This window comes from Streptomyces sp. NPDC039424 (assembly GCF_055639495.1).
The window spans coordinates 1-56,338 of the sequence record NZ_JBVKAI010000003.1; the positions used below are offsets into that span (position 1 = coordinate 1).

The window sequence follows — 56,338 nt, forward strand, 5'->3', positions numbered from 1 at the left end:
GCCGTTCCGGCGGTACCGAGGGCGGTCTGACGACGGGCGAGCTGCTGCGGGTGCGGGCGGCGATGAAGCCGATCGCGACCGTGCCCCGGGCGCTGGCCACCGTCGACGTGGCCACCGGTGAGGCCGCCAAGGCCCATCACCAGCGCTCGGACGTGTGCGCCGTCCCGGCGGCCGGCATCGTCGCCGAGGCCATGGTGGCCCTGGTCCTCGCGGACGCCGTGGCGGAGAAGTTCGGCGGCGACAGCGTGCCCGAGACCCGCCGCAACGTGCGGTCGTACCTCGACAACCTGCACGTCCGGTGACGTGACCGCCGCCGGGCCCGGGAACGGCCGCCGCAGAGGAGGGGCGGCGGTCGTCGGGCCGTTCAGAGGTGGTCGGGTGCGGCGAGGGGCGCGGTGTCAGACCTTGCCGGCCGCTGAGGTCGCCTGCGGCAGCACGGCATTGATGATCTCCTGCACGCGTGTCACGAGATGGGACCGCTGGTTGAGCCGCCACGAGATGTGCTGGGCGCCGAAGAACGCCGCGACGAGCACCCGGCCCAGAGCGTCCGGGGCGCTGTGCGACGGCAGGTCGCCCGCGCTCCGGGCCCGGTCGAGCAGCGCCGTGACCGAGTCGGTGTATCCGATGAAGGGCTCGGGCAGGGTGGCGTTGATGGACACGGATTCGATCTGCAGCCGTGCCCCGGCCTGGATCATCGTGTCGTCGCGGAAGGCCACCGCCGTGCGGTTGAGCAGCTCGGCCACCGCCTCCAGGGGAGGCAGGGCGGCCTTGCCCACCTCCTCGGCGATCAGGGGAAGACGGCGGTAGAACTCCTCGCACACCGCGGTGGCCAGGGCTTCCTTGTTCGCGTAGTGGAAGTAGACGGCGCCCTTCGTCATGCCCGCGATCTCGGCGATGTCGAGCATGGTGACGGCCGGAAAGCCCCGTTCCGCGAAGGCGGCGGCGGCTGCGTCCAGCACCTGCTGACGGGTGCGGACAGCGCGCTCCTGCTTGAGCTCGCGCGGCCTGGCGGCCGTGGACGCAGGTCGGCGCGTGGGCTGGTCTCCGGCTCCCACAGTGCTCCTCTTCACGTTCACAAGTTGCTCCTCGTTGTTGGCGACCATCGTCGGGGAGAGCGGGCGGCCATTGCAATATTCCTTCTCGAAGGTATATTTTCTGGCCTGGGGGATGGGTTCTGCCCACGCTCCGTCATCGCAGCGATCCAATACATCGTTCCACCGTGACTGAGTGAAGGACACATCGTGTTTGAAGGCTTAACGATGGGGGCGGCCGCTCTGAGGGTCGAGTCCGTGCCTGACCGGTGCGGACCGGCGGACGTCGCCACATCGACGTGCGAGGCACCCGTCGTGCCCGGCGGCGCGAAAGCGGAGTTCGTTCAGCGCCTCGACCATCTCAGGCCGGTGCCGCGCACCCTGGTGCACCGCGCGGCCATGGCCGAGGTCTTTCTCACCGACACGGCACCGATCGGGGAGGACCACTTCCTGGTCGCCGCGCAGTGGCCCAGGGACCATGCGCTGTACCACCCGGATCCGATGGGCCGGATGGATCCACTGCTCATTGCGGAAACGCTTCGGCAGTCATTGGTCTATCTCTCCCACGAGTACTACGACGTTCCCCTCGGGTACCGGTTCGTCGCCTACGACATGGACTTCGAGGTCACGGATCCGGCACCCCTGCGCGTGCGCGCGGTGCCGCACTCCGTCGTGCTGGACATCCGCTGTGTGCGGGTGGGGCATCGGCCGCCGCGCCGTTACGGACTGCGCCTGGAGGCGGCGCTGACCGTGGACGGGGAGGTCTGCGGGCGGGCCGGGATCCGTTTCATCGCACTGGATGAACGGACCTACCAGGCGCTGCGGTCCCGCAGCACCCCCTACGCCAGCCCGGTCTCACTGACGAACGGCGCGGTGCGCCCGGGGCCCGGCCAGGAGGGGTGGGAGACGGTGCCGCCCTCCGGGACGGGCCGGCTGCGGGCCAAGGACTGTGTGCTGGAGCGGTCCGCCGCGGGGGAGTGGCGCATGCGGATCGACACGGACCACGCGATCCTGTTCGACCATCCCACCGACCATCTGCCGATGATGGCGTCCCTGGAGGGCTTCCGGCAGCTCGGGCATCTGCTCGTCAACGGCGGCTCCTCCGACGCCGCGTACTCCCTGGTCTCGTGTGCCACCGACTGCCGCCTCTTCGTCGAACTCGACGCCCCGGTCGCACTCGTCGTCCGGGACGATCGCCGCGACGGCGGCACCCGACGGCTGACCGTCGACGCGGTGCAGTGCGGCAAGGTGGTCACCACGGCGGACATGGTGTGGGCGGAGACGGGCTGACGCTCCGTCGGAGACCGGCTGACGCTCCGTCGGGCGGCGGTGCGGGTGGCGGGTGACCCCACCTTCCCGTCGCCCGCCCGCCGACCCGCCCCACCTCTTATGGAGGCCGGGGCGGTGACGTCCTAGGTTCCGGCAGGCAAGGTGGGGCGGGTCCCGGTGCGGCTGAGCGCCGGTCACAGGTGCCGCCCTTCGGGGTCCGGGGCCGGTTCAGTCCCGGTGTCCGCGCAGCGCCGGGTCCAGAAGGTCCCACATCTCGCGGATCTGGTCCGGCAGCTTCTTCCAGTTCATGACGGGCGCCGTGCAGTGCGCGCCGAACAGCACGGCCAGCAGCAGTTCGGCGACGCGCTCGGCGGGCAGGTCCGGGTCGACGTCCCGCTCCCGCTGGGCCTCCAGTATCAGCTCCACGGCATGCGCCCGCAGCCGCGACAGCATCGTCGGGGACTCCCCGGTCTGCTGGGCGCGGTCCACGACGAGGCGGAGGGCGGCGGCGGTGCGGATGTCGTTCTCCAGGCGGTCGGCGAGCGAGAAGGTGAGCGAGCGCAGCTTGTCGAGCGCGGTGCCGTTCGTGCCGTCGTCGCCCGCCGTCCTGCCCTGGTCCGGTGTGCGCAGGGCCGCGTCGAACTGCTCGACCAGGGCCGCGGCCAGTTTCTCCTTGGAGGGGAAGTGGCCGTACAGGGCGCCCTTGGTGAGACCGGTGCGTTCCGCGACCCGCTGCAGATTGGTGTTCGGGTACCCCTCACGGGCGAACTCCTCGGCCGCGGCGTCCAGGACGCGTTCGTACGTCAGCCGTGACCGTGCTTGCTTTCCGCTCATCCCTCTCCCTTCCGAGGGCCGTTGATAAATAAAGATACCTTCGCGAAGGAATGTTTGATAGCCTGAACGCCCTCGTCACAGTCCCGGCCCGTCTCAAACAATCGCATTGATCCGAGGAGTTCAAGGGATGACCGAGCTCACTGACCTGATCACAGCGGACGCCCGGAGCCGGAGGCTGCTCACTCCGGCCCCGGCCGCCGCGGTCGCCTCGCTCGGCGCGGCCGACGCCGAGCGGGAACGGCACATCTCCGCGCGGACCGCGCGGGCGCTGACCGAAGCGGGCTTCGCCCGCCACTTCGTGCCCCGGATCTGGGGCGGCGGCGAGGGCGGCTTCGCCGAGCTGTTCGACGCGGCCGTCGAGGTCGCCGAAAGCTGCGCCTCCGCCGGATGGTGCGGGGTGCTCTGGGCGGGCCATGGGCGGTTCGCCGCGTTCCTGCCCGAGGAGGGGCAGCGGGACGTCTGGGGCCGAACGGCCGACGTGCGGATATCGGCGGCGGTCATCCCGCCGACGGGCAGCGCCGAACCCGAGGGCGACGGCTGGCTGGTGCGTGGCAGATGGCGGTTCGCCAGCGGCGTGGGCCATGCCGACTGGGTGCTGGTGGCCGCGCCGGAGCGACGGCCGGGTGCCGACGCGGACGGGCGCGCGCGTGTGCTCGTCTTCGCCGTTCCCCGGGCCGAGGTCGAGGTCATCGACTCCTGGGACAGCGTGGGCCTGCGCGGGACGGGCAGTCACGAGATCGCGCTGGGTGGGGTGTTCGTACCAGGCCGGCGCTCCTTCGAGATGTCCGCGATGATGAGCGGCGACGCGACGCCCGGACGCCCCATCCCCTACGCCGCCCCCGCCCAACTGGTCGGCGGAGTCCTGCTGGCCGCGATCGCGCTGGGCGCCGCCCGGCGGGCCCTGCGCCTGTGGAGCGACCTGGTGCTGGCCAAGGCGGCGGCGGGCGCGGCCTCCGTCGCCGTTCCCGTCTGGGAGGCGCTCGCCCGCTCCTCCGCCGAACTCGACGCCGCCGGGCTCCTGTTGCGCGAGGTGGCGTGCCGGGCGGACGCGGACCCGCGTGCCGAGGGCGCGGTCGCGCAGGGCCAGCGGGACGCCGCGGTCGGAGCCGAACTCGTGGTGGCCGCCGTGGACCGTCTCTTCCGTACCGGCGGCTCGCACGGCAGTGACGCGGGGGGCGAGTTCCAGCGTGCTTGGCGCGATGTGCACACCGCCACCGGGCACGCCGCCCTGCGGCTCGGCCCCGCGGCGGAGGCGTACGCCCGCGTCGGCACGGCGACTCCGGCGGCCGAGGGCAGGTGACGAGGCATGACCACGGGGGATCGAGGTCTTGCGGTGACGACGGTCGCGGACGGTACGGGCGCGGCGGTCGACAGGACGGCCGGACGGGGACCGGGGGTGCGCTCCCTGGGTTGTACCGGGCACCCGCAGGCGTCCCCACGGGCTGCCGTGGGGCAGGCCGGCGGCGTGAACGGGACGAAGGAGCAGGCCATCGCGGCACCGCCCCGCAGCGCACCGGTGCCCCTGCCCTCGCGCGGGCGCGCCCGCTTCCCGGCGCCGTCCGGCCCGGTCCGGCCCCCCGGGCGGGAACGGCCGGACGATGCCGCCGCCGTGCGGGTGGTGGTGTTCAGCGACGTGGACGAGACGCTCGTCGCCTGCAAGAGCCTGGTCGACTTCCTGGGTTTCTACTGGGGCCGGCGGTACGGCGCGCAGGGCGTCCGGCACGCCCGGCGCCTCGCCGCCGAACTGGCCGCGATGGGGGGCGCCGGGGTTCCCCGCGACGAGCTGAACCGCCGGTACTACCGCGCCTGGGCCGGTGAGAGCGCCGCCGCCGTCGCGGAGGCGGGGCGTCGCTGGTACCGCGAGCGGTCGCGCCGGGACGGGTTCTTCATCCCCGCCACCCGCGCGGCCCTGGACGCGCACCGCGCCGAGGGCGCCGTCCTCGCGCTCGTCTCCGGGTCCTTCCCGGCGCTCCTCGCCCCCGTGGCTGACGCGGTCGGCGCCCGGCACCTGCTGTGCGCCCGCCCGGAGGAGCGCGACGGGGTGCTGACCGGGGAGCTGGAGGAGGGGCCGGTGATCGGGGAGGGCAAGCGGCGACTGGTCCGGCGGCTGCTGGACCGGTACCCCGGGGCGGATCCGCGGGACTGTTTCGCCTACGGCGACCACGTCTCCGACCTGGCGATGCTCACCGAGGTCGGCCACCCGGTGATCGTCGGGGACGACCCGGAGCTCGCCGCACGCCTGCCGGGCGCCGCCTGTCTCAAATAAATTCCTTCGCGAAGGTATTATAGTCGGCAGGGCTTGGCGAACGGCCTGAACCCCGAAACGGCCCCGCCGCCCCGAAAGGGGACACGCACCATGCGGAACGCCACACATCTGCCACCGGCCGGGACCGCACCCCGCGCGCGGCTCCGCAGGCCTCCTCGGATGCGACCCCGCACGACCGACCGAACCGGGGGGACACCCACGTGAGCAGCACCGACTCCACCGACACAGGTGCACCGATCCGGGACGGCGGGACCTCCGCCCCGGGAGGCGCCCTGACCCTCGGATCCCCGGGCGGCGGGTTACCGCTCACCCTCGCGGACTCCGCGGTCCTGTTCATGGACACGGCCGATCCCGAGACCGCGCACCACAACCGCCTCTCGCCCGTCGAACTCGTCCCCATCGACTCGCTGCTCCCGGCCGCGTCCCCGCGGCTGGGCGGGGAGGACGTGGGGCACGCACGGACGCTCGCCGGATCCGGGGCGACCCTGCCGCCCGTCATCGTGCACCGTGCGACGATGCGGGTCGTCGACGGCATGCACCGCCTGCGCGCCGCGCGTCTGCGCGGCGAGGAACGGCTGCCGGTGCGGTTCTTCGACGGGTCCGAGCACGACGCCTTCGTGCTCGCCGTCGAGTTGAACGTCAAACACGGCCTGCCGCTGTCCACGGCCGACCGGACCGCGGCCGCCCACCGCATCCTGCGTACCCACCCCCAGTGGTCGGACCGGGCCATCGCCTCGGTGGTCGGCCTGTCCGCCCGCACCGTGTGCGCGATCCGCCAGCGCATGGAGGGTCCCGAGCCGCAGGCCGCGGTCCGGGTGGGCCGCGACGGTCGGGTCCGCCCGCTGAGCACCGCCGAGGCCCGCCGCCAGGCCGGCGCGTTCATCGCGGCGCACCCCGAGGCGTCCCTGCGCGCGGTCGCGGCGGCGGTCGGTATCTCGCCGGGCACGGTCCGGGATGTACGCCGGCGGGTGCTGCGGGGCGAGGACCCCGTGCCCCCCGGGCAGCTGGAGCGGCGGACCGCCAAGGCGGCCGGGCGGGCCCGGTCGGCCGACGGGGCCGAGGGAGCCGACAAGGACGCGGACGGCGCGGGCCGCCCGGCGCGGTCCCAGGGTGGACGCGGGCCGGCCGGACGCCCGGCCGCCGCGGAGCGGGACGAACTGCTGCGGGTGCTCAGCCGGGACCCTTCGGTACGGCTCACCGACAACGGCCGCTACCTGCTGCGGCTGATGGCCACCCACGCCGTTCCCGCCGAGCGCCGCCGCCGGCTCGCCGACAGCGTCCCGCCGCACTGCGCAGCCATCGCCGCCGGTCTGGCACGGCAGTGCGCCGAGGCCTGGCTCGACCTGGCCCGCAGGCTGGACGGCCGTGCCGGATGACGCCAGGCCGAAACGCCCCCGACGGACACCGGGAGGTGCGGTCCGCCGACCGGCGGCCCCCGTCGGCGCGGCGCGCGTGCAACTGCCGTACCACCGCGGTCGCACACCCCCGGACCGCGGCCCTCGCGTTCCCGCATCCCTTCCGCGAGCCTTCCGATCCGACCCACCCCCCGACGAGGAACCGACGATGCTTGACGAACTCGGACTGGGCCCGGACGCCGCAGCCGTATACGGCGTCATGCTCAGGACCCCGCAACTGGGACGGCAGGAACTGGCCGGGAAGCTGGGCTGGGCGCCCGACCGGATCGAGGACGCGTGGGACGAGCTGATCCGCCTGGCGCTGCTGCGGCCCTCCGAGGAGCGGCCCGGACGCATGCGGCTCGTCGACCCCGAGCTGAGCCTGCAAGGCCTGCTGGCCCGCCAGGAACAGCGGCTGCTGGAGCGGCAGAAGGCCGTCGCGGGGGCCCGGCTCGAAATCAGCCGCATGCTGATCGAACTCATGGACGAGACCCCGGATGCCGGGCCCTACGGGGTCAGACAGTTCACCGGCGAGGACGCGATCCGCTCCCGGCTGGAGCGGTACGCGTACGGCTGCGAGCGCGAGTTCGCGGTGTTCGCGCCGCGCGGCCCGCGACTGGAGAGCTCTCCGGAGGCCTCCCGCCTGCTGGAGCAGGGAGTGGTCGGCCGCCGCCTGCGCGCCCGCTATCTGTGCGTGACCGGCCTCGCCGGAGACCGGGACGCCATCGCCCACGCCCGCTGGCTGCGGGGCAGCGGGGCCGAGGTGCGCGCCGTGCCCGAACTCCCGCTGCGCATGGCGTTGTTCGATGGCCGCACCGCCGTGCTGCTGCGCGATCAGCACCGGCTGGACGAGGGCATCCTGGTCCTGGACGGCGGCCCCGTCGTCACCGCCCTGAACGCCCTCTTCGAGCTGCAGTGGCAGCGCTCCGAGCCCCTCGACCCCGAGCCGGAGCCGGCCGACGACGAACGCCCCGCCGGCCAGGAACGCGCCGTCCTCGAACTGCTCGCGGCCGGGCACACCGACGAGGTCGTCGCCCGCAAGCTGGGGATATCGGTCCGCACCGGACGCCGTGTCACCGCGCACCTCCTCGAACGCCTGCAGGCCCGCAGCCGCTTCCAGGCGGGTGCCCTCGCCGCCGCCCGCGGCTGGCTCACCCCCTTCCCGCAGCCACCGTCGCGCGACGCCCACGCGGCCCCCGAACGGCGGGGGAGGAGCGACCGCGGCGGGAAGTAGGAGAACGCCGGACCGGCCGGAGGCCCACCCTCAGACCGGCCCGGGCGCCCCGGCCAGGGTGGGGGCCGCAGGCGACCGGCCGCTGGTGCGGTGGGGGTCTCGGGCTGGTTCGGGGGTTCGGGTCGTGGTGGGGGCCTGGGCTCGGCTGGCCGCCGGTGCGGCGGGGGGTGAGGATCTCGGGCCGGTCCGGGGGTTCGGGGTGTGGTGGGGGCCCGTACTCGACCGGCCGCTGGTGCCCCGAGGGGGCGGGCCTTTCGAACCGGTCCGGGGTCCGGGTTGTGGTGGGGTGTACGCGACCGGCCGCTGGTGCCCCCAGGGGGCGGGTCCCTCAGGCCGGTCCGGGGGCCCGGTCGAGGTGGTGGGCCTGGGCTCGACCGGCCGCCGGTGCTTCGAGGGGCGGGCCCTTCGAACCGGTCCGCGGGCCGGGGGCGCGGTGGGGGCCCGTACTCGACCGGCCGCCCGTGCCCCGAGGGGGCGGGTCCCTCAGGCCGGTCCGGGGGCGCCGGTCGTGGTGGGGGCCTGGGCTCGACCGGGCGCCGGTGCTTCGAGGGATCGGGCGAAGAGCTGTACCAGGCCGGGGCAGCGGTACAGGGGACGTCCGTGGTCGTCGATCGCCCACAGGTCCAGCAGGCGGGCGTCGGCGAGCTGTTCCAGGGCCTGCTCGAACGACGCGGACTCCGCGCTCCCGGGCTGCCCGGCGGCCTCCGCCGCGGTGAACGGGCGCCCGCCCAGAGCGGGGAGCGTCCGCAGCACCGCGAGGGCGGTGTCGTCGAGGCCGCGCAGCGAGTGGGCCAGGCTCGCGGCCACGGACAGCTCGCCGTACCGCAACTCCCGCAGTCTCCCGTCGGGTTCGGCCAGACGGTCGGCCAGCCAGTTCAGGGGGAGCCGCGGCCGGGCGGCCAGGCGGGCGCCCACCGTGCGCAGCGCCAGTGGCAGCCCCTCGCAGTACGCCGCCAGGTCCCGTGCCGCCTCCGGCTCGCGGGCCAGCCGCGACGCCCCGGCCATCGCCTCCAGCAGCGTCAACGACTCGCCGGGGCGCAGCGGTTCGAGGACCACCGTGCGTATGCCGGGGATCGCCGCCGGATGGGCCCGGGCGGTGACCACCACCGCGGACCCGGTCCCGCCCGGCAGCAGCGGCTCCAACTGCCGCTCCGCCACCAGATTGTCGAGGATCACCAGCAGCGCCCGGCCCGCCGTACGGGCGCGGTACCGCTGCACGTACGCGGACAGGGCGGCGCCCGTCAGGTCCTCGGCGTCGTCACCGAGTGCCCGCAGCAGCTCGGACAGCACCGTGCGCGGATCCCGCGGCGCGCCGTCCGGGGCGCGCAGGTCGGCGTACAGCTGTCCCTCGGGGAAGGAGGCCGCGATCGTGTGCGCCGCCTGTACGGCCAGCGTCGACTTGCCGACGCCCGCCATGCCGGTCAGCAGGAAGCGCCGCGGACGCTGCGGCGCCCCGTCACCCGCTTCCCCGGGCGGCAACAGCCTTGCCAGCTCGGCCAGTTCACGCTGCCGCCCGGTGAAGTCGTCCGCCGGGGGCGGCAGCATCGCCGGTGCGCCGGCCGCCGCGGCCGGCACCGGATCGGCGGCGCGCCCGGCCGGCGGCGCCGCGAGGACCGGGGCGTTGTTCAGCACCGTCTGGTAGGCGCCGCTGAGCGTCGGCCCCGGATCCACACCGAGCTCGTCGGCGAGCAGCTGCCGTCCGTGGTGGTACACCGCGAGCGCGTCGCTCTGCCGGTCGCAGCGGTACAGCGCGGTCATCAGCTGCGCGCGCAGCCGTTCGCGCAGCGGGAACGCGTGCACCAGGCCCGTCAGCTCCCCGATCAGCTCCCGGTGCCTGCCCAGCGACAGATCCGCCTCCAGACGGTCCTCCAGGGCCAGGGCCCGGGCCTCCTCCAGCCGGGGCCGCTCCGCGTTCGCCAGATGCTCTGTCACATCGGCCAGTGCCGTACCGCGCCACAGCCGCAGCGCCTGCTCCAGCCGCCGGCTCGCCCGCTCGAACTGCCGCTCGCGCAGCGCCCGCGCCCCCTCGGCCGCCAGCTGCTCGAATTCCAGTACGTCGACGGTGGCGTCCTGGGCGTGCAGCAGATAGCCGGACTGCTGCCGCTCCAGCCGCACCGACGGACCCAGCAGCCGCCGCAGCCGCGACATGTAGGTGTACAGCTGCGCGGTCCGGGTGTCCGGCGGGTGCCAGCCCCACAGCGCAGAGGTCAGCGCGGTGTCCGACACGGGCCAGCCGCGGGCGAGGACCAGCGCCGCGAGCGCGGTGCGCACCTTCGCGCCCGGCAGCGGGACCGCGCCACGCTCGTCCAGCACCGCGACATTCCCCAGCAGCCGGAATTCCATTGCCCTCTCCTTGCCCCGTGGCGGAGTCGTCTCCGTTCCGGCATTCTGCGCGAGTCGCCGGCCTGGATTCAGCAGGTCCGGGCGTCAGGAAGCTGCGCGGGCAGGACGTTGCCAAGCGCGTACAGACGAAATATGGGAGGGCGCTCCCCGGCTATAGACCCCCGACCCACGGTGGCGGGCGACAGCACCCATCCGTCCGCACGACGCCGGAGGACACCGTGTCCGACACCGCACAGCTGAAAGACACCGCCGACACCGCGGTCTTCGCCGACGAGGCCGAACTGCGGCGCGCCAACCGCGCCGCCGTCGAGACGTACATGCACACGCTGGGCCAGGACCGCCTGACGCGGCACCACCTGTTCACCGAGGACGGGGTGGGCGGTCTGTGGACGGCGGACACCCCGGGCCCCATCGCCATCCACGGCCGCGACCGCCTCGGCGAGCACGCCGTCTGGTCGCTGCAGTGCTTCCCCGACTGGGTCTGGTACAACATCGAGATCTACGAGACCCAGGACCCGAACCGCTTCTGGGTCGAGTGCGACGGCAAGGGAAAGATTCTGTTCCCCGGCTATCCCGAGGGCTATTACGAGAACCACTTCATTCACTCGTTCCTGCTGGAGAACGGAAAGATCAAGCAGGCCCGGGAATTCATGAACCCGTTCAACCAGCTCCGCGCGCTCGGCATCGACGTCCCGCACATCAAGCGGGAAGGGATTCCCACCTAGTCCGTCCCGGACGGCCCGTGCCGAAAGGCCCGTGCCGAACAGCCCACGTCGAAGATTCCGCGCGTGAGGAGTCGTGGTGTCCCCGAAGAAAGAGGCTGCACGCCGCCGGGCCCTGGGCCGCACGCGGCGCACCACCCGGTACGGCCTGCCGCGCAGCCTGGACGTCTGGGCGCGCTGCGCGCCGATCAGACTCGCCGGCTGCGAGGACGTGCCGCACGAGACGCACATCCTGCGCGGCATCGACTGACGGCGGCGGTCCCCGCCGCCTCACCCGAGAAAGGTTCACATGTCATGAGGGCCATGGTCGCCTGGTGGGATCTGAGCGAATCCGACCAGACCATCGAAACCCTGCGGGACTTCCTGCGCGACGAGGCCGTCGACGCTTGGAACCGCCAGCCCGGACTGATCTACAAATTCTGGATCGCCGACCAGGAGCACAACCGCTGGGGCGCCGTCTTCGTCTGGGAATCGGCCGAGGCGTCCGCGCCCCCGCACCCGCGCAGCGCCGCGGAGCTCATCGGCTACCCGCCCACGCAGCGCGCGGTGTTCGACGTCGAGGCCGTCGCGGAAGGCATCCACGAGCTGGCCGGTATCACCAGCCTCGCGGGCCTCGGCCGCGCGCTGCAGGCATGAGCACGACGGAGGCGCACGTGACCGCGATGCCCGTGGACCCGACCTTCCCGGACGATCCCATCGAGCTGCTCAGAACCTGGTTCGGCACGGCCACCGAAGAAGGGGTGCGGGAGCCGGGAGCCATGGCGCTGGCCACCGCGGACGCGAGCGGCCGCCCCTCCAGCCGTACCGTCCAGGTCAACACGATCACCGACCTCGGCCTGGTGTTCACCACCCACGCGGACAGTCGCAAGGGCCGCGAACTCGCCCTGCGACCACGGGCGTCGGCGGTGCTGTACTGGCGCGAGAGCGGCCGCCAGATCGTCCTCGAAGGGCCCGTCGAGCGGCTGCCGGACGCCGAGGCGGACCACCTGTGGGCGGTACGCCCGGTGGCCACGCACGCCATGTCCACGGTGTCCCGGCAGAGCGAACTCCTCGACGACGAGGAGCGGCTGCGCGCCGAGGCCACCCGGCTCTCCGGGCTCGGCCCCCTGCCCCGGCCGGAGTCCTTCGCCGCGTATCTGCTGACCCCCGACGCGGTGGAGTTCTGGCAGGCCCGCACCGACCGGCTGCACCACCGGCTGGTCTACCTGCGGACCGACCGGGGCTGGACGACGAGCCGCCTGCAGCCGTGACGCGCCCCGGCCCCGCACCTCGGGGTGCGGGGCCGGTCCCCCTCCCTACGACAGAAAGGTGACGGACATGGCTCCGGCGCCCGCGCGATTGGACGGATGATGCACGCCTACATGGTCGCTGACGCCTTTACGAGTACGCGTCTCGAGGGCAACCCGGTGGCCGTCTTTCTGGACGCGGCCGACATACCCGGCCCGCGGATGCAGCGCATCGCCCGGGAGATGAACCTGTCGGAGACCACCTTCGTGCTGCCGCCCCAGGAAGGCGGCGACGCGCGCATCCGTATCTTCACCCCGGTCAATGAGCTGCCCTTCGCCGGTCATCCGCTGCTGGGCACGGCCATCGTGCTCGGCGAGTCGATCCGGGCCAACCGGCTCCGCCTCGAAACGGAGATGGGGGTGATCCCCTTCGTCTTCGACCGCGGCGACGACGGGAAGATCGTCTCGGCGCGGATGCGGCAGCCCATTCCGACCTGGGAGGTGTACGAGCACGCCGACGAACTCCTCGCCGCTCTCGGCCTCGACTCCTCCACCCTGCCGGTGACCGCGTACCGCAACGGCCCCCGGCACGTCTACGTGGGCCTGGAGAGCATCGAGGCGCTCTCCGCCCTCGAACCCGACCACAAGGCACTCGCCAGGTTCCCGGACATGGCCGCCAACTGTTTCGCCGGATCCGGCGCGCAGTGGCGCAACCGCATGTTCTCGCCCGCCTACGGCGTCGTGGAGGACGCGGCGACCGGCTCCGCGGCCGGCCCGCTGGCCCTGCACCTGGCCCGGCACGGCCTGGTCGAGTTCGGCCGGCAGATCGAGATCCAGCAGGGCGTCGAGATGGGACGCCTGTCCACCATGCTCGCCACCGCGACCGGCCGGGCCGACCACGTGGAGTCGATCGAAGTGGGTGGCTCCGCGGTCATCGTCGCCCGCGCCGGACTCATGGCCTGACCCGTCCGTGAACGACGCCACGGGCGCCCGGCACCCGGTCGGCGCCCGGCATCCGAGCACCCAGCGGACAAGGAGTGACCGCACCATGTCGATCAAGCCGTACACCGGCGCGGCAGCATGGCCCCTCACGGCCAGGGAAACCGAACTGGCGGGCGTCGCCGCCGCGGTGGAGCACGGCGGTGCCCTCCTCGTCGGTGAGCCCGGCACCGGAAAGAGCCGGCTGCTCGCCGCCGCCATGCAGGCGGCACGGCAAGCCGGGCACACCACCGTGTGGCTGCACGACCCGCGCGCCACCGACCTGGACCGGCACTTCGGCGAGGCGGACGGCGGGGGTTCACCCGTCGTCGGGGCCGACGACGTGCACCTGCTGGTACCGGGCGCGGCGGAGCGGCTGTACACGCTGGTCCGCGCCGGCCGGGCCGCCCTGCTCGCGGCGGCCCCGTCCGGCATGCCCCTGCCGGACGGCGTCTCCCGGCTGTGGGTGGAGGGCCGGGTCGAGCGGATCCCTGTCGAGCCGTTCGGCCCGGCCGCGGCCGACGCCCTGCTGCGGGCGCGGCTCGGCGGCCGGATCGCCCGGCCGAGCCTGGACGGGCTGTGGTCGGTGACCCTGGGCAACGCCCAGTTCCTGTGCGAGATCGTCGAATCCGCGCTCGCCGAGGGCGGCCTGCGGCTCGACCGCGACACCTGGCAGTGGCACGGCCTCGCCGGCGAGCCGTCCGACCGGCTCGTCGAGATGGTGCGGCTGCGGCTCGGTCCGCTCGCCGACGACGAGGCGGAACTCGCCGCGATGATCGCCCTCGCCGGACCGCTGGAGGCCGGTCTGGTACCGGTCCAGGACCTCACCCATGCCGCCGAGTCCCTCAACCGGCGCGGCATAGTGGTCGCCGAACGCGACGGCAGACGCTTACGGCTGCGCCTCGCCCATCCGCTGTACGCGCCCGTGCTCACCGCCGGGCTGCCCGACCTGACCGCCCGGCGGCTGCGGCTGCGGCTGGCCGACGCCATCGAGGCGACCGGCGCCCGCCGCACCGACGACGGTCCGCGCACGGTCGCGCTGCGGCTCGCCGCGGGCGACGAGGTCCCGGCGCACCGGCTGCTCGCAGCGGCCGACGCGGCGCTGCGCCGCCGGGACTTCACCCTCGCGGAGCGCTTCTGCCGCCTGGGACTCTCCGCGCACGGCGACCGGGACCACGGCGGGGGTGGTCCCGGTGCCCTGCTGGCGCGGGCGCTCGCCGGGCAGGGGCGGCACCAGGAGGCGGAGGAGGAGTTCGCCCGGGGGACCGGCGACGAGGCGGCGCGGGCGCTCAACCTGGCCTGGGGTCTGCACCGGGTCCCCGAGGCCGCCGCGCTCGTGGAGACGGCCGCCCCGCGCCACCCCGACGACACCGCGTTGCTCGGTGCCCGCACCGTCCTGCAGCTGCTGCGGGACGACATCGAGGGGGCGGCCCGCACCGGACTCCCGGGCCCGGACGCCGCCGCCCTGGTCGTGCCCCCCGTGGCGCTGGCACGGATCGAGCGCGGTGACGCCGCCGGCGCTCTCGCGCTGCTGCGGCGGGAGCGCGACCGGATGGACGGATGGGACGCCGAACACCGGCTGGCGGCCAGGCTCCTGACGAGCCGTGCCGCCTTCCAGCTCGGCCGGACCGCCGAGCTGGCCGCCGCACTCGACGGGATCCGCCACGACATCGCGGGCAGTCGCGGCGAGATCCGCGGCGCGGTGGTGCGGGCCCGCACCTATCGCAGCGCGGGGCGCTACGACGAGGCGGTGGCGCTGCTGCGGCGCGCCTGCGCCCGCGACGACCGCGCCGACTGGTTCACCACTCCGGCGTGGACGCTCTCCCAGCTGGCCGGTGTGCTCGCCGAGGCCGGTGAGCACACCGAGGCCATACGGACCGTCGTCGAGGCCCGTGCGATCGAGCGGCGGTCCGTGGCCTATCCGCTCGCCGTGGACGGTGCCGCCCTGGAGCACGCCCTCGTCCTCGCGCACACCGGCGACCTCGCGGGCGCCGCGCGCCGCGCCCGCGAGGTCGCCTCCCGCGCGGCCGCGGCCGGGCGTCTGCACCAGGCGGTCACGGCCCTGCACCTGGCGGGCCGGGTCGGTGACGCGGCGGCGTCCGCGGCGGACCTCGCCCGGCTGGTCCGCGAGGACGACGGCGGATACCCGGCGCTGCTCGCCGCCCACGTCCGGGCCCTGGCCCGGCGCGACGGCGAAGCGCTGGACACGGTCGCCGACCGGTTCGCCTCGCTCGGCGCGCCGCCGCTCGCCGCCGAGGCGTCCGCGCAGGCCGCCCGGGCGCACCAGGCGGCCGGCCGCCACCGCCGGGGCCGCGCCGCACGCGTGCGCTGCGCGGAGCTCCTCGCCGCCTACGACGGTGAACTCCCGCCCTGGGCGCCCACGTCGGCGTCGTGGACGGAACCCGCCGCCGGCACGGCCCGGCTGACCGCCCGGGAGCGCGAGGTCGCCTCGCTGGCCGCCTCGCGGCTGTCCAACCAGGAGATAGCCGACCGGCTCGTCGTCTCCGTGCGTACGGTGGAGAACCACCTGCACCGGGTGTACGGGAAGCTCGGCGTCACCGCCCGCACGGAGCTCGCCCACCATCTGTGAGTTCCCCTCTCCAGTCCCCTCCGTGAAGGGCCCCGGCCGTCCGGCCGGGGCCCTTCGCACGACCGGCCGCCTCAGCGGGCCACCGGGGTCGCCAGCTCGCCGACCAGCCGGGCCAGTTCCAGCGTCTGGCTGCGGTTGAGCCGTGGATCGCAGGCGGTCTCGTAACGGAGCGGCAGGTCGGCCGGGGCGACGCCGGCGCCGACGCACTCCGTGACCTCCTCGCCGGTCATCTCCAGGTGCAGGCCGCCGGGGTGCGTGCCCAGCGACCGGTGCACCTCGAAGAAGCCGGTGACCTCGTCGAGGACCGTGTCGAAGTGCCGTGTCTTGTGTCCCGACGGCGCGTTGTAGGTGTTGCCGTGCATCGGGTCGCATATCCACGCCACCCGCCCGCCCGCCGCGGCGACGCTCTCCACCAGCGGCGGCAGCGCGTCCCGCACCCGGTCGGCGCCCATCCGCGCGACGAACGTGAGCCGGCCCGGCTCCCGGTCCGGGTCGAGCCGCTCGACCAGGGCCAGCATCTCGGCGGGCGTGGCCGTGGGCCCCACCTTCACCGCGACCGGGTTGCCGATCCGGGACAGGTGGTCGATGTGCGCCCCGTCCGCCTGCCGGGTCCGCTCGCCGACCCACAGCAGGTGCCCGGAGCCCGTGTAGGAGTCGCCGGTACGGGCATCCGGCCGGGTCAGCGGGCGCTCGTAGTCGAGCAGCAGCGCCTCGTGCGAGACGAACATCTCCCGCTGCCCGACGGCCGTGCGCCGTTCGGTGAGCAGCGAGCGCACGGCGTTCAGCGTCGCCCCGGCCGCCGCGTACATCTGCAGCATCCGGTGCGGGTCCGGGGTGCGGGCCTCGGCGGTGAACTCCGGGCCGTTCACGGCGTCACCCCGGTACGACGGCAGGGTCACCCCGTCCCGGGTCTCCACGGGCTGGGAGCGAGGTTTGGCGTACTGGCCGGCCAGCCGCGCCACGACGACGACCGGGAGGAACATCGCCTCGCTCAGCTCGTCCGCCGTACCGAACAGGGTGTCCATCTTGCGCGAGACCGTGTCGAGCGACAGATCGCGGAAGGTCTCCGCGCAGTCGCCGCCCTGCAGCAGGAACGCCTTGCCGGCCGCGACGTCGCCGAGCCGTCGGCGCAGGACGTCGCACTCGGTCGGCAGCACCAGCGGCAGTGCGGTCAGCAGCCGCTCCCGGACGGTCTGCAGGGCCTCGGGGTCGGGCCACACCGGCTGCTGCAGCGCCTCGGGCACGGCCAGGGACGACGGGGGGAGAAGGGCGCTCATGCGACTTCCTCGCGTTCCGAGTAGGGGAGGGGCGAACGGAGACGAGCTGGGAACAGGCCGCTGACCAGGCGTTCGAAGGTGTGCACACCGGCCCGCGACATCACCGACTCGGGATGGAACTGCACGGACGCGAAGCCCGCGCCGCGCAACCCGTGGACCTCGCCGGTGGCCGGGTCCCGGGCGACCTCCACGAGGCCGGGGCGGGCGGCGGGCCCGGGGAACACGTCCGCCGCGCTCACCGCGGTGAACGTGTTGTAGAAGTAGACGTCCTCGCGGTGCCCGAACAGGTCGATGGTGCGCTGCACGCCTTGGTTCGGCACATCCTTGCGGACCAGTTCCAGGCCGAGGACCGAGCTGAGGATCTGATGGCCCAGGCACACCGACAGGAACGGCGTGCCCCGGCGCAGCAGCTCCCCGGTGAGCGCCCGCATATGGGCGATCTTCGGATGGGCGGTGTCCCGGGGGTCGCCCGGTCCCGGGCCCACCACGACCAGATCGCTGCCGTCGAGGTCGTACGCCTCGTCGAAGCGGCGCACCGCGACCTCGAGCCCCAGGGCCCGCATCAGGTCGGCGCCCATCGCCGTGAACGTGTCCTCGGCGTCCACGAACAGGACCCGCAGCCCCGCCAGCGGCGAGCCGGCCGTCCGCCGCCGCCGCGGGTCGCTGCGCCAGAACGGAGCGAGCGGTTCGTTGCGGGCGGACAGGGCGAGGGCGACCGCGGGCAGCAGGCTCAGCCGGCGGGCGGCCGCGGCGGCCGGGGACGGCTCGCCCGGCTCCGCCGCGGCGGCGCCCGGGTCCCCGTGCACCACGGCCAGCAGGCCCGCCGCCTTCGCCCGTGTCTCGGCGGCCTCCGCGTACGGGTCGGAGTCGCGCACCAGGGTCGCCCCGACGCTCAGCCGCAGTGTGCCCGCGGCGTCCACGTCGGCGGTGCGGATCAGGATCGCCGTGTCCAGGGCGCGCTCACCCGCTTCGTCCCGGCCGATCAGCGCGGCCACGCCCGCGTAGTAACCCCGGCCCTCCGGCTCGTACTTGGAGATCACCCGGCAGGCGCTCTCCAGGGGACTGCCGGTGACGGTCGGCGCGAACAGCGTCTCGTGCAGGACAGCGCGTACGTCGAGCCGGGAGTGCCCCTCGACGAAGTACTCGGTGTGCGCGAGCCGGTCCATGGCGCGCAGCCGGGGACCCACCACGCGGCCGCCGCCCTCGCAGATCCGGCTCATCATCTTCAGTTCCTCGTCGACCACCATGTACAGCTCGTTGGCCTCCTTGCGGTCGGCCAGGAAGTCGAGGAGCCCGTCCGCGGACGGGCCGGACTCCGGGTAGCGGTAGGTGCCGCTGATCGGGTTCATCACGGCGGTGCCCGCGTCCAGGGTGATGTGCCGCTCGGGGCTCGCGCCGAGCAGGGTGCGTTCCCCGGTGTGGATCAGGAAGGTCCAGTAGGCGCCCGCCGAGTGGCGCAGCAGCCGCTTGAAGAGCGCGAGCGCGGCCTGCGGCGACCAGTGGTCGAACTGCGTCACGAAGGTGCGCTTGAGGACGAAGTTGGCGCCGGCGCCGGTGCCGATCTCCTCGTCGACGATGCGGCGCACGGCGTCGGCGTAGGCGTCGTCGTCCAGGTCGAAGCCCAGGTCGCGGGCGCTCAGCGGCACGTCGGGGAGCCGGTCGAGCACCTCGCCGACCGGTGCCGAGGCCTGCCGCTCGATGCTCATCACCGTCAGCGGCGCACCGTCGTCGGGTGCCTCGAAGCCGCGCTCGGTGATCTGCCGGTAGGGCAGCAGCACCAGCGCCTCGTGGCGTGCGTGCCCGCCCGGGGCGGGCAGCGGCACCTCGGCGAGGGTTGCCGCCTCGTGCAGTGTGCCGGTGAGCAGGTCGATCCGCTCGGCGGCCGTCTCCGGGCGGTGCAGCAGCGCGAACGCCGGGGGCGGGGTGGGACCGGTCAGCGTGTCCAGCAGGTCGGGGTAGTTCATCGCAGGCATCGCGGGGCTCCGGTGGTCTCGAGGGCCAGGGCGTCGCACACGTCGTCCGTGGTCATGACCATGGCGCAGCGCTTGGCCGCGTACTCCACGGCCATGCGGTGGTCCCGCTCGCCGAAGTCGGCGACGGCGTCCGCCACGAAGAACGGCTGGATGTCGTGCGCCATGGCCTCGCAGGCGGTCTGCAGCAGGCCCACGTGTGCGTACACGCCGCACAGGATCAGCTGGTCGCGTCCGCTGCCGCGGAGCAGGTCCAGCAGCCCGGTGCGGAAGAAGGCGCTGGGGCGCCACTTGGTGAAGACGGTGTCGCCGGGGGCCGGCGCCAGGGACACGGGGATGTCCCGGTCGGTGCCGGTCGCGCGCATGCCCTCGCCCCAGAAATCCTTGAGCAGACCGCGCTCGGCGGGCGTCATGCTGCCGGGTTGGGCGGTGTACGCCACCGGCACTCCGGCGTGTGCCGCCGCGCGCCGTACGGCGGTGGCATGGGCGAGGAGTTCGGGTCCCGGGGAGCGGTCGCCGAAGCACCTGAGGAAGTAGTGCTGCATGTCGTGCACGAGCAGCAGCGCCCTGCTCGGGTCCACCGTCCAGGAAACGGTGTTCTCGGGCAGCTCGGCGCGGGTGGGCAGGGAATAGGGCCGTACTGGCGGAATGGTGTTCGCCATGGTCCGGGCCTCCTAGGCAGGGATCGGAACACAGATGAGTGGGAGCCGGGGGCGGTCTCAGGGCCGGGCCGCGGTGATCTCCAGGACCGCGGCGCCCGCTTCCAGCCCCGGTGTGGCGGCGGTGAGCAGCAGCCGGTCGCCGGGTGCCGCGCGGCCCGTGGTGCACAGCTCCTCCAGGGCGGGCACCAGGTCGCCCGCGCCGGGCGCGCCGGTGAGGGTCGCGGCGAGATCGCCCCGGGCGGCCCCGGCCTCGGCGAGGACCTGGTCCTCGGTGCGGGCGCGCAGCGCGGCCCAGCCGGAGCCGGGTGGGGTGCGCAGGTCGTAGTGGCCGGGGTCGCAGTTCTCGGCGACCGACAGCACGCGGGCGAAGCCGCCGAGCCGTGAGACGACGAGTGCGTGGCCGGTGGGGGCGCCAGGGGCGGCCGGTTCGGATCCGGTGATCAGGACGGCGTCCTTGCCGCCCGGTGCGCGCAGCAGATGGGCGCACAGTCCCAGCGCGGACAGCAGGGAGAGCCGTCCCTGGCGCAGCTCGGCCGCGGTAACGGCCCGGCCGAGGGTGCGGTGCAGAACGTAGTGCGGCACCGACAGATGTGCGGGGCCGTCCGGAAGGGGGCTGCCGTGCAGGAGCGCTCCGAACCGCTGGTACGGCAGTCCCGCGCGTGTCAGGGCGGTGCGGGCTGCCCGCACGGCGGCCTCGGCCCCGGACCAGGCCGTCGTGTCGGCGGGTTCGGCTGCGGGCGCGGCGCCGGGGCGCCAGGTACCGATGCCCGCGAGATGGATGTCTCCCGCTCTCACCCCGTGCCCTCCTTTCGGTGCGGTGACCGGCGAAGAGCAGCACAACACGGGGGTAGGGTCGGGCTCTTGAGTGGACGTCACTCACAAACGCCGGGCCGGCCCGTGCGGCCCACCTGTGTGCTCCGGCATGCGACCGGGCCCGGGAGGAAACCTCCCGGGCCCGGCGCGCCGGATGGGGGACCGCCGGTCACCAGGTGACCGGGAACCGCTCCAGCCTCCTGCTGGCCGCGCCGGGCACGAACCGCAGCTCCTCGTCGGGCACGGCCAGGCGCATCTCCGGGAAGCGGGTGCGCAGGGCCGACAGCGCCTCCTGGATCTCGATGCGGGCGACGGGGGAGCCCAGGCAGTGGTGCACCCCGAAGCCGAAGGCCATCTGGTGGCTGCCGTTGTCCCGGGCCGCGTCGTGGTCCAGCGGGGCCGGAAAGGCGGCCGGGTCGAAGTTGGCCGCCTGGGTGGCGGCGACGATCACGTCACCCGCGCGGATACGGACGCCGCCCACCTCCATGTCCGCCGTGGCCTGCCGGGCCAGCGTCCCGCCGAAGTCGCCGATGGGCAGCCGGCGGACCAGCTCCTCGACCTCCGCGGCCAGCTCCGCGCGCTCCGTGGGTATGCTCCGCAGTCCCTCCGGGCGGGCCAGGATCTCCCGCAGGCAGAGGCCGAGTTGGGCGACCGTGGTCTCGAACCCGGCGACCAGCAGGGTGCCGCCGAGGGCGACGATCTCCTGATCGGTCAGGGCGTCGTCCTTGTCCGAGGGGCCCTGACCGGCGGCGGCGAGAATGCTCAGCAGGTCGTCGCCCGGTTCCTCGCGCTTGGCCGCCACGAGCTCGCCGATGTACGCGAGCAGGGCCTGGTGCGCACCGACGTCGAAGGGCTGGTCGGGTCCCGTGGGGGCGATCAGCGCGTCCCGCCACGCCTCGAAGCGGTGCCGGTCCGCGAGCGGCACGCCGAGCAGTTCGCAGATGACGCGGACCGGAAGCAGCATGCAGAACTGCTCGTTGAGGTCGGCGGGCCGCGGCCCGGCGGCGAGGTCGTCGAGCAGGTCGCCGGCCATCTCGGCGATACGGGGCCGCAGCGCCTCGCTGCGGCGCGCGGTGAAGCCCCGGCCGATGATCCGGCGCAGCCGGGTGTGGTCCGGCGGGTCGAGGGTGAGGATCGAGGTGCCGACCCGCTCCACGGCGAGGACCTGCGCGCCGTCCGAGCGGGCAGCGGCCTGCCGCGAGGCCCGCGGGTCGGTGAGGACGGCGCGGACCTCCTGGTAGCCGGTGACCAGCCAGGCGGGACGGCCGCTGGGCAGCCGCACCCTGGTCACCGGAGCGCCGCTCGCGAGACGCGCGTAGGCCAGGGCGCCGTCCGTGCGGGACTCCCCCTCACCGAAACGCAAGGGGAATTCGGGAAGCAATTCAGCCGTGTCTTCCAAGGTGACGGTTTCGGTCATCGCGGTGAAATTCCTTCGATGGAAGCCATTCGGATCCGCGGCACCCTACGCCCGTCCGGGTGACCGGACAATGTACGCAGTCGAACACCCGGCCGGATTTATTGAGTGTGCAAGTCCGCTGTGCAAGTGAGTACTTCACGCTGCCCCTGAAACGGAATGCACTGCCACAATTCACGGGCGGCAGGCCCGTGCGTGCCGGACCGCGTGCGCACCGCCGCCGCCTGCCGTTCGCACACCGATGTGGAGAGTGAGTACGCGGATGACTGAACGCGAAACCGCCAAGAGCCCGGAGGACCTGCTGCGGCTCTTCATCGAACGCGGCAACGCCGGGGACGTCGAGGGCCTGCTGGCGCTGTACGAGCCGGACGCCGTGGTGGCCGTCCCGCCGGGCCGCGAGACCACCGGTCACGCGGCGCTGCGCGCGGTCTTCACCCAACTGCTGGCGAACAAGCCCAAGTTCGACGCGGGCACGGTGCTGCCCGTGCTGCGCAGCGGCGACTACGCCCTGACGACGGCGCGCACCGACGACGGTGGGGCCCGTGCCGAGGTGGCTCACCGCCAGCCCGACGGCACCTGGCTGTGGATCATCGACCGGCCGTTCTTCGGCTGACTCGGTCCGTCAGGGGCGGCGGCGACGCGTCCCGCCGCTGCCGCCCGTACCGGACCGCTTTTCAAGGAGTCACATGAACACGAAGCTGCGCGGCAACCCCTGGGTCATGCTGACGGTGCTGTCCCTCGGCTACTTCATGACCATGCTCGACATGACGATCATCAATGTCGCCGTGCCGAGCATCTCCGGCGATCTGCACGCCTCCCTCGCCGACGTCGCCTGGATGATCAACGGTTATGTCATCGCCGTGGCGGCGTTCCTCATCACCGCGGGGCGCCTCGGCGACCTCTGGGGGCCGCGCAACCTCTTCCTCGGCGGGGTGGCGCTCTTCACCGTCTCGTCCATGGCCTGCGGCCTGGCCCAGAACTCCGAGCAGTTGATCGCCGGCCGGTTCGTGCAGGGCCTGGGCGCGGCGCTGCTGCTGCCGCAGACCATGACGTTCATCATCGCTGTCTTCCCGGCGGAGCGGCGCGGCTCGGCGCTCGGCGTGTGGGGGGCGATCGCGGGCGTGGCGACCGTGGCGGGCCCCACGCTCGGCGGGCTGCTGATCACCCTCGCCGACTGGCGCTGGGTGTTCTACATCAACCTGCCCATCGGCCTGGCCGTCCTGGTGCTCGGCCCGCTGCTGCTGACCGATGTGCGCCTCGGACGCCGGGCCCCGCTGGACCCGGTCGGCGTGCTGCTGCTCACCGTCGGACTGGTGCTGCTCACCTACGGCCTCGCCGAGGGCCAGCGCTACGACTGGGGCACGGTCGACGGCTGGATCACCATCCCTGGGGTGCTGGCCGCCGGTGTCGTGGTGCTGCTGCTGTTCCTGCTCGACCAGCGGCGCAAGCAGAGGCGCTTTCCACTGGTCCCGTTCGAGCTGTTCAAGGACCGCAACTACACGCTGATGAACGGCGTGAACGTCCTGGTGTCGCTGTGCACGGTCGGTGTCTTCCTGCCGCTGAACATCTACATGCAGTCGGTGCTGGGCTACAGCGCGCTCAAGACCGGTCTGACGATGGCGCCCATCGCCGTCGTCTCCGTGGCCGTGGCCCCGGTCGTCGGGCGTCTCGTGGACCGGATCGGCGGCAAGTACATCCTGATCGCGGGGCTCGCGCTGTTCATCGCCGGCATCGGCTCGGTGGCCTTCATCGCCGAGGTGGACACGCCCTGGTACGTCTTCCTGCCCGGGTTCGCCGTCGCGGGCGCGGGCGTCGGCTGCACCTTCGGGCCGATGCAGACTTTGGCCACGTACGACGTCCCGCACCGGCTCGCCGGGGCCGCGTCCGGAGTCCTCAACAGCAACCGGCAGTTCGGCTCCGTCCTCGGCGGTCTGGTCGCGGTCGCCGTGCTGCAGAACCGGCTGCTGGCGGACGTGCCCCACCGGGCCGCCGACGCCGCCCGCGCGCTGCCCGCTCCGCTGCGCGGGCGGTTCGTGGACGAGATGACCGGGGCAGCGGCCGGTGCCGCGGCCGGGGGCGGTCGATCCGTTCCCGCGTCCGCCCGCGACGCCTCGCCGGAACTGGCCCGGAAGATCACCGACCTGGCGTCCACCGTGCTGTCCCACTCCCTCGTGGCGGCCCTCGTGCCCGCCCTGCTCGTGGTCTGCGGGGCCATGTCGCTCGGCTTGCTGCTCGCGGCGGCGGCCCGGCAGCCCGCCCCCGCCGCGGCGACGGACGAGACGGAGTCCACGACACCGGCGACCGTACCGGCCGCGCCACCGGCGGACTGAACCAAGACCTCCGCCCGGCCCGCCCGACCGAGGGCAGCGGCGGCGCTTTGAGGAGCAGTCTCCGGCGTTGTGTGCGGAGCACTCTGCCCGCCCGCCATGTACGGCGGGCGGGCGAGGGGTTCCGGCGTGTGGTGCCGGGAGGGGGCCGTCAAGCCGCCGCCTTCAGCGGCTCCGGGGACGCCGCGGCGGGCGCCGCGGCCGGGGTCCGGCGGCGGGCCGGCAGCAGCAGGACCGAGCCGGCGCCGAGCACGGCGGGTACGGCGAAGGCGTAGAAGTTCATGGCCGTACCGACGTCCGCGGAGACCAGCAGTCCGCCCACGGTCGGCCCGGCGACCGCGCCGAACCGGCCGACGCCGAGGGCCCAGCCCAGTGCGGTCGCCCGGATCTGCGGCGGATAGTGCAGCGCCACATAGGCGTTGACCAGGATCTGGGTGCCGATCGTGCCGCACCCGGCGACCGCGACGAGCAGATACAGCGCGGGCGGGAACGTCGTCCGGCTCAGCAGGGCGATGGACACCGCGGCGGCGCCGAAGGAGACCATGGTGACCGGCTTCATGCCGATCCGGTCGCCGAGCGGCGCGAGTAGCAGTGAGCCGGCCACCGCGCCCGCGTTCATCGCGACGAGGAACAGCAGCGACCCCGACAGCGGGTACCCCGCCCCCTTCATGATCTCGGGCAGCCAGGTGTTCAGCCCGTACACCAGGAGCAGTCCGAAGAAGCTCGTCACGGCGAACAGCAGGGTCGCCCGCAGGTGGCGGGGCGAGAACAGGGGGAGTATCACCGCCCGCCCGGAGGCCCGGCCCGCGGCCGGCCCGGTGCCGGGCACGTCCGCCTCGGGGAGACGCCCCTTGGCCCGCAGGAACGCCGCCGATTCCGGCAGGTAACGCCACAGCAGCGGCACCACCAGCACCAGCGGCAGCACCCCGATCCAGAACATGACGCGGAAGCCGTAGCGTGGCAGCAGCGGCATCGCCAGCACCGCGGCGAGGATCCCGCCGACCGAATAGCCGGAGAACATCAGAGCGTTGTTGAGGCTGCGCCGGTGCGGCGCCGAGCACTCCACGGTCAGGGCGATCGCCGTGGGCATGACCCCGCCCAGGCCCAGCCCGCCGACCGCCCGGAACAGCGCGAGCCAGCCGGGCGAGGGGGCGAGCGCGCAGGCCGCCATGGCGAGCGAGAACCACGTCACGCTGATCAGGACGGTGCGGCGGCGCCCCAGGACGTCCGCGACCGCGCCCGCCGACAGGGCGCCGACCAGCATGCCGAACAACCCGTAGCTGCCGATCGCGCCCGCCTCGGTGGGCGTCAGGTGCCACGGCTCGTAGTGGAGCAGCTCCGGCACCACCGCGCCGTACACGATCAAGTCGTAGCCCTCGCACACGATCGCCGCGAAGCAGAGCCCCACGACCAGCAGTTCGCCGCGCCGGGCGGGGGGGAACAGATCCCTCGTCATGGCGCTCACGCCCCCGCCGGGGCCGTGAGCGGGGCGAGCTCGCGCGCCATGGTGCGCACGTCGCCCGCGATGCACCGGGCTATCCCGGGCATCCCGGCCGACACGGGCAGCCGGCGGGACCAGGAACGCGGCTTCGCCGGACCGTCATGGGTCATCCGGAAATGCAGCTGGAACGAGTCCCCGGCTTCTCGCATATGTATATGGAAATGCGTGTCGGGAATGTCGAGCGTCACCTCGTCCCGGATGCAGGAGAAACGGACGAGCTGTTCCACGTCCGCCTCCAGCAGATGCCGGGCGAGCCGTGCAGCCGTTCCTTCGACACGGAAATTCCGCGCTCGGGTGGCCATGGCTTTCTCACCTCTCCCTGTTCTCGGAGACGAGCCGGGCCCAGGCGTTCACCGTGGGCTCGGCGGCCAGATCCTGGTACTTCACCCGGATCCCGGCGCGGCGCCAGCGCGAGCCGAGCCGCATGACCTGGAGCGAGGTCAGCCCGAGGTCGACCAGACGGGCGTCGCCGGGGATCTCCTGCGGGGCGGTGCCGAGCAGTTCGGCGACCGCGGCCCGCACCTCGTCCTCGGCTTCGGTGGTGCTGTTCACGGGAGTTCCTCCCTTTCGGTGGTGGGATGGCGGGACGGCGGATCAGCCGGCGGGCAGCAGGTCGGCGGCCGCGGGCGCGTCCTCGCCCCGGGCGATCGCGGACAGCCGCTTCTTGTCGACCTTGCCGAGCCCGGTCAGCGGCAGGCTGTCGAGGTACTCGACCCGGTCCGGGAGCTTGTACTCGGCAAGGCCCCTGGCCCGCAGCGCCTCCTTCAGCTCCACCAGCGACGGCGCAGCGCCCTGCGGCACGACGAAGGCGCAGGTCTTCTCGCCCAGGTAGGTGTCGGGCACGGGCACCAGCGCGGCCCGTGCCACCGCCGGCAGGGTCAGCAGATGCCGCTCGACCTCATCGGCCGGGACCTTGTCGCCGCCGCGGATGATGACGTCCTTGATGCGGCCCTCGATCACCAGGTCGCCGTCCTCGGTGAGCCGGGCCAGGTCACCGCTGCGGTAGAAGCCGTCCGCGGTGAAGGCGCGCGCGTTGTGCTCCGGCGCCCGGTAGTAGCCGCGCAGCGTGTACGGTCCGCGGGCCAGCAGCTCGCCGGTCTCACCGACCGGCACCTCGCGGTCGTCCTCGCCGACGATGCGGATCTCGTCGGCGGGTGAGATCGCGCGGCCCTGCGTGGTCAGGACCGTCTCCCGCGGGTCGCCCGCGCGGGTGAAGGTGAGCAGGCCCTCCGCCATACCGAACACCTGCTGCAGCCCGCAGCCGAAGGCCGGCTCGACCCGCGCGGCGACCTCCGGGTGCAGCTTGGCGCTGCCGATCTGCAGGGTGCGCAGCGAGGAGATGTCGTGGTCCAGCCACTCGGCTTCGTCGAGCCACAGCTGTACGACGCTGGGCACGACGGAGGTGATCGTCACCCGCTCCTGCTCGATGAGCGCGAAGCAGACGTCGGGCGTGGGCTCCTCGGCGAAGACCACCGTGCCGCCCTGCTGAAGGGTTCCGATCACGCCCGGGCAGCCCCACGTGAAGTTGAACTCCACCGGCAGCACCGCGAGATACACGTCCCGCTCGCCCAGGCCGGACGCCTGGGAGGCGGCCCGCGCCTGGTACACGTACTCCTCGTGGATCCGCGGGATCAGCTTGGGCAGGCCCGTGGTGCCGCCGGACAGCAGGAAGAACGCCACGTCCGACGGCTCCGGCGCGGGCAGCTCCACCGGCTCGGCGTCCACCTCGGCGAGCGGCACCGCGCCGATGCCGGCGGTGTCCTCGCCGTACACGAACAGGTGCTGGAGCGCGGGAAGTTCGTCGCGGACCCGGCGGGCGAGTCCCGCGTGGTCGAAGCCGTTCAGCTCGGCCGGGAAGACGTAGCCGACCGCCTGCGACAGCTCGCACAGGTGACGGACCTCGGCGGCACGGTGCGCGGGCAGGCAGAACACCGGTTTGGCGTCCAGCCGGAACAGCGCGAAGCAGACCACCACGAACTCCGGCGTGTTGGGCAGCTGCACCACCACACGGTCCCCGGCCCTGATGCCGCGGGTCCGGAAGCCCGCGGCCATGCGCCGGGAGCGGCGGTCGAGTTCGTCGTACGTCAGCCGGGTGCCCGGACCGACGAGGGCGGTCTTGCCGCCGCCCCGGCGGACCGCCTCGTCCAGCAGATCCAGCAGCGTCTCACCGCGCCAGTAGCCCTCGGTGCGGTAGCGCTCGGCAACGTCCTGCGGCCAGGGCGTGCATCCGTCGAGCATGCTCGTCTCCTTCAACTCGTACTCGGTGTGGGTCGATCGATCGGCGGCGCTCACGGTGCCGCGGTGATCTCGACCACGGCGCAGCCGCACTCCATGCCCGGGGTCGCGCCGACCAGCAGGACCCGGTCCCCGGGCCCCACCTGGCCGGTGGTCCACAGGTACTCGAGACCGATCGCCAGGTCGTTGACGCTGGCGTGGCCGGTGCGGCGGGCCATCTCCCAGGTGCTGCGGGAGATGTCGATGCCGAGCGGTTCGAGGAACATCGCCTCCAGGGCGTCCCGGGTGAAGGACACGGTGACCACTCGGGCGATGTCCTCGATGCCGGTCCCGGCCTCCGCGAGCGTGCGTTGCACGGCCTCCTCGCACAGCTCCTGCCAGCTGCCGCCCGGCGGGGTGTGCCCCTCGGCCCACCGGCGCTGCCAGTGGTCGGAACGGGACTGGAAGTCCATCAGCCGTTCCTGCGGCTGCTGCGGCGGCAGCTGGACGCGGCCGTCGCGGTGGCGCCACTCCATGTGCGGATCCGACAGCGAGCCGACCGCCAGCAGCCGCGCGAAGCCGGAGCGGCGGGAGACCACCAGAGCGGAGCCCGCGTCGCCGAGCACGAACAGGTTCATCGCGCGCCAGCGGTCCACCAGCGGGGTGGAGAAGGTGTCCGCGCCGGTCAGCAGCACCGCGTCCTTGCCCGGTTCGGTGGCCAGCTGCGCGGCGGCCATGCCGAGCGCGGACAGCATGCCCAGACAGCCCTGGCGCACCTCGACCGCGCTGATCGGCGTGCCGAGGGTGTGCAGCAGTACGTAGTGCTGCGCGGACCAGCCCTCCTGGCCCTGGCTGAAGGTGCCGGTGTGCAGCAGGGACGCGAAGTCCTCGGGGCGGTGGCCGGAGCGGCGCAGCGCGGTTCGCGCCGCGCGCACGGCCATCTCGGGGGCGGGCAGTTCGCTCTCCACCGTCACCGACTCGATGCCGGACGCCTCCCGGGCGTCGGCGTCCCACCAGCCGGCCTTCACGGCCTGTTCGGTGGGGACGGCCGGGGGCAGATAGGTGCCCACGCCGGCCAGGTAGATGCCGTCGACCTTCACCTCACGGTTCTCCTTCCGCGCACGTTCACGGGCCGGCTACTGGTCGGCGGAGCCGGGCTTGCCGCCGATGCCCCAGCGCCTGCGGGGCACTCCCTGCACGGCGATCCAGGTCTGTTCGGCGGCGACGGGTCCGAGGACGTCGCCTACGGCGTCGGTCAGCCGGGCGATGAGCGCGGCCTCGCTCTGCTCGTCGAGGCGGTCCTCGTACAGCTTCACGTCGATGAAGGGCATGGTGGGCTCCTCGGGAAGAAGGGGCGGTAAGAAGAAGGGCGGTGGGAAGAAGGGCCGGTGGAAGGGGTCAGCCGTGGGCCGCGCCGACCGGCTGGGCGCCGGCCACCGGGGCCAGTGCCTCAGCCAGGGCCTCGTCCAGCGCGTTCACCAGGTGGTCGACCTGTGCGTCGGACAGCCCCGGGTGGCAGGGCAGGTTGACGTGCTGGTGGAACCACAGGTGCTCGGCGACCGGGCACTCGCCGGTGCCGTGGCCGCGCTGCTGCCACTCCGGCAGCAGGTGCAGCGGGAAGTAGCGCAACTGCACTTCCACGCCCCGGGAGTTGAGCCCGTGCACGAGGCGCTCGCGGGTGCCGTCCGGGCCGTCCAGGAAGCAGGTGTACAGGTGCTGGGCGTGCTTGATGCCCGGCCTCGGCCGCTGCACGCGGGTGAACGGGTGGGTGGCGACGACCTCGTCGAGGCGCGCGGCGATCGCCCGGCGCCGGGCCACCAGGGTGTCGAGCCGGTCCATCTGTACGAGACCCACGGCGGCCGCGGCCTCCGACAGGGTCGCGTTCGTGCCCGGCCTGCGGAACTCGGAGACCACCCGCTCGTAGGCGCCGGAGGTGAACTTCATCCACGGCAGCAGCTCCGGGGCCGACACGATCGGCCCCGGCACCGCTGTCAGGACCCCGTCGATCTCGTTGGACCGCAGCCGGTCGATCCGCTCCGCCCAGTCGTCCCGGTCGAAGGTCAGCATGCCGCCCTCGCCCAGGGTGCTGATGTTCTTGGCGGAGTGGAAGCTGAAGCAGCCGATGTCGCCGAGCGACCCCGGGCGCCGTCCGTCGTACCGGGCGCCGAGGGCGTGCGCGCAGTCCTCGATCACGGTGATGCCGCGCTCGCGGGCGATCGCCATGATCTCGTCCATGTCGGCCGACCAGCCGCCGTAGTGCACCAGCAGGATGGCCCGGGTCCGCTCGTTGAGCAGGGACTTCAGGACGACCGGGTCCATGTTCAGGGACTCGGGCTGTACGTCGCAGAAGCGCACCAGCGCCGGCGAACCGAGCAACGGCTGGGCGGTCGCCTGGAACGTCTGCGGAGTGACGACGACCTCGTCGCCCGGCTGCAGGTCCAGCAGGTGGATGGCCAGTTCCAGGGCAACCGTGCCACTGGTGACCGACAGGGCGTGACGGGTCCCCACATGGTGGGCGAAGCGCTCCTCGAAGCGTTCCCGCCAGGCACCCATCGTCAGGGCGTCGTCGGAGGCGACGACATCCTTGAGAACCGCGACCTCGGTCGCGCCGAGTATGGTTCCGCGTTTCGCGTACGGCACGGAATAACTTCCCCGCATGGTCATCCCCTTCTTGCCAGCTCGACTCTGCTAGTCGATCGCGTTCTGCATTCGCAGCTTAGGGATGCGGGGGAGCGGGGGAAGGAATCCGGGTCTTTGCTGACTTCAGGCTGACGTACTGACATCGGACCCCGGTTCTTTCTTGACAGTTGACGAGGTGTCGGGGGCAATGTGGGTGCGTGGCAAGACGAGTCCGAGAACGAGCACGCATACACGACCACAGGGAGTCGTCATGGAATTCGGTGTGAACTTCTTTCCGGTCATCGACCCGGCCGAGAAAACGGCGACGGCCTACTACGACGAGACGCTGCGGCTCATCGAACTGGCCGAGTCCCTCGGGTTCACCCAGGCGCAGACCGTCGAGCACTACTTCTCCGGCTACGGCGGCTACTGCCCCGACCCGATCACGCTGCTCACGGCGGCCGCCGCCCGCACCACGCGGATCCGGTTGGCCACCGGTGCGTGCGTGCCCGCCTTCACCCACCCGGTGAAGCTGGCCGGCAAGCTGGCCATGCTCGACCACCTCTCGCACGGCCGGCTCGACGTCGGCTTCGGACGCGCCTTCCTGCCCACGGAGTTCGAGGCGTTCGGCGTGTCCATGGACGAGAGCCGGGCCCGGTTCGCCGAGGGTGTCGAGGCGATCCGCAGGCTGTGGACGGAGGAGAACCTGGTCTGGGAGGGCAGCTTCCACCGGTTCGGTCCGGTCACCATGCTGCCCCGGCCGTACCAGGCCCCGCACCCGCCGATCTACATCGCCTCGGCGTCCAGCGCCGAGTCCTGCGCGGCGGCCGGAACCGCCGGGCACCACCTCCAGGTCGTGCCGTCGGTCACCTCCGCGGAGCAGCTGGCCGCCATGCTGGTCCACTACCGCCAGGCCTGGGACGCGGCGGGGCACGACCCCGAGGCCCGCCGTATCCAGATCAAATTCACCTGCTATGTGGACGAGGACCGGGAAACGGCGTACCAGCAGGGTGAATTCTACGAGCGCAGCTATGTGAACCACATGGCGGCGGCCGTCGCCCCGCTCGCCGAGAAGGGATCGGCGGACTATCCCGGGTACGATAAGTTCCTGGAGAAGGCGCGGAATTACGACTTCCGTGCCGCGCTCGGGGCGAACAAGGTGCTGGCGGGAAATCCGTCCGACGTGCTCGCCCAGATCGAGACGGTACGCGAGCAGTTCGGCACGGATCTCTCCTTCAGCCTCCAGTTCAACCCGGGCGCGATGGAATACGGCCGGGCGGCCGGAGCGATGGAATTGTTCGCGGCCGAGGTGATGCCGGCGTTCCAGGACCGCGCGCCGGGGGAGGGGACGGGCGTTCAGGACGATCGTCTCGCCACCCTCGCGGTGCCGGCCTGATCCGGCGCCGCGAGCCGGCCGCCGACCAGCGCGGTGAGGCGTTCCACCTGCGCCTGCAGCGCCTGCTGCTGCGAGGCGAGCCGCGCGACCCGCTCGCGCAGCCGGATCAGTTCCCGCCGCTCCGCGGTCCCGTCCGGCTGCGCCGGGCCCGGCCCGTCGCCGGGCCGCACGGCCCGGGGCCCGAGTCCCGCCGCGATCTCCCGCGGTGCGCGCGGGCGGCCGGGGCCGGGGCCGGCGAGTCCGTGGCCGCCCCCGTCGGCGCGCCCGGCGCCGCCGCGCGTGCCGGGCAGGGGGCCGACGCGGCCGGGGACGCGGCCCGCGGTGCCGGACCCGGAGACGGACCCGGGAGCGCGGTCGCCGTGGCCGGTGCGCCGGGCACGGCCGTCCGTGCCGCCGGGGCCGGTGGGAACGCCGGTGGCGGTTCCGGTGGCGGAGACGCGCCCGCTCTCGCCGGCGGAGGCGCCCGAGCGGGCGTCGATGCCACCGCGACCGGGCACTTCGGGCCGCCCGCCCGCCTCGACGCCGGGTTCTGGCTGCCGCCGGTCGGGCGCGGCGGTGGGGGAATCGGGCCGGTGACCGTTCGGAGTCGGCCGGGGAAGACCGGGCCGACGACCACTGGGGCCCGGCCTGGGGGCCTTCGAAGAGTTCTCCGGGGCGGGGTGACGGTCCCGCCGGCTCGGTTCGGACATCCCCGGCCTGTCCGGGAGCGTTGCGGGCTTCGGCGTGCCGGGTGCGGACTCTTGTGGGCCATACCCGACGTGGTCCGTGACGCTCCTGCCGGACTCCGGATCCCCTGAGGCGTCGCCGAGCTCAGCCCGGTCCGGCCGAGGGCCTCCCGCGTCAGGACGGGGCCCGCTCCGGCCCGGACCGGATCCGCTTCCACCGAGCCCACGACCGATCCGCTCAGGACCGTCGGCGGGCCTTCCAGACCGACCGGGAAGTCCGCCTTCTGCCACGCCGACTTCGCCGTCCGGCGCTCCGAACCCGTCTTCCCGCACCGTGCCTTCCCGCACCATGCCTTCGCGCTCCGGATCGCCACCCCCGGGCCACGGCTCCGCGCGGCCGTCCTCGGCCCCGCCGACCTCGCCGTCCGCCCGCACCGAACCGCCGTCGGCCGCGTCCGGTACGCCGTAGGACCAGGCGCGACCGAACGCCATGTCCGTCTCGCCGGCGGCGAGGTCGTAGCCGCCGACGCGGCGCATCGCCAGGGCCAGTTGCTCCTGGAAGCGGGAGCGGCCCGGGTGCGCCAGGGCGACCGCGTCGAGCTCCTCGACCAGCTGCGCGTGGCGCCCGGCACGCAGCCCGCAGTCGAAGTACAGCTCCAGCACGTCGAGCCGCTCCGCCTCCAGCCGCCGGGCGACGCCGGAGCAGAGCGGTCCGCGCGCACTGCCGTACAGGGCGGGCCCCCGCCACAGTGCCAGCGCGTCGCGCAACTGCCGCCAGGCGGCGCCCGGATCGCGCTCCGCCAGGGCTCGGCCTCGCTCGACGGCGTTCCGGAAGCTGGTGCGGTCCAGCTCCTCGGGGCGGACCTGGAGCAGATATCCGGAGCCCCGGGCCACCAGGCGGGGGGTGTTGGCCCGCTCCGGCTCGACCGAGATCAGCGCCTGCCGCAGCCGCGACACGTGTGCCTGCAGCGCGTTGCCCGACTTGCCCGGCGGGCAGTCGCCCCACAGCTCGCGGATCAGCCGCTCCGCGGGGACGACACCGCCCGGGCGAGTGAGCAGCGCGCCGAGCAGGGTGCGCTGCTTCGGGCTGGTGAGCTCCACACCCGGCGCACGCGGTCCCGCGGCCACCTCCGGGGCGCCCAAGATCCGGAATTCCATGCGGTCCCCTCTTTCGATCCGTCCGGTCCGCGACCGCTCCCTGTCGCGGGCCGTTCCCCGTGTTCGACGCGCGGGTGTCTCCCGCCGGGCCGATCGGACCACGGGGCCCGCCCGGGCAGCGTGAGTGAGCGGTACTCAAATGGGCGGTGCTCAGGCGGTACTCGCCCCCGCCCCGCCTCCCGAGGACCGGATGAGTGGTGGCTACTCACGTCCCGCCCCCGCACCGGGTGGTGTGGTGGACGTCGCCGGCCAGTCCGTGGCCGGCCCGAACGAGGAGGGGACATGGCCGGTTGGGACGCGGAAGTGGCCGTCGTGGGCCTTGGAGCCTGGGGCGCCTCGGCCCTGTGGCAGCTGGCGGCGCGCGGCGTCGAAGCCGTGGGACTCGACCGCTACGAGCCGGGCCACCCGTTCGGCTCGTCGCACGGCGGCTCCCGTATGTTCCGCGTCACCTGCCTGGAACACCCCCACCTGGTCCCCCTGGCCCGCCGCTCCCTGGAGCTGTGGCACCAGCTGGAACAGGCCCACGGGCAGCGGCTGTTCGTTCCCTCGGGAGGCCTGCTGATCGGCCCCGAGGACGGTCTCATCGCGGGCGGCACCCTGCGCGCGGCCCGTGTCCACGGCATCGAGGTGGAGACCCTGACCCCGGACCGGCTGCGCGAGCGCTACCCCCGGCAGGCCGCGCTGCCCGCCGACCACATCGGCGTGTGGGAGCCGTCCGCCGGCATCCTGCGCCCGGAGGAGTCGGTGCGGGCCGCCGTGGGCCTTGCCCGGGCCGCCGGGGCCCGGGTCCACACCGGCACCCGTGTCGACGCGATCGAGCTGGTGCCCGGCGGTGCCGTGGTGCGCACGGCCCAGACCGCGCTGCGGGTCCGCCAGGTCGTCGTCACGGCCGGCGCCTGGCTCGGCTCCCTGGTGCCCGGCCTGCCCGTGGAGACGTACCGGATGCCGATCACCTGGTTCCGTCCCCGGGCGGGCCACGAGGACGGCTTCGGCCTCGCCGACCTGCCCGTCTTCATGAGGGAGATCGAGGGCGGCCGGGTGCTGTGGGGCAACGGCGCCGAGAACGGGCACGACGTCAAACTGGGCCTGGAGGAGCACGGCCGGGTGCCCACCCCGCTGGATCCGCTGACCGACGACCGCGCGGTCCTCCCCGGGGACTGGACGGAACTCGGCTCCCTGCTCCCCGAGAAGCTGCCCGGCCTCGCGGACGTGCCCTCGAAGGTCGCGGTCTGCATGTACGCCAAGACCCCCGACGGCCAGTTCGTCATCGGACGCCCCGGCGAGGACCGCAGGCTCGTGGTCGCCGGCGGGTGCAACGCCCACGGGTTCAAGCACGCCACCGGCATCGGCGAGCTCCTCGCCGACATGGTGCAGCACAAGCCCGCGGCGATCGATGCCGGCTTCCTCTCCCCGGACCGCTTCTGACGGTCCCGGACCGACTGCGACGGAAGGTAATCATGACTGTTGAGGCACTCGCGCGGCCCGCCCCCATCGGCAACGAGGAGTTCCGCGACGCGATGGCGCTGCTCGCCGCCCCCGTCACGGTCGTCACCACCGTGGACGCGGTGGGACGGCGGCGCGGGTTCACTGCCAGCGCCGTCTCCTCGGTGTCCATGGACCCGCCGCTGCTGTCGGTGGGACTGGCCCGCACCTCCAGCTGCCACGACGACCTGCTGGCCGCACCCGAGTTCGTGGTCAACGTCCTCGCCGGGCACCAGCAGGACATCGCCCGCGGCTTCGCCCGGCAGGGCCAGGACCGGTTCGCCCACGGGACCTTCGCCGAGTGGCCGGGCACCGGACTGCCGTACCTGCCGGACGCCCTGATGACGCTGCACTGCCGGCTCGCCCAGGTCGTGGAGGCCGGTGACCACGTCCTCGTCCTCGGTGCGATCTGCGGCACCCGGACCAGCGCCTCGCACAAGGCGCTCGTCTGGTACGACCGCACGTTCCACACCCCCGGCTGACCGGGCCTGCCGCGCCCCGCCCACCCCACCGTGAGACCGATCAAGGAGACGTCGTGCCCACCGCAGCCAACCTCCTGCTGGAGCTTCCCTTCGACAGCCGCCCCGACCCGGACGAGTTCGTCCAGGCGGCGATGGAGTGGCACTTCAGCCCCGAGACCGGCTCCCCCTACTGGCTCGAACGGGCCAAGGCCCTGGACTTCGACCCCCGCAGGGACATCAAGAGCCACGCCGACCTGCACCTCTTCCCGAACGTCGTGAACGAGATGCGCAAGGTCCCGGTGCACCAGCTGATCCCCAAGGGGTACGGCCCGCGCCCGGACATCGTCGGCGTCTACGAGAGCGGCGGCACCACCGGCGCGCCCAAGCGCGTGGTCTGCCCCCGTGACTGGCTCGACCGGCTGGTCGAGTGGAGCAACGCCAACCTGGACGAGCACGGCTTCCCGCGCGGAGTGGACTGGCTGGGCCTGACCCCGTCCGGGCCGCACATCGTCGGCGAGATCTTCCGCCGGTCCGCGGCCACCCACGGCCGGTACGGCTTCCAGGTCGACCTCGACCCGCGCTGGGTGAAGAAGCTCATCGCCGAGGGCCGCAAGGACCAGGCCGACGCGTACGCCGAACACGTCATCGACCAGGCGGAGTTCGTGCTGCGCACCCAGGACATCGGGGTGCTCACCATCACCCCCGCCCTCCTGGAGCGCCTGGCGCGCCGCGACGACCTGGTGAAGCTCGTCAACGACAAGGTGCGGGCCATCCGCTGGGGAGGCACCCAGCTCGATCCCGACACCCTGCACCTGTACCGCACCGAGATCTTCCCGGACACCGTCCTGTACGGGCACTACGGCAGCACGATGATCCTCGGCATCGCGGGCCAGCGGGCGGGCGACACCGGCGACGCCTGCGTCTTCGACACCTTCTCGCCGTACGTCACCTTCTCCGTCGTCGACCCGGCCACCCGCCGCCCCGTCGCGTACGGGGAGCGCGGCCAGGTGGTCATGAACCACGTGTCCAAGGCGCTGTTCCTGCCCAACAACCTGGAGCGCGACCTCGCCACCCGCGTCGAGCCGCTGCCCGGCCGGGTCGGCGACGCGGCCGCCGACATCGCCCCGGTCGCCACCTTCGAGGACGAGACCGTCATCGAGGGGGTCTACTGATGACGACGGCACCCGCACGAACGACGGCACCCGAGCCCGCGACAGCCCCGGCGGCGGCGCCCGGCGGCCCGGTCCAGCTGGACGTTCTCGGGCCCTCGGGGCCCTACCGCTCCCGCACCCGCGCCCCCGTCGCCGACGTCTCCGGGCGGCCGGTGGCCGAACTCTCCCTCGCCCCGGCCGTCTACGTCGACCGGACCATGGCCGCGCTGCGCCGAGCCCGCCCGCTGCCCGCGGACGAGCGGGTCGCCGCGATCGTGCGCGCCGGACGCATCTTCGCCACCGAAACGATCGGCGGCCTCACCGTCGACCAGTACGAGCACACGGTCAGCCGGGTCTCCGGCGTCCCCCTGACGGTGGTCCGCGCCGCCACCCGCACCGCGCTGCACCGCACCGCCCAGCTCCACCGCGGCCTCCAGCACGCCCGCCCGCACGGCGCGGCGGGGGACTGGCGCGACCCGCTCACCCGTGCCGGGCGCGCCGTGTGGACCCGCAGGGGTGAGGTGTTCGCCGTGCACGCCGCCGGCAACCACCCCGGCACCCACACCCTGTGGCCCGAGGCCCTGGCCCTCGGCTACCGCGTCGCCGTACGCCCCTCGCGCCGTGAGCCGTTCACCCCGCACCGCCTGGTGAGCGCGTTGCGCATGGCCGGGTTCGGCGAGGACCAGGTGGTGCTGCTGCCCACCGACCACGCCGCCGCCGAGGCGCTGCTGACCGGCGCCGACCTCGCGTACGGCAGCGACGAGGTCATCCGCCACTACGCCGACGACCCGGCCGTACTGCCGCTGACCCCCGGCCGGTCCAAGGTGCTGCTGACCGCGGACACCGAATGGCGCGCCCACCTGGACACCGTGGTCGACTCCATCGCCCACCACGGCGGCACCGGCTGCGTCAACGCGACGGCCGTCCTGGTCGAGGGCGACCCGACCCCCGTCGCCGAGGCGATCGCCGACCGGCTCGCGACGCTGCCCGCCCTGCCGCCCGAGGACGAGAACGCGGTCCTTCCGGTGCAGTCCGCGGTCGCCGCGCGTGCCCTGGAGAAGTACGTACGGGACCGCGCCGGGGACGCCCGCTGCCACCTCGGCGGCGACGGCTTCGTCGAGGAACTGGGCGACGGGAGCGCGGTACTCCGCCCCGTGGTCCACCAGCTCGACAGCGCCGACGACGACCGCGTCGGCACCGAACTGCCCTTCCCCTGCGTGTGGGTGGCCCCCTGGTCGCGCGAGCAGGGTGTGGCACCCCTGCGCGACACCCTGGTCCTGGGCGCGTACACGCAGGACACCGAACTGATCGACGCGTTCCTCGACGAGCCGAGCATCGCGAACGTGTACATCGGCGATCATCCCACCTACTGGACCGACACGGGAATTCCGCACGACGGCTATCTCGCGCATTTCCTGATGCGCACCAAGGGGGTCATTCGCGGGTGACCCCGCGGATGCGCAAGCGGCGATGCCCGTCCTCGGCTGGGGACGGGCATCGCCGTATCTCACGGGCCACGAACGGGCATCGAATTCTCCGTGGACCGGAATCGGTCGACGAGCGTGATCACCACACTACGGGAAGGGACACCAGACGCCGGTTGATCGCGGCCTCGTGGAAACGGAGTTCCTCGGCCGGCACGGCGAGCCGCATTCCGGGGAACCGGTCCCGCAGCGCCTTGAGGGACTCCTGGAGTTCGATCCGGGCCACCGGCGCGCCGAGGCAGCGGTGCACCCCGTAGCCGAACGCCAGGTGGTGGGCGACGGTGTCGCGCACCGGGTCGTGGCGGCGCGGGTCGGCGAAGGCCTCCGGGTCGAAGTTGGCGGCCTGCACGGCGGCGATCACCATGTCACCGGCCTTGATGGAGACCCCGCCCAGCTCGACGTCCTCGGTCGCCTTGCGGGCCAGCGTGCCGCCGTACTCGCCGATCGGCAGCCGCCGGATCAGCTCCTCGACCTCGGCCGTCAGCGCCTCCTCGTCCCGCGGCAGGCCACGCGGCCCCTCCGGGCCGGTCAGCACCTCCCGCAGCACCAGGCCGAGCTGCGCCACGGTGTTCTCGAAGCCGGCGACCAGCAGGGTGCCGCCCAGCGCGGCGATCTCCCGGTCGGTCAGGACGTCCTCCTCCTCGCCGTCCTCGCCCGCCCGGGCCAGCACGCTCAGCAGGTCGTCCTGCGGCCGCTCGCGCCGCTCGGCCACCAATTCGTCGATGTAGTCGAGGAGTTCGCCGTGCGCCGAGGAGTCCGGCACACCCGGCCCGGTGATCGGCGCGTCGAGGCCGTCACGCCACTTCTCGATCCGGTACCGGTCCGCCAGCGGCACCCCGAGGATCTCGCCGATGACCCGCACCGGCAGCACCTTGCAGAAGCCCTCGCACAGGTCCACGGGGGCGGGGTGCTGCTGCGCCAGATCGTCGAGGAGCTCCCCCACCATCTCGGTGATGCGGGGCCGCAGGGCGGCGATCCGCGCCTCGGTGAAGCCGCGCGCGGCGACCCGGCGCAGCCGGGTGTGGGCGGGCGGATCCAGGTTGAGTATGGACGTGCCGGCCGCCTCCACGGCCAGCAGGTGCCCGCCCGGGTCGCGGACCGCCTCGTTCCGGGAGAACCGCGGGTTGGTGAGCGCCGTACGCACCTCCCGATAGCCCACGATCAGCCACGCGGGGCGGCCGCTCGGCAGCCGCACCTGGGTGACGGGGGCCCCGGCCGCCAGCCTCGCGTACTCCTCTGCCGCGTCCGTGCGCCGTTCGACGCTGCGGAGCGGGAACTCCGGCAACTGCCTGCCGGTCATGGTCTGCGCGGTCATGAGTTTCCTCCCCTGAAGACAGCGCCCGGAACAGTACGGGCCGATTTCAACTATGGGCAACGATCCGCAGTTGCCCACGGGATCGTCCCTGTTGAGAGGGGATCAATTGCACGGCCCTGGCCCGGGCGGGCCGATCTATAGACCGCTTATGAGACCGGCGATGGAATTCCTGGAGAGGGCCGTCGGACGATGCTTCCCGGTGACGGATCCCGTTCAACCGAGGATGTGCGTCAGTCGCACAGTGGCGCGGTCCTCCGCGCCACGGCCGTCCCCGTCAACCGGCGCAATACATCCGCGCGACACAGGGGAGAAGACCGGTGATTTCCCATCCCCCGGCCACGGACACCGAGCGTGTCCTCGCCGGCATCTGGTGCGAGGTCCTAGAGCTGCCCGAAGTGGGGGCCGAGGACAACTTCTTCGACCTCGGCGGGCACTCCGTCCTGCTGCACATGGTGCAGGACCGCATCACCGCCCGCCTCGGCGCGACACCGCCGCTCGTGGACCTGTTCCAGTACCCCACGGTGCGCGGGCTCGCCGGACACTTGGACGGGGACGGCGCCGCCGGGGAGCCGCTCGGCGGTACGGCGCGGCGCCCCGGGGGCGGCCGCTCCCGGCTCGCGGCGCGCCGCGCCCGCACCGGACTCGGAGGGCCCGGCCGTGGCGAGTGACCGCGTCGACGGCGCCGGGGCGGACACCGGGCAGGACGACGGCCTGGTCGCCGTCGTCGGCCTGGCGTGCCGCTACCCGGGAGCCGACAACGCCGACGAGTTCTGGCACAACCTCGTACGGGGCCGGGAGACCGTCACCCGTTTCCCGCGCCGCCCGGCGCCCCGCGGCGGTACCGAGTACACGCCCGCGCGCGGCCTTCTGAAGGACCCCGAGTGGTTCGACGCGGACTACTTCGGCGTCTCGCCGCGCGAGGCGCGCCTGCTCAACCCGCAGCACCGGGTGTTCCTGGAGTGCGCGGTCGAGGCGCTGGAGGACGCGGGCCAGGACCCGGACCGGCAGTCCGGCCGCGTCGGCGTGTACGCGGGCAGCACCGACACGGCCTACGCGCAGCTGCTCAAGGAGCGCCGGGACGAGCTGCCCTCCGTGACCGACATGGAGATCCTGGTCGCCAACGCCCCCGACTACCTGGCCTCCCGCGTCGCCTACAAGCTGGGCCTGCGCGGCCCCGCCGTCGTGGTGCAGGCCGCCTGCGCGACCTCGCTGGTCGCCGTGCACACCGCCGCGCAGGCGCTGCTGTCCGGCGACTGCGACCTGGCGCTCGCCGGAGGCGTCGCGGTGCGCGTCCCGGCCAAGGAGAGCCCGTACATCGAGGGCGGGATCATCTCCGCGGAGGGTGTCTGCCGCACCTTCGACGCCGCCGCGGGCGGCACGGTGGGCGGCGACGGCGTCGGCATCGTGGTCCTCAAGCGGCTCGCCGACGCGCGGGCCGACGGCGACCGGATCCGCGCCGTGCTGCGCGGTTCCGCCGTCAACAACGACGGCTCCGACCGGGTCGGCTTCACCGCGCCCAGCGTGTCCGGACAGGCCGCCGTGATCCGCGAGGCCCAGCTCGTCGCGGGGGTCGACGCGGACACCGTCACCTACGTCGAGGCGCACGGCACGGCCACCCCGCTCGGCGACCCCATCGAGATCACCGCCCTGACCCGGGCGTTCCGCGCGGACACCGCCCGCACCGGGTTCTGCGGCATCGGCGCGGTGAAGAGCAACATCGGCCACACCGACGCGGCCGCCGGCGCCGCCGGACTGATCAAGACCGTGCTCGCCCTGGAGCACGCCGTCCTGCCGCCGAGCCTGAACTACACCGCGCCCAACCCCGCGATCGACTTCGCGTCGAGCCCCTTCGAGGTGGTCACCGAGGTCCGCGAGTGGCGCCCGGACGGCGGCGTCCCCCGGCGGGCCGGGGTGAGCTCCTTCGGTATCGGCGGCACCAACGCGCACGTGGTCCTGGAGCAGGCACCCGAGCCGGTGCGCGCCGGTGCCGAAGCGGAGGCGGCGGAGCCGGGACCCCAGCTGCTCGTCCTGTCGGCCCGCACCGAGACGGCCCTCGACACGCTGACCGGCCGGCTCGCCGCCGAGCTGCGCGACCGCCCCGGACGCGCGCTGCCCGACGTGGCCTGGACCCTGCAGACCGGCCGCCGCGAACTGCCCGTGCGCCGCTGCGCGGTCGTCGACGGCACCGCAGACGCCGTACGCGTCCTCGGCGGCCTGGAACGCGGCCGCCTCGCCGACTCCGCGGCCGCCGCCCCCGTCGGCCCCGTCACCCTGCTCTTCCCCGGCACCGCCACCCTCGCCGGCACCCGCGACCTGCGCACGGAGCCCCTGTTCCGGCGCACCGTCGAGGAGTGCCTGGGGTCGGCCGACCCGGACGGGGAGGTCCCGGAGGCCCTCGACGTCTTCGCCACCGAGCTGGCCCTGGGCCGGCTCTGGCAGGCCTGGGGCGTGCGTGCCGTGGCGGTCGCGGGACACGGCACCGGCGCGCTCGTCGCCGAGACCGTGGCCGGGGTGTACACCGTCGAGGACGCGGTACGCCTCGTCCTCGCCGGAGCCGGAGCCGGAGCCGGAGCCGACCCCGAGGCCGACGGGCAAGGCGGTGCGACCCGCCGCGACCCGCGCATCCCGGTCCGCACGGCAGGCGCCGACGCGCCGGTCGAGGGCCTCGGCACCACGGTGCTTCCCGTTCTGCCCGAGGAGGCCGGTGCGCTCGGCGCCCGCGCCGCCCTGCTCACCGCCCTCGGCCGGCTCTGGCTCGGCGGCCTGTCCGTCGACTGGAACGCCGTGCACGGGGCCGGGCGGCGCCGCAAGGTGCCACTGCCTACGTACCCCTTCGAGCGCCGGCGGTACGTCGTGGAGCCCGCGCCCCAGGCCTCGCCGGCCCCCGCGCCCCAGACATCCCCGGCCCCGGAAGCCCCCGCCGCCGTGCCGCGGGCCTCCGGAGGTCCGGACACGCTGGCGGTCGTGTCGGAGTTGTTCGCCCGGACGCTGGGCCTGGAGTCGGTGGAGCCGGACGCCGGTTTCTTCGATCTGGGCGGGGACTCGCTGGTCGCGACGCAACTGCTGGCCCTGGCGCGTGAGCGGTTCGGGGTGGAGCTGGGGTCGTCGGTGCTGTACGACGCGCAGACCCCGGCCGAGTTCGCGGCCCTGGTCGCCGACCGGCTCGGCGGGCGCACCCCCGAACCGGCCCAGGTCGCCTGACGGGCCCCGCCGTGACGCCCCGCCCCCGCCTCCCGAAAGGAGCACCACCCATGAACGCCGGTACGCCACCCGGCCGGTGGCTGGTCACCCGCACCCGCCGCCCCGACGCCGTCGCGGACCTGTACTGCTTCGCGCACGCAGGGGGTTCACCCGGCGAGTACGTCCGCTTCGCCGACGAACTGCCCGAGCTCCAGGTCCACGGCATCCAGCTCCCCGGCCGGGCCGCGCGGCACGCCGAGCCCCCCGTCACCGGCATGCCCGAGCTGGTGGACGCGGTGGTCGGGGTGCTGGACCCGCAGCGCCCGTTCGCCTTCTTCGGCCACAGCCTGGGCGGACTGGTCGCCTTCGAGGTGACCCGCGCCCTGCGCCGCCTGCGCCGGCCGCTGCCGACCCGGCTGCTGCTGTCCTCCAGCCCGCCCCCGCCCCACCCGCGCGCCGCCACGACCGTCCACACCCTCCCGGACGACGAACTGCTCACCGAGGTCGAGCGGCGCTGGGGCGCCCTGCCCGCCCAGGTGCACGAGGACGCCGCCCTGCGCGCCATGGTGCTCGGCACCTTCCGCGCCGACCTGCGGATCTTCGAGACGTACCGGTTCGAGCCGGGCACGCCCCTGGAGATCCCGCTCACCGTCTTCGCGGGCGAGCAGGAGCGCGAGACCCTGCGCGTGGAGAACTGGCGGGAACACACCGAGGGGCCGTTCGAGACCGTCCACCTGCCCGGGGGCCACTTCTACTTCCGCGCCCCGGATCAGCGGCACCGGCTGCTCGCCCGGATTCGCGGCCTCCTGGTGGAGGAGCCGTCCGGCGAGACGGTGCACGTCAGGGCCGGGACCCACCGGGCGGTGGCGGTGACCGCGCCGACACCCCCGTACCGCGCCTTCGCGGTGGGGGAGACCGACGAGGACCTGGCGACGGGCCTGGAGCGGGCCCGGGAGAAAGCACGGCAGGAGCCGCCGGCACCCCTCGCGCGGCGGCCACCCGCCATCGCCTTCGTCTTCCCCGGCCAAGGCTCCCAGTACGGCCGCATGGGCCTCACCCTCGCCCGCGACCTCCCGCTGTTCCGCGCGGAACTGGACAGCTGCCTCGACCTGCTGCACAGCGTCGCCCGGATGGACCTGCGCCCCGTCCTGGACGACTCGACGGGAGCCGGACTGAGGCAGACCGAGGTCGCCCAGCCCGCCCTGTTCGTCCTGGAGTACGCCCTGGCCCGCACCCTGATCGCGCTCGGCGTGCGGCCCGCCGCGATGACCGGGCACAGCCTCGGCGAGTACGTTGCCGCCACCCTGGCCGGGGTCATGGACCTCCCGGACGCCCTCCGCTTCGTGGCCCTGCGCGCCCGGCTGATGCAGCAGGCGCCGCCCGGAGCGATGCTCGCGGTCCCGCTCCCCGAGCACGCGCTCGCCCCCTACCTCGCCGAGGGCACCGACCTGGCGACGGTCAACGCCGCCGACTCGTGCGTGCTGGCCGGAAGCGAGGAGAGCGTCGCGCGCGTCGAGGAGATGCTCGCCGCCGCCGGCACGCCCGGCCGCCGCCTGCGCGTCTCGCACGCCTTCCACAGCAGGATGATGGACGGCTGTGTCGACCGGCTGCGCGAGGCCGCCGGCAGGATCGGCCTGCGCCCGCCCGCGCAGAGGTTCGTCTCCGGCGTCACCGGCGCCTGGATCACCGCCGAACAGGCCACGGACCCCGACTACTGGGCCCGGCACCTGCGGCAGACCGTACGGTTCTCCGACGCCGTCGCCACCCTGCTCGCCGACACGCCCGGAGTACTCCTGGAAACCGGCCCGGGCCCCGCCCTGACCGGACTCCTCAAACGCCGCCCCGACCTGCCCCCGGGCACCACCGCCCTCTCGTCGCTGCCGCACCCCGGCGCCCGCACTCCCGAAACCGCCGGACTGCTGACCACGCTCGGCACGCTGTGGACGGCCGGCACCCCGGTCGGCTGGGCCGCGCTCGGCCCCGCCCCCGGCGACCGGACCACCATCCCCCTGGCCGCCTGAGGAGACCCCATGCGCACTCCCGCCTTCGGACGGAGGACCGGCCTGAGGGTGTCCCAGTACGGGCTCGGCACCGTCAACTTCGGCACCCGCTGGGGAGCCGGGGCCGAGCCCGCCGTGGCCCGCCGGATGTTCGAGCGCTTCGCCGAGGCCGGCGGCACCCTGATCGACACCGCCGACTACTACCAGAGCGGCCAGGCCGAGGAACTGGTCGGCGAGTTCGTCGGAGCGGACCGCGACGCCTTCGTACTGTCCGGCAAGTACACCCTGGGCACCGGGGCCCCGCGGGACGCGTCCCGCGGCGCCGGCCCCCAGCCCGGCAACAGCCGCAAGAGCATGATCCGCTCGCTGGAGGCGAGCCTGCGGCGGCTGCGCACCGACCACATCGACATCTACTGGGCGCACTTCCCCGACACGGTGACCCCGGTCGAGGAGATCCTGGCCGCCTTCGACGACCTGGTGCGCGCCGGGAAGATCCTCTACGCGGGTCTGTCCAACTTCCCCGCGTGGCGGGTCTCCCGGGCCGCCACCATCGCCGAGCTGCGCGGCTGGTCCCCGCTGATCGGCCTCCAGACCGAGTACAGCCTCGCCGAACGCACCGCCGACCGCGACCTGCTGCCCATGGCCGAGGCCCTGGGCCTCGGCGCGGCCCTGTGGTCGCCGCTCGGCGGCGGGCTGCTCACCGGCAAGTACCGCACGAGCAGCGCGGGCCGCCTGACCGACCTGGGCGGGCGGGTCATCCGTACGGAGTCCAGCGCCCGCGTCACCGCGGTCGTGGACGCCGTCCTGGCCGTCGCCGCCGAGACGGGGGAGCCCGCCTCCCGGGTCGCCGTCGCCTGGATCCTGCACCGCGCCCGGCGCAGCGGTACCGCACTCGTGCCGGTGATCGGCCCGCGCACCCCCGCTCATCTGGAGGACTACCTGGCCGCCCTCGACCTTCGCCTCACCGACGAGCAGACCGCGCGCCTCGACGAGGTGAGCGTCCTGCCGCCCGAGCCGCTGGAGGAGACGACCCGCCGGGCCCAGCGGGGCATGACCGGCGACGACACCCCCGAACCCGCCGCTTCGGCGGCCTGAGCGCTCCGGAAGGGAGACGCCGATGCACCCCACGCCGTCAGCACAGCGCACCGCACCGGACAGCACCGGACGCGAAGCCGGTCCCACGGCCCGCCCGTGGGACACCGACGAGGACCTGACCGGCGTCTGGTCCCTGCGGTCCTTCCACGACCTGGACGACGACGGCACCGTGCACGAGGGCCCGCTCGGGCCCGCACCGACGGGCCTGCTGGTCTACGCGCCGGGCGGCCGGCTCTCCGTGACGATGATGCGCACCGGTCCCGCGCGGCCCGAGCGGCCCGACTACATGAGCTACGCGGGCACATGGCGCCGGGACGGCGACCGCGTCGTACACACGATCGAGCTGGCGCCGGAGCGGTCGTGGCTGGGCTCGGAGCAGATCCGCGACCTGGTCTTCGTCGACCGGGACGAACTGGAGCTGCGCGGCCGGGCCCTGGTGGGCCGCCCCCAGTTGCGTGTGCTCCGCTGGCGCCGCGTCACCGACTGACCGGCGCCGCACCACCGATCGACCCGCGCCGGTCAACCGGCGCGGTGTGCAAACACGTCCGTTCATGGACTGACGACACCGGGGACGGCAGGGTGGCAGCCGACTCCCCCTGGAAAGGAACGAGCAGATGAGCGTCGACCTGGAAGGCCTGACCGGGCAGGTGAAGGGCCCTGTGCTGCGGCCGGGCGACGAGGGTTACAACGAGGAGCGGTCCGGCTTCCAGGCCGGTTTCCGGCACGAACCCTCCGTGATCGTCGGGGCGACGTGCGCTGACGACGTGCGCGCGGCGGTACGGTTCGCCGCCGACCACGACCTGCCGGTGGCCGTGCACTCCACCGGTCACGGCATCGTCACCGCGCTGCGCGGGGAGGGGGTGCTGATCAGCACGCACCGGATGACCGGTCTCGAACTGGACGCGGAGGCCCGCACCGTGCGGGTCGAGGCGGGCGTGCGCTGGGAACAGGTGATCAAGGCCGCGGCCCCGCACGGCCTGGCCCCGCTCAACGGCTCGGCGCCCCATGTGGGCGTGGTGGGCTATCTGCTCGGCGGCGGCACGGGACTGATGGGCCGTGAGTTCGGCTACGCCTGCGACCACGTCCGCTCCCTGGACGTGGTCACCGCGGACGGCACCCTGCGCCACGTCACGGCGACGTCGGACCCGGACCTGTTCTTCGCGCTGCGGGGCGGCGGCGGCGCCTTCGGCGTGGTGACCGCGGTGGAGACGGCACTGGTCCCGGTGGCCCGCTTCTACGGCGGCGGCCTGTACTTCGAGGCGGACGACCCGGTGGAGCTGCTGCGGGCGTACCGCGAGTGGACGCTGACGGTGCCGGAGCAGCTCACCTCGTCGATCGGGCTGATGGGCTACCCGCCGGCCCCCGCGTTCCCCGAGCCGCTGCGCGGCAAGTACGTCGCCCATGTGCGGCTCGTCTTCAACGGCAGCGCGGAGGAGGGCGAGCGCCTGGTGGAGCCGCTGCGTGCGCTCGGTCCCCGGCTGATCGACTCGGTACGGGAGATGCCGTACGAGGAGGCGGGATCGGTCTACCACGACCCGACGTTCTCGCACGCCTACTTCGGCGGCAACGTGCTGCTGCGGGAACTGGACCCGGTCGCCCTCCAGACCCTGATCGACCTGGCGGGCCCGGGCGCCCCGGTCCCGTGCATCATCGACATCCGTCACCTGGGTGGCGCCCTGTCCCGCCACCCCGCCCACCCCAACGCGGTCGGCGGCCGCTCGGCCCAGTACGTGCTCCGGCTGATGACCGGCGGCATGGCGGCCCCGCCGGAGGCGGCGCGCCCGGTCCACCAGCGGGTCTACGACGCCCTCAAGCAGTGGACGGTGGGCCGCAGCCTCAACTTCGTCTACAACGACGGCACGCCCGTCCCCGAGTCCCAGGTCCGCGAACTGTTCGAGCCGGAGACCTACACCCGGCTCCAGGCCCTCAAGTCGAGCCTGGACCCGCACAACCTCTTCCGGCACGCCCACGACATCCCGCTGCCGCCGACGGCCTGACAGACCTGGCCCCGGCCTACCAATCCCCCGGGCCGGGGCCAGCTTGCCCACGGGTGCCGTCCGCCGCCTCATTGGCCGCTGCCCCCTCGGGGAACAGCCGGGTCACTCCTCGAACAGGGGTTCCTGCTCGCCCTCCTTGGCCTTCTGCAGCCTCTTGTTCCGGGCCCCCACCACGACCGCCGTCGCCGCCGCCGTCACACCGAGGGCCGCCGGGACCATCCAGCCCCGGTCGAAGACACGGCCGAGGGCGTGGTCGAGGGAGAGACGGCCGGGGCCGGTGACGGCGAGGCCGGCGGCGGCCAGGCCGAGGCTGGCGGCGTGCTCGTAGCCGCCCTCCTGGGCGAAGAAGCCGTTCGGCATGTGCACCGCCGCCGCGCCCGCCATCGCGCCGGCCGCCGCCGCGCCTGCCGCGGGGGTCGCCAGGCCCAGCGCCAGCAGCGTGCCGCCGCCCGCCTCCGCCAGCCCCGCCGCCGTCGCGCTCGCCTTGCCCGGTGCGTAGCCCACCGACTCCATGAACTGGCCGGTTCCTTCGAGGCCACCCCCGCCGAACCACCCGAACAGCTTCTGCGCGCCGTGCGCCGCCAGCACTCCGCCGGTACCCAACCGGAGCAGCAGCAGGCCCAGATCGCGTCGGTCATAACAGGTCACGGTCGCTCCCCAGTCAGGTGGTCGGCAGGAACAGTCCCCACACGCGTTTCCACCGTCGCACCGTCCACACCCGGCGGGCCCCCCCCGGCGCGCTGTTCGGGTGGCGGGTCCCAGGCCGCGGTGTGACTCTGACTGCCATGACGATTCAGACAGCCAAGCTCAGCGATCCGGCCGTCCGCGCCTTCGTCAACGCGGTCAACGCCCATGACCGGGAGGGCTTCATGGCGCTCCTCGCGCCCGGCGCGACCATGTCCGACGACGGCTCCGACCGGGACCTCGCCGACTGGATCGACCGGGAGATCTTCTCCTCCCACGGGCATATGGAGGTCGACAACGAGTCCCGCGGCGGCCTTGTCCTCGTCGCCCGCTACCGCAACGACACCTGGGGTGAGATGCGTACCCGGTGGACCTTCGTGGTGGAGGAGGACGGGCGGATCTCGCGGTTCGAGACCGGGCAGGCATGACCGCCGTCGCCGCATGGCCGTAAGGGCTTGCCCTCGTGTGCGCTCCAACTCCTAGCGTCCCTTCTCATGAACAGCGACAGGACACTGGGACGCGGCGGAATCCAGGTGAGCGCCCTCGGCTTCGGCTGCTGGGCCATCGGCGGCGAGTGGCAGGCCGCCGACGGGCAGCCCCTCGGCTGGGGCAAGGTCGACGACGAGGAGTCCGTACGGGCCGTCCGCCGCGCCATCGACCTGGGCATCACCTTCTTCGACACCGCCGACACCTACGGCGCCGGACACAGTGAGCGCGTCCTCGGCCGGGCCCTCGGCAAGCGGCGGGCCGACGTGGTCGTCGCCACCAAGTGGGGCAACGTCTTCGACGAGGACACCCGCACCCTCACCGGCGCCGACGACTCCCCGGAATACGCCCGCCGCGCGCTCACCGCGTCCCTGCGCCGCCTCGGCACCGACTACGTGGACCTCTACCAACTGCACCTGTCCGACGCGGATCCGCGGCGGGCGGCCGAACTCCGCGACACCTGCGAGGAGTTCGTGGGCGAAGGGCTCATCCGTGCCTACGGCTGGAGCACCGACGACCCGGCCCGCGCCGCGGTCTTCGCCCAGGGGGAGCACTGCACGGCCGTACAGCACGCGCTCAACGTCTTGCAGGACGCGCCCGACATGGTGCGGCTGTGCGAGGAGTCGGGCCTCGCGAGCATCAACCGGAGCCCGCTCGCGATGGGGTTGCTGACCGGAAAGCGCAGGACGGGCGAGGCGCTGGAAGCCGGTGACATCCGCAGCCGGCCGCCGGCCTGGCTGCGGGGCTTCGGCGACGGAACGGGGGCGGACCCGGAGTGGCTCGCCCGGGTCGACGCCCTGCGGGACGTCCTCACCAGCGACGGCCGCACCCCCGCCCAGGGCGCCCTCGCCTGGCTGTGGGCGCGCAGCCCGCGCACCGTCCCCATCCCCGGCTTCCGCTCGGTGGACCAGGCGGAGCAGAACGCGGGCGCACTGCGGAAGGGGCCGCTCACCGCCGGGCAGCTGGCCGAGGTCGACCGGATACTCGGGAGGTGAGCGGCCCCGGTGGGGACCGGTGAACCTGTCAGAAGCGCACGCTCTGCTCGGTCAGGGCGATCTGACCGGCCTTGATGGTGGCCAGCCGCGGGGCGCGGCGGGCGATCGACGAGTCGTGGGTGACCATGATGAACGTCAGCCCGTGCTCGCGCCACAGACCCTCCAGCAGGGCCATGATGTCGTCGCGGGTGCCCTCGTCGAGGTTGCCGGTGGGCTCGTCGGCGAGGAGCACCTTCGGCTTCTTGACCAGCGCGCGGGCGATGGCGACGCGCTGCTGCTGGCCGCCGGACATCTCGGACGGGACGTGGGAGAGGCGTTCGCCGAGGCCGACCGAGCGCAGCGCCTCGGCCGCGCGCTCGCGGCGTTCGGCGGGCTTGACGCCGAGGGGGACGAGGGCGGTCTCGACGTTCTCCTGCGCGGTGAGCGTCGGGATGAGGTTGAACGCCTGGAAGATGATGCCGATCTTCTCGGCGCGCAGCCGGGTCAGCTTGGCCTCGCTGATGTGCGCGAGGTCCACGCCGTCGAGCTCCACGCTGCCCTCGGACGGGCGGTCCAGGCCGCCGATCATCTGCAGCAGGGTGGACTTGCCGCCGCCCGTGGGGCCCTGGATGACGAGCTGGTCGCCGTCGGCGATGGTGAGGTCGACGCCCCGCAGCGCCTCCACCGTCTCCTTGCCGCGCGTGTAGCGCTTGGTGACGCCGGTGAGTCTGTACATGGGAACTCCGTAAGGGGAAGCAGAGGGGTTACGAGACGCTACGCAGGGCGTCGGCCGGGCGCATCCGGGAGGCACGCCAGCCGCCCATGGCGCCGGCGATCAGACCGCCGGTGACCGCCAGGCCCACCGCGAGCGCGATCGTGGTGAGGGAGACGGGCGCGGACAGGGCGATCTCCATGGTGTTGGAGGCCGCCTGCCGGCCGGGGCCGCCACCGCCCGGGCCACCGCCGCCGGGGCCGCCCATGCCGGCGCCGCTGCTGCCGAGCTGCGCGGTGAGCTTCGGGCTGATCGCGGTGACCGTGTAGGCGGCGGCGAGGCCCAGGGCGATACCGAGGGCGCCGCCGATCAGGCCGTTGACCATGGACTCGCCGACCACCTGGCGGGTGACCTTGCGGCTCGGCCAGCCGAGCGCCTTCAGGGTGCCGAACTCCCGCACGCGCCGGGACACCGCCGAGGAGGTGAGCAGCGCGGCCACCAGGAAGGCGGCGGCCAGGACGGCGATGGACAGCCACTTGCCGACGCTGGAGGCGAGGTCGGAGGCGGTGGAGAGGGAGCCGGAGACGGTGGAGGCCAGGTCGGAGGAGGTGGTGACCGTCGTGCCGGAGATGTTGGACTGGATCTCCTTCTTCACCGCGGAGATCTGCTGGGAGTCGGTCGCCTTGACGTAGATCGTGGTGACCTTGTTCTTGGCGTCGCCCAGCGTCTGCGCCTGCTTCAGCGGCAGATAGACGTCAGTGGTGGACTCGCTGCTGTCGGGGGTGGCGATGCCGATGACGGTGTACTTGGTGCCGGAGATCTTGAAGGTGGAGCCGACCTTGTACTTCTTCTCCTTGGCGTAGGACTTGCTGACCACCGCGACCTTGGCACTGGTCTGCGCCGAGGTGAAGGTCTTGCCGGAGGTGATCTTCATCGCGGCGAGCGGGCCGAGCTCCTGGTCGGTGACGTCGACACCGGCCACCGAGTAGCTGTTGACGTTGAAGTTGGCGCCGCCGCCCTGCACCTGCGGCTGGCCGCCGCTGGTGCCGCTGCCGCCCGGGGCGCCCTGCCCCTGGCTCTGGGTGCCGCTGCCGCTGGAGCTCTGTGCCTTGCCCTGGGTGAAGGAGCCGTCGACCTTGGTGACGTTCAGGGTCAGCGCGCCGACCGCGCTGTCCACGCCCTTCTGCGCGGAGACCTTCTCGACCAGCGAGGACTTCAGGGTCTGACCGCCCTGGGTCATCACCCGGTCGGAGCTCTGCGAGGACTTGCCGCTGGACTTGGCGTCGAACTTGAAGTTCGGGCCCTGCGAGCTGCCGGCCTTGGGTGCCGACTGGGCCTTGGTGACGGTCATGTCCGTACCGAGGCCGTAGAGCGATTTCAGGACTTTGTCCTGCGCCTGCTGCATGCCGGCCGACACCGAACTGACGGTGATGACCAACGCGATTCCGAGCGCCAGACCCATCGCGATCACCAGAGCGGCCTTCTTGCGCCGGCTCAGCTCGCGCTTGAGATAGATGCCAAACATCCCGTTCCTCGAGGTTCTTGGCGCCCGCTGTGGGCGCGGCCTCAAATTAGGTAGGAACCTTTGAGCGGGCCTGGGTAAAACATGTGTCAGGGCTGAGAAACCGGGTAGGAGATCAGATTTTCGTATGGCGGGCGCGGTGTACGGTCCCCGGATGCGTGATTGTTCCCGGCTCAGTCGGCGTGCCGCCCTCGGTCTGACGGCCGCCGCCCTTCCCCTGTCGGCCACCACCCCCGCCTCCGCCGCGACGGCCATCGGCGGGGAGCGGCTGGCCCGCACCGGAATCCAGGTGAGCGGCGACGCGGGCGGGCTGCCCAAGAAACTCACCGCCCGCTCCTGGCTCGTCGCCGACCACGACACCGGAGAGGTGCTCGCCTCGTTCAACGCCCACCGGCGGCTCGCGCCCGCGTCCACGCTGAAGATGCTGTTCGCGGACACCGTGCTGGAGAAGCTGGACCGTGACCGGCGGTACAAGGTCACCGACGCCGACCTGGCCGACGTACCGGCCGGCTCCAGCCTGGTCGGGGTCAAGCCCGGCATCACCTACACCGTCCACCAGCTCTGGCAGGGCGTGTTCCTGCGCTCCGGCAACGACGCGGTGCACGTCCTCGCCCACCTCAACGGCGGGCTGGCGAAGACGGTCGCCGAGATGCAGGCCAGGGCCGAGGACCTCCAGGCCCTGGACACCCATGTGGTCAGCCCCGACGGCTTCGACCACAAGGGCCAGCTGTCCTCGGCGTACGACCTGACCCTGTTCGCCCGGCACGGACTGAAGGACGGCGACTTCCGGGCCTACTGCGGTACGCGCACCGCCGACTTCCCCGCGGGCGGCAAGAAGACCTTCCAGATCCAGAACACCGACCGGCTGCTGACGGGGGCGTGGGGCCTCGACACGTACGAGGGCCTGATCGGTGTGAAGAACGGCTACACCAGCCACGCCGGCAACACCTTCACCGGCGCGGCCGTCCGGGGCGGGCGCACCCTGCTGGTCACGGTGATGCACCCCAAGAGCGGCGGCAACGCCGTGTACGAGGAGACCGCCGCGCTGCTGGACTGGGGCTTCGGCAAGGGGCGTTCGGCGCGGGCCGTCGGCGCGCTGGCCGAGCCGCTCAGCGAGGGCGGGGCGCGGGCGAGCGCGAGCCCGAGCCCGAAGCCCGCGGGCAAGGCCGCCGAGGCCGCGGCCGGGGCGCCGGGCTCGGCCGCGGGCGGCTCCTCGGCCTGGCGGGTGCTGGAAGGGGCCGCGGGGACGGTCGCGTTGCTCGGTGCGGGAGCGTGGGCGCTGCGGCGGCGCAGGGCGGTGGCGGCGGCCGGCGGGAAGCCCGAGGCGAAACCGGAGGCGGACAAGCCGGAGTAGGCCGATTTCAGGCGGCAGCCGTTCCACTCACCGGTGCGTACCCCGCGCTCGGGCGCGGGACCCACCCCCACTCCGGTGCCGTGGAACGGCTGCCGCCTCCCCCCTCGGTGTGGTCGGCGGACCCCAGTGCTCCAACTGTGAAGCTCTGGTGGAGGAAATTTGAGCATAGGGCCGCTATCGGCCGCAATAGTACGGACGTTGAAATTCCGGTTGTGCAGGTCGGGGAGTTGACGGACCGTGGGGTCCAGGACCCTTCGTCACCCCACCGCTCGGACCTCCAGGGGATACCGCACGCCGATCCGCTCCCGTATCGCGTCCAGCGTCCGCATCACCGCGAGGGTGCCGTCCAGTGGGACCAGCGGGGACTCCCTCTCACCGGCCCGCAGCGCCCGCATGACCTCCTTCGCCTCGTGCCTGAGGCTGCTGCGCGGCCCGTCGGCGGGATCGGCGGCGAACTCCTGCGGGTCGCGGCCGTCGCGGTGCAGCACGAAGCGGTCGGGGTGGAAGAAGCCGTTCGGGATGTCGATCCGGCCGTGCGAACCGGTCACCGACGCCGACACGGACGTACCGCCGACGATCGAGCAGTGCACCGAGGCCAGCGCGCCGCCGTCGAAGGACAGCAGGGCGCCCGTCTGCAGGTCGACGCCCTCGGCGGACAGCGTCGCGCGCGCGGCGACATCGGCCGGCTCACCGAGCAGCAACTGCGCGAACGACACGGGGTACACACCGAGGTCGAGCAGCGCGCCGCCGCCGAGGGCCGGGTCCCGCAGCCGGTGCGCGGGCGGGAAGGGACCCGCCAGGCCGAAGTCGGCCTGCACGGTGCGGACCTCGCCGATCGCACCGTCGTCGACCAGCGCCTTCAGCCGCCGGACCAGCGGGTTGCAGTACATCCACATCGCCTCCATCAGGAAGCGACCCCGCCCGCGCGCCAGCGCGACCAGCTCCTCGGCCTCGCGCAGGTTCAGCGTGAACGGCTTCTCGCACAGCACGTTCCGCCCCGCCTCCAGACACAGGCCGGCGGCGGCGCGGTGCGCCGAGTGCGGGGTGGCGACGTACACGACATCGATGTCCTCGTCCCCCGCCAGCTTCTCCCAGTCGCCGTACGCCCGCGGGATCCCGAACCGCTCCGCGAACGCCCGCGCGGACTCCTCGCCGCGCGAGGCCACCGCCACGATCTCCGCGTCCGGCAGGTCCACCAGGTCCGCCGCGAACGCGGCGGCGATCCCGCCCGTCGCCAGAATCCCCCACCGCACCCTCTGCTCCGCCATCCCCGCCCTCGCTCACCTGATCCCCGGCACTCTGTACGAGCTGAGAGCATAGGTGGCGGTTCACTCGGAGAGGGAGGGGCACATGTCCGAGCACGCGGCGCCGTCGACACCCGGCCTGGAGCAGGGGTCCGCACCGCGGGAGCCGTCTCCCCCCGACCCCGCCGCGCGCCGCACCGGCCTGCTCCTCGTCCTCCTCCTCGGCGGCCTCACCGCCACGCCCCCGCTGGCGATGGACATGTACCTCCCGTCCCTGCCGGAGGTCACCGGCTCCCTGCACGCCCCCGCCGCCACCGTCCAGCTCACCCTCACCGCCTGCCTGGCCGGGATGGCGTTCGGGCAGCTGGTGGTCGGTCCGATGAGCGACAGGTGGGGCCGCAGACGCCCGCTGCTCGCCGGCCTCGCCGTCTACATCGTGGCGACCTTCCTGTGCGCCGTGGCGCCCACCGTCGAGTCCCTGGTGGCCTTCCGGCTGGCGCAGGGCCTCGCGGGCGCGGCCGGGATCGTCATCGCGCGGGCGGTCGTCCGCGACCTCTACGACGGCGTGGCCGTGGCCCGCTTCTTCTCCACCCTCATGCTGGTGTCGGGGACCGCGCCCATCGTCGCGCCGCTGATCGGCGGGCAGATCCTGCGGGTGACGGACTGGCGGGGCGTGTTCGTGGTGCTGACGGTCGTCGGGGCCGTGCTGGCCTCGGCCGTCTGGCTCCGGCTGCCCGAGACCCTGCCGCCCGCCGAACGGCACGGCGGAGGCGTGCGGGAGGCACTGCGCACCATGCGCGGGCTCCTCGCCGACCCGCCCTTCACCGGCTACATGCTCGCGGGCGGCTTCGCCTTCGCCGCGCTGTTCGCCTATGTGTCCGCCTCGCCGTTCGTCCTCCAGGAGATCTACGGCGCCTCCCCGCAGAACTTCAGCCTGCTGTTCGGCCTCAACTCCATCGGTCTGGTCGTCGCCGGGCAGGTCAACGGCAAGGTGCTGGCCGGCCGGGTGAGCCTGGACAAGGTGCTGGCCGCCGGCCTGGCCGTCGTCGTCCTCGCCGCGACCGCGCTGCTGCTGATGACCACGGGCGCCTTCGGGCACGCCGGGCTGGCCCCCGTCGCCGCCGCCCTCTTCGTCCTGATGTCCGCGATGGGCTTCACCCTGCCCAACGCCCAGTCCCTCGCGCTGCTGCGCACCCGGCACGCCGCCGGCTCCGCCTCCGCGCTGTTCGGCACCTCCTCCTTCCTGGTCGCGGCGGTCGCCTCGCCGCTCGTCGGCGTCGCCGGGGAGCACACC

50 protein-coding genes (1 of these 50 cut by a window edge) are annotated in these 56,338 nt (G+C 73.5%); 29 read left to right on the top strand and 21 right to left on the bottom strand.

Annotated elements, in window-relative coordinates:
• Nucleotides 1-302 (top strand): chorismate synthase (locus tag ACZ7L0_RS08240; protein WP_471241614.1); only part of this gene is annotated, 302 nt, incomplete at its 5' end.
• A 96-nt stretch (nt 303-398) separates the two neighbouring features.
• On the opposite strand, the gene ACZ7L0_RS08245 is transcribed toward ACZ7L0_RS08240, so the two are convergent.
• Entirely contained in the window at nt 399-1,070 is a 672-nt protein-coding gene (locus tag ACZ7L0_RS08245; protein ID WP_471241615.1) for a ScbR family autoregulator-binding transcription factor, read from the bottom strand.
• Nucleotides 1,071-1,289: 219 nt separating this feature from the next.
• Here ACZ7L0_RS08245 and ACZ7L0_RS08250 point away from each other — a divergent pair, with 219 nt between their 5' ends.
• On the top strand, nt 1,290-2,321 hold the full coding sequence (locus ACZ7L0_RS08250; RefSeq protein ID WP_471241616.1) for a ScbA/BarX family gamma-butyrolactone biosynthesis protein: 1,032 nt from the start codon (nt 1,290-1,292) through the stop codon (nt 2,319-2,321).
• Nucleotides 2,322-2,528: 207 nt separating this feature from the next.
• On the opposite strand, the gene ACZ7L0_RS08255 is transcribed toward ACZ7L0_RS08250, so the two are convergent.
• Nucleotides 2,529-3,134 (bottom strand): TetR family transcriptional regulator, encoded by a 606-nt coding sequence (locus ACZ7L0_RS08255; RefSeq protein ID WP_471241617.1) that lies wholly within the window; start codon nt 3,132-3,134, stop codon nt 2,529-2,531.
• 127 nt (nt 3,135-3,261) lie between these two features.
• Here ACZ7L0_RS08255 and ACZ7L0_RS08260 point away from each other — a divergent pair, with 127 nt between their 5' ends.
• The 4 genes from ACZ7L0_RS08260 to ACZ7L0_RS08275 all read left to right on the top strand — a co-directional run bounded on the left by ACZ7L0_RS08260 (nt 3,262) and on the right by ACZ7L0_RS08275 (nt 8,028).
• Nucleotides 3,262-4,434 carry an acyl-CoA dehydrogenase family protein gene (locus tag ACZ7L0_RS08260; protein WP_471241618.1) on the top strand — a complete coding sequence of 391 codons (1,173 nt, stop codon included), beginning with the start codon at nt 3,262-3,264 and terminating at the stop codon, nt 4,432-4,434.
• Nucleotides 4,435-4,599: 165 nt separating this feature from the next.
• Nucleotides 4,600-5,400 carry an HAD family hydrolase gene (locus tag ACZ7L0_RS08265; RefSeq protein WP_471241619.1) on the top strand — a complete coding sequence of 267 codons (801 nt, stop codon included), beginning with the start codon at nt 4,600-4,602 and terminating at the stop codon, nt 5,398-5,400.
• Between the two features lie 200 nt (nt 5,401-5,600).
• Nucleotides 5,601-6,776 carry a ParB/RepB/Spo0J family partition protein gene (locus ACZ7L0_RS08270; RefSeq protein WP_471241620.1) on the top strand — a complete coding sequence of 392 codons (1,176 nt, stop codon included), beginning with the start codon at nt 5,601-5,603 and terminating at the stop codon, nt 6,774-6,776.
• A gap of 187 nt (nt 6,777-6,963) precedes the next feature.
• Nucleotides 6,964-8,028 (top strand): LuxR C-terminal-related transcriptional regulator, encoded by a 1,065-nt coding sequence (locus ACZ7L0_RS08275; RefSeq protein WP_471241621.1) that lies wholly within the window; start codon nt 6,964-6,966, stop codon nt 8,026-8,028.
• A 483-nt stretch (nt 8,029-8,511) separates the two neighbouring features.
• Here ACZ7L0_RS08275 and ACZ7L0_RS08280 read toward each other — a convergent pair whose 3' ends face one another.
• On the bottom strand, nt 8,512-10,371 hold the full coding sequence (locus tag ACZ7L0_RS08280) for an AfsR/SARP family transcriptional regulator (RefSeq protein WP_471241622.1): 1,860 nt from the start codon (nt 10,369-10,371) through the stop codon (nt 8,512-8,514).
• A 218-nt stretch (nt 10,372-10,589) separates the two neighbouring features.
• On the opposite strand from ACZ7L0_RS08280, the gene ACZ7L0_RS08285 reads away from it, so the two are divergent.
• The 6 genes from ACZ7L0_RS08285 to ACZ7L0_RS08310 all read left to right on the top strand — a co-directional run bounded on the left by ACZ7L0_RS08285 (nt 10,590) and on the right by ACZ7L0_RS08310 (nt 15,887).
• Nucleotides 10,590-11,096, top strand: coding sequence for a PhzA/PhzB family protein (locus ACZ7L0_RS08285; RefSeq protein ID WP_471241623.1), 507 nt, complete (start codon nt 10,590-10,592; stop codon nt 11,094-11,096).
• A gap of 76 nt (nt 11,097-11,172) precedes the next feature.
• Complete coding sequence (locus ACZ7L0_RS08290) at nt 11,173-11,343, top strand: hypothetical protein (RefSeq protein ID WP_471242211.1); 171 nt, start codon at nt 11,173-11,175, stop codon at nt 11,341-11,343.
• 44 nt (nt 11,344-11,387) lie between these two features.
• Nucleotides 11,388-11,729 carry a hypothetical protein gene (locus ACZ7L0_RS08295; RefSeq protein WP_471241624.1) on the top strand — a complete coding sequence of 114 codons (342 nt, stop codon included), beginning with the start codon at nt 11,388-11,390 and terminating at the stop codon, nt 11,727-11,729.
• Nucleotides 11,726-12,343, top strand: coding sequence for a phenazine biosynthesis FMN-dependent oxidase PhzG (phzG, locus tag ACZ7L0_RS08300; protein ID WP_471241625.1), 618 nt, complete (start codon nt 11,726-11,728; stop codon nt 12,341-12,343). The genes ACZ7L0_RS08295 and phzG overlap by 4 nt, the downstream gene beginning before the upstream one ends.
• Before the next feature lie 96 nt (nt 12,344-12,439).
• Nucleotides 12,440-13,282, top strand: a complete 843-nt coding sequence (locus tag ACZ7L0_RS08305) for a PhzF family phenazine biosynthesis protein (protein ID WP_471241626.1) — start codon at nt 12,440-12,442, stop codon at nt 13,280-13,282.
• Nucleotides 13,283-13,367: 85 nt separating this feature from the next.
• Nucleotides 13,368-15,887: a helix-turn-helix transcriptional regulator gene (locus ACZ7L0_RS08310; protein ID WP_471241627.1), complete on the top strand. Its 2,520-nt coding sequence runs from the start codon at nt 13,368-13,370 to the stop codon at nt 15,885-15,887.
• Between the two features lie 71 nt (nt 15,888-15,958).
• Here ACZ7L0_RS08310 and ACZ7L0_RS08315 read toward each other — a convergent pair whose 3' ends face one another.
• The 5 genes from ACZ7L0_RS08315 to ACZ7L0_RS08335 all read right to left on the bottom strand — a co-directional run bounded on the left by ACZ7L0_RS08315 (nt 15,959) and on the right by ACZ7L0_RS08335 (nt 22,026).
• Nucleotides 15,959-17,164 (bottom strand): 3-deoxy-7-phosphoheptulonate synthase, encoded by a 1,206-nt coding sequence (locus ACZ7L0_RS08315; RefSeq protein WP_471241628.1) that lies wholly within the window; start codon nt 17,162-17,164, stop codon nt 15,959-15,961.
• The gene (locus ACZ7L0_RS08320) at nt 17,161-19,137 is read right to left on the bottom strand and encodes an anthranilate synthase family protein (RefSeq protein WP_471241629.1); all 1,977 of its coding nucleotides are present in this window, start codon (nt 19,135-19,137) and stop codon (nt 17,161-17,163) included. Before ACZ7L0_RS08320 ends, ACZ7L0_RS08315 begins: the two co-directional genes overlap by 4 nt.
• Entirely contained in the window at nt 19,125-19,796 is a 672-nt protein-coding gene (locus tag ACZ7L0_RS08325; RefSeq protein ID WP_471241630.1) for an isochorismatase family protein, read from the bottom strand. Before ACZ7L0_RS08325 ends, ACZ7L0_RS08320 begins: the two co-directional genes overlap by 13 nt.
• Before the next feature lie 57 nt (nt 19,797-19,853).
• The gene (locus ACZ7L0_RS08330) at nt 19,854-20,591 is read right to left on the bottom strand and encodes a hypothetical protein (protein WP_471241631.1); all 738 of its coding nucleotides are present in this window, start codon (nt 20,589-20,591) and stop codon (nt 19,854-19,856) included.
• 187 nt (nt 20,592-20,778) lie between these two features.
• On the bottom strand, nt 20,779-22,026 hold the full coding sequence (locus ACZ7L0_RS08335) for a cytochrome P450 (RefSeq protein WP_471241632.1): 1,248 nt from the start codon (nt 22,024-22,026) through the stop codon (nt 20,779-20,781).
• Nucleotides 22,027-22,285: 259 nt separating this feature from the next.
• Between ACZ7L0_RS08335 and ACZ7L0_RS08340 the strand changes: the two genes are divergently transcribed.
• Together ACZ7L0_RS08340 and ACZ7L0_RS08345 are read left to right on the top strand one after the other, a co-directional pair.
• Nucleotides 22,286-22,636 carry a YybH family protein gene (locus tag ACZ7L0_RS08340; protein WP_471241633.1) on the top strand — a complete coding sequence of 117 codons (351 nt, stop codon included), beginning with the start codon at nt 22,286-22,288 and terminating at the stop codon, nt 22,634-22,636.
• Between the two features lie 73 nt (nt 22,637-22,709).
• Nucleotides 22,710-24,353: an MFS transporter gene (locus ACZ7L0_RS08345; protein ID WP_471241634.1), complete on the top strand. Its 1,644-nt coding sequence runs from the start codon at nt 22,710-22,712 to the stop codon at nt 24,351-24,353.
• A gap of 148 nt (nt 24,354-24,501) precedes the next feature.
• On the opposite strand, the gene ACZ7L0_RS08350 is transcribed toward ACZ7L0_RS08345, so the two are convergent.
• From ACZ7L0_RS08350 to ACZ7L0_RS08380, 7 genes are all read right to left on the bottom strand, one after another.
• Nucleotides 24,502-25,806: an MFS transporter gene (locus tag ACZ7L0_RS08350; protein WP_471241635.1), complete on the bottom strand. Its 1,305-nt coding sequence runs from the start codon at nt 25,804-25,806 to the stop codon at nt 24,502-24,504.
• Nucleotides 25,807-25,811: 5 nt separating this feature from the next.
• Nucleotides 25,812-26,153, bottom strand: coding sequence for a hypothetical protein (locus tag ACZ7L0_RS08355; RefSeq protein WP_471241636.1), 342 nt, complete (start codon nt 26,151-26,153; stop codon nt 25,812-25,814).
• Between the two features lie 7 nt (nt 26,154-26,160).
• A complete protein-coding gene (locus tag ACZ7L0_RS08360) occupies nt 26,161-26,403 on the bottom strand; it encodes a phosphopantetheine-binding protein (protein WP_471241637.1) in 243 nt (80 codons plus the stop codon).
• Nucleotides 26,404-26,445: 42 nt separating this feature from the next.
• The gene (locus ACZ7L0_RS08365) at nt 26,446-28,089 is read right to left on the bottom strand and encodes a (2,3-dihydroxybenzoyl)adenylate synthase (protein ID WP_471241638.1); all 1,644 of its coding nucleotides are present in this window, start codon (nt 28,087-28,089) and stop codon (nt 26,446-26,448) included.
• A 50-nt stretch (nt 28,090-28,139) separates the two neighbouring features.
• A complete protein-coding gene (locus tag ACZ7L0_RS08370; protein ID WP_471241639.1) occupies nt 28,140-29,165 on the bottom strand; it encodes a ketoacyl-ACP synthase III family protein in 1,026 nt (341 codons plus the stop codon).
• 36 nt (nt 29,166-29,201) lie between these two features.
• Nucleotides 29,202-29,396 carry a tautomerase family protein gene (locus tag ACZ7L0_RS08375; protein ID WP_471241640.1) on the bottom strand — a complete coding sequence of 65 codons (195 nt, stop codon included), beginning with the start codon at nt 29,394-29,396 and terminating at the stop codon, nt 29,202-29,204.
• A 67-nt stretch (nt 29,397-29,463) separates the two neighbouring features.
• Nucleotides 29,464-30,723, bottom strand: a complete 1,260-nt coding sequence (locus tag ACZ7L0_RS08380; protein WP_471241641.1) for a DegT/DnrJ/EryC1/StrS aminotransferase family protein — start codon at nt 30,721-30,723, stop codon at nt 29,464-29,466.
• A gap of 232 nt (nt 30,724-30,955) precedes the next feature.
• On the opposite strand from ACZ7L0_RS08380, the gene ACZ7L0_RS08385 reads away from it, so the two are divergent.
• Nucleotides 30,956-32,080 carry an LLM class flavin-dependent oxidoreductase gene (locus ACZ7L0_RS08385; RefSeq protein ID WP_471241642.1) on the top strand — a complete coding sequence of 375 codons (1,125 nt, stop codon included), beginning with the start codon at nt 30,956-30,958 and terminating at the stop codon, nt 32,078-32,080.
• On the opposite strand, the gene ACZ7L0_RS08390 is transcribed toward ACZ7L0_RS08385, so the two are convergent.
• On the bottom strand, nt 32,041-33,903 hold the full coding sequence (locus ACZ7L0_RS08390) for a BTAD domain-containing putative transcriptional regulator (protein WP_471241643.1): 1,863 nt from the start codon (nt 33,901-33,903) through the stop codon (nt 32,041-32,043). The genes ACZ7L0_RS08385 and ACZ7L0_RS08390 overlap by 40 nt on opposite strands.
• Before the next feature lie 282 nt (nt 33,904-34,185).
• On the opposite strand from ACZ7L0_RS08390, the gene solA reads away from it, so the two are divergent.
• From solA to ACZ7L0_RS08410, 4 genes are read left to right on the top strand one after another with little or no spacing between them, the layout of a single operon-like run.
• Nucleotides 34,186-35,328 carry an N-methyl-L-tryptophan oxidase gene (solA, locus tag ACZ7L0_RS08395; RefSeq protein WP_471241644.1) on the top strand — a complete coding sequence of 381 codons (1,143 nt, stop codon included), beginning with the start codon at nt 34,186-34,188 and terminating at the stop codon, nt 35,326-35,328.
• A 32-nt stretch (nt 35,329-35,360) separates the two neighbouring features.
• Nucleotides 35,361-35,867 carry a flavin reductase family protein gene (locus ACZ7L0_RS08400; RefSeq protein WP_471241645.1) on the top strand — a complete coding sequence of 169 codons (507 nt, stop codon included), beginning with the start codon at nt 35,361-35,363 and terminating at the stop codon, nt 35,865-35,867.
• A gap of 53 nt (nt 35,868-35,920) precedes the next feature.
• Nucleotides 35,921-37,018, top strand: a complete 1,098-nt coding sequence (locus tag ACZ7L0_RS08405) for a phenylacetate--CoA ligase family protein (RefSeq protein ID WP_471241646.1) — start codon at nt 35,921-35,923, stop codon at nt 37,016-37,018.
• Entirely contained in the window at nt 37,018-38,445 is a 1,428-nt protein-coding gene (locus ACZ7L0_RS08410; RefSeq protein WP_471241647.1) for an aldehyde dehydrogenase family protein, read from the top strand. The genes ACZ7L0_RS08405 and ACZ7L0_RS08410 overlap by 1 nt, the downstream gene beginning before the upstream one ends.
• Nucleotides 38,446-38,563: 118 nt before the next feature.
• Here ACZ7L0_RS08410 and ACZ7L0_RS08415 read toward each other — a convergent pair whose 3' ends face one another.
• Nucleotides 38,564-39,796 (bottom strand): cytochrome P450, encoded by a 1,233-nt coding sequence (locus ACZ7L0_RS08415; protein WP_471241648.1) that lies wholly within the window; start codon nt 39,794-39,796, stop codon nt 38,564-38,566.
• Between the two features lie 317 nt (nt 39,797-40,113).
• Between ACZ7L0_RS08415 and ACZ7L0_RS08420 the strand changes: the two genes are divergently transcribed.
• From ACZ7L0_RS08420 to ACZ7L0_RS08445, 6 genes are all read left to right on the top strand, one after another.
• A complete protein-coding gene (locus ACZ7L0_RS08420; RefSeq protein WP_471241649.1) occupies nt 40,114-40,464 on the top strand; it encodes a phosphopantetheine-binding protein in 351 nt (116 codons plus the stop codon).
• Nucleotides 40,454-42,997 carry a type I polyketide synthase gene (locus ACZ7L0_RS08425; protein WP_471241650.1) on the top strand — a complete coding sequence of 848 codons (2,544 nt, stop codon included), beginning with the start codon at nt 40,454-40,456 and terminating at the stop codon, nt 42,995-42,997. The genes ACZ7L0_RS08420 and ACZ7L0_RS08425 overlap by 11 nt, the downstream gene beginning before the upstream one ends.
• A gap of 50 nt (nt 42,998-43,047) precedes the next feature.
• Complete coding sequence (locus ACZ7L0_RS08430) at nt 43,048-44,997, top strand: acyltransferase domain-containing protein (RefSeq protein ID WP_471241651.1); 1,950 nt, start codon at nt 43,048-43,050, stop codon at nt 44,995-44,997.
• Between the two features lie 9 nt (nt 44,998-45,006).
• Nucleotides 45,007-46,071 (top strand): aldo/keto reductase, encoded by a 1,065-nt coding sequence (locus ACZ7L0_RS08435; RefSeq protein ID WP_471241652.1) that lies wholly within the window; start codon nt 45,007-45,009, stop codon nt 46,069-46,071.
• A gap of 22 nt (nt 46,072-46,093) precedes the next feature.
• Nucleotides 46,094-46,558, top strand: a complete 465-nt coding sequence (locus tag ACZ7L0_RS08440; protein WP_471241653.1) for a lipocalin-like domain-containing protein — start codon at nt 46,094-46,096, stop codon at nt 46,556-46,558.
• 127 nt (nt 46,559-46,685) lie between these two features.
• Complete coding sequence (locus ACZ7L0_RS08445; protein WP_471241654.1) at nt 46,686-48,068, top strand: FAD-binding oxidoreductase; 1,383 nt, start codon at nt 46,686-46,688, stop codon at nt 48,066-48,068.
• Between the two features lie 102 nt (nt 48,069-48,170).
• On the opposite strand, the gene ACZ7L0_RS08450 is transcribed toward ACZ7L0_RS08445, so the two are convergent.
• Nucleotides 48,171-48,716 carry a DoxX family membrane protein gene (locus tag ACZ7L0_RS08450; protein WP_471241655.1) on the bottom strand — a complete coding sequence of 182 codons (546 nt, stop codon included), beginning with the start codon at nt 48,714-48,716 and terminating at the stop codon, nt 48,171-48,173.
• 137 nt (nt 48,717-48,853) lie between these two features.
• Here ACZ7L0_RS08450 and ACZ7L0_RS08455 point away from each other — a divergent pair, with 137 nt between their 5' ends.
• Nucleotides 48,854-49,180 (top strand): nuclear transport factor 2 family protein, encoded by a 327-nt coding sequence (locus ACZ7L0_RS08455; protein ID WP_471241656.1) that lies wholly within the window; start codon nt 48,854-48,856, stop codon nt 49,178-49,180.
• A gap of 66 nt (nt 49,181-49,246) precedes the next feature.
• Nucleotides 49,247-50,233: an aldo/keto reductase gene (locus ACZ7L0_RS08460; RefSeq protein WP_471241657.1), complete on the top strand. Its 987-nt coding sequence runs from the start codon at nt 49,247-49,249 to the stop codon at nt 50,231-50,233.
• Nucleotides 50,234-50,261: 28 nt separating this feature from the next.
• On the opposite strand, the gene ACZ7L0_RS08465 is transcribed toward ACZ7L0_RS08460, so the two are convergent.
• Nucleotides 50,262-50,948 (bottom strand): ABC transporter ATP-binding protein, encoded by a 687-nt coding sequence (locus ACZ7L0_RS08465; RefSeq protein ID WP_471241658.1) that lies wholly within the window; start codon nt 50,946-50,948, stop codon nt 50,262-50,264.
• 28 nt (nt 50,949-50,976) lie between these two features.
• Nucleotides 50,977-52,449: an ABC transporter permease gene (locus ACZ7L0_RS08470; protein ID WP_471241659.1), complete on the bottom strand. Its 1,473-nt coding sequence runs from the start codon at nt 52,447-52,449 to the stop codon at nt 50,977-50,979.
• Nucleotides 52,450-52,600: 151 nt separating this feature from the next.
• Here ACZ7L0_RS08470 and ACZ7L0_RS08475 point away from each other — a divergent pair, with 151 nt between their 5' ends.
• Nucleotides 52,601-53,800, top strand: a complete 1,200-nt coding sequence (locus ACZ7L0_RS08475; RefSeq protein ID WP_471241660.1) for a D-alanyl-D-alanine carboxypeptidase family protein — start codon at nt 52,601-52,603, stop codon at nt 53,798-53,800.
• A 257-nt stretch (nt 53,801-54,057) separates the two neighbouring features.
• Here ACZ7L0_RS08475 and ACZ7L0_RS08480 read toward each other — a convergent pair whose 3' ends face one another.
• The gene (locus tag ACZ7L0_RS08480; RefSeq protein ID WP_471241661.1) at nt 54,058-55,068 is read right to left on the bottom strand and encodes a Gfo/Idh/MocA family protein; all 1,011 of its coding nucleotides are present in this window, start codon (nt 55,066-55,068) and stop codon (nt 54,058-54,060) included.
• A gap of 82 nt (nt 55,069-55,150) precedes the next feature.
• Here ACZ7L0_RS08480 and ACZ7L0_RS08485 point away from each other — a divergent pair, with 82 nt between their 5' ends.
• Nucleotides 55,151-56,338, top strand: the 5' portion of a protein-coding gene (locus ACZ7L0_RS08485) for a multidrug effflux MFS transporter (protein WP_471241662.1). The gene runs 114 nt beyond the window's last position; only the first 1,188 of its 1,302 coding nucleotides appear in the window; it begins with the start codon at nt 55,151-55,153; the stop codon falls past the right edge of the window.

Coding starts and splice junctions, on each gene's coding strand:
- ACZ7L0_RS08255 (WP_471241617.1), bottom strand. CDS start 3,134: ATGAGCGGAAAGCAAGCACGGTCACGGCTGACGTACGAACGCGTCCTG.
- ACZ7L0_RS08260 (WP_471241618.1), top strand. CDS start 3,262: ATGACCGAGCTCACTGACCTGATCACAGCGGACGCCCGGAGCCGGAGG.
- ACZ7L0_RS08275 (WP_471241621.1), top strand. CDS start 6,964: ATGCTTGACGAACTCGGACTGGGCCCGGACGCCGCAGCCGTATACGGC.
- ACZ7L0_RS08280 (WP_471241622.1), bottom strand. CDS start 10,371: ATGGAATTCCGGCTGCTGGGGAATGTCGCGGTGCTGGACGAGCGTGGC.
- ACZ7L0_RS08295 (WP_471241624.1), top strand. CDS start 11,388: ATGAGGGCCATGGTCGCCTGGTGGGATCTGAGCGAATCCGACCAGACC.
- phzG (WP_471241625.1), top strand. CDS start 11,726: ATGAGCACGACGGAGGCGCACGTGACCGCGATGCCCGTGGACCCGACC.
- ACZ7L0_RS08305 (WP_471241626.1), top strand. CDS start 12,440: ATGATGCACGCCTACATGGTCGCTGACGCCTTTACGAGTACGCGTCTC.
- ACZ7L0_RS08310 (WP_471241627.1), top strand. CDS start 13,368: ATGTCGATCAAGCCGTACACCGGCGCGGCAGCATGGCCCCTCACGGCC.
- ACZ7L0_RS08315 (WP_471241628.1), bottom strand. CDS start 17,164: ATGAGCGCCCTTCTCCCCCCGTCGTCCCTGGCCGTGCCCGAGGCGCTG.
- ACZ7L0_RS08320 (WP_471241629.1), bottom strand. CDS start 19,137: ATGCCTGCGATGAACTACCCCGACCTGCTGGACACGCTGACCGGTCCC.
- ACZ7L0_RS08325 (WP_471241630.1), bottom strand. CDS start 19,796: ATGGCGAACACCATTCCGCCAGTACGGCCCTATTCCCTGCCCACCCGC.
- ACZ7L0_RS08335 (WP_471241632.1), bottom strand. CDS start 22,026: ATGACCGAAACCGTCACCTTGGAAGACACGGCTGAATTGCTTCCCGAA.
- ACZ7L0_RS08340 (WP_471241633.1), top strand. CDS start 22,286: ATGACTGAACGCGAAACCGCCAAGAGCCCGGAGGACCTGCTGCGGCTC.
- ACZ7L0_RS08345 (WP_471241634.1), top strand. CDS start 22,710: ATGAACACGAAGCTGCGCGGCAACCCCTGGGTCATGCTGACGGTGCTG.
- ACZ7L0_RS08350 (WP_471241635.1), bottom strand. CDS start 25,806: ATGACGAGGGATCTGTTCCCCCCCGCCCGGCGCGGCGAACTGCTGGTC.
- ACZ7L0_RS08355 (WP_471241636.1), bottom strand. CDS start 26,153: ATGGCCACCCGAGCGCGGAATTTCCGTGTCGAAGGAACGGCTGCACGG.
- ACZ7L0_RS08365 (WP_471241638.1), bottom strand. CDS start 28,089: ATGCTCGACGGATGCACGCCCTGGCCGCAGGACGTTGCCGAGCGCTAC.
- ACZ7L0_RS08375 (WP_471241640.1), bottom strand. CDS start 29,396: ATGCCCTTCATCGACGTGAAGCTGTACGAGGACCGCCTCGACGAGCAG.
- ACZ7L0_RS08380 (WP_471241641.1), bottom strand. CDS start 30,723: ATGCGGGGAAGTTATTCCGTGCCGTACGCGAAACGCGGAACCATACTC.
- ACZ7L0_RS08385 (WP_471241642.1), top strand. CDS start 30,956: ATGGAATTCGGTGTGAACTTCTTTCCGGTCATCGACCCGGCCGAGAAA.
- ACZ7L0_RS08390 (WP_471241643.1), bottom strand. CDS start 33,903: ATGGAATTCCGGATCTTGGGCGCCCCGGAGGTGGCCGCGGGACCGCGT.
- solA (WP_471241644.1), top strand. CDS start 34,186: ATGGCCGGTTGGGACGCGGAAGTGGCCGTCGTGGGCCTTGGAGCCTGG.
- ACZ7L0_RS08400 (WP_471241645.1), top strand. CDS start 35,361: ATGACTGTTGAGGCACTCGCGCGGCCCGCCCCCATCGGCAACGAGGAG.
- ACZ7L0_RS08410 (WP_471241647.1), top strand. CDS start 37,018: ATGACGACGGCACCCGCACGAACGACGGCACCCGAGCCCGCGACAGCC.
- ACZ7L0_RS08415 (WP_471241648.1), bottom strand. CDS start 39,796: ATGACCGCGCAGACCATGACCGGCAGGCAGTTGCCGGAGTTCCCGCTC.
- ACZ7L0_RS08430 (WP_471241651.1), top strand. CDS start 43,048: ATGAACGCCGGTACGCCACCCGGCCGGTGGCTGGTCACCCGCACCCGC.
- ACZ7L0_RS08435 (WP_471241652.1), top strand. CDS start 45,007: ATGCGCACTCCCGCCTTCGGACGGAGGACCGGCCTGAGGGTGTCCCAG.
- ACZ7L0_RS08440 (WP_471241653.1), top strand. CDS start 46,094: ATGCACCCCACGCCGTCAGCACAGCGCACCGCACCGGACAGCACCGGA.
- ACZ7L0_RS08445 (WP_471241654.1), top strand. CDS start 46,686: ATGAGCGTCGACCTGGAAGGCCTGACCGGGCAGGTGAAGGGCCCTGTG.
- ACZ7L0_RS08455 (WP_471241656.1), top strand. CDS start 48,854: ATGACGATTCAGACAGCCAAGCTCAGCGATCCGGCCGTCCGCGCCTTC.
- ACZ7L0_RS08460 (WP_471241657.1), top strand. CDS start 49,247: ATGAACAGCGACAGGACACTGGGACGCGGCGGAATCCAGGTGAGCGCC.
- ACZ7L0_RS08465 (WP_471241658.1), bottom strand. CDS start 50,948: ATGTACAGACTCACCGGCGTCACCAAGCGCTACACGCGCGGCAAGGAG.
- ACZ7L0_RS08470 (WP_471241659.1), bottom strand. CDS start 52,449: ATGTTTGGCATCTATCTCAAGCGCGAGCTGAGCCGGCGCAAGAAGGCC.
- ACZ7L0_RS08475 (WP_471241660.1), top strand. CDS start 52,601: ATGCGTGATTGTTCCCGGCTCAGTCGGCGTGCCGCCCTCGGTCTGACG.
- ACZ7L0_RS08480 (WP_471241661.1), bottom strand. CDS start 55,068: ATGGCGGAGCAGAGGGTGCGGTGGGGGATTCTGGCGACGGGCGGGATC.